This window comes from Ensifer sp. PDNC004, from assembly GCF_016919405.1.
Classification (GTDB): domain Bacteria; phylum Pseudomonadota; class Alphaproteobacteria; order Rhizobiales; family Rhizobiaceae; genus Ensifer.
The window spans coordinates 782227-839897 of the sequence record NZ_CP070353.1 but is presented as its reverse complement, the minus strand read 5'-3'; the positions used below and the strand labels follow the sequence as shown (position 1 = coordinate 839897).

General features: G+C 63.3%; 49 protein-coding genes and 1 riboswitch (2 of these 50 only partly in view). Of the genes, 21 read left to right on the top strand and 28 right to left on the bottom strand.

The annotated features are described in order from the left end of the window. A protein-coding gene (locus JVX98_RS12025; RefSeq protein WP_043614565.1) for an NADP-dependent isocitrate dehydrogenase crosses the window boundary here: on the top strand, nt 1–805 show its 3' portion. The gene continues 410 nt to the left of window position 1, outside the view; the window shows 805 of its 1215 coding nt (coding positions 411–1215); its start codon lies off the left edge, out of view; it ends in the stop codon at nt 803–805. Between the two features lie 23 nt (nt 806–828). Beyond that, nucleotides 829–1425, top strand: a complete 597-nt coding sequence (locus JVX98_RS12020) for a demethoxyubiquinone hydroxylase family protein (protein WP_205239436.1) — start codon at nt 829–831, stop codon at nt 1423–1425. 33 nt (nt 1426–1458) lie between these two features. Here JVX98_RS12020 and JVX98_RS12015 read toward each other — a convergent pair whose 3' ends face one another. From JVX98_RS12015 to recA, 4 genes are all read right to left on the bottom strand, one after another. Continuing rightward, complete coding sequence (locus JVX98_RS12015) at nt 1459–2454, bottom strand: carbon-nitrogen hydrolase family protein (protein WP_205238726.1); 996 nt, start codon at nt 2452–2454, stop codon at nt 1459–1461. A 208-nt stretch (nt 2455–2662) separates the two neighbouring features. Then, nucleotides 2663–3514 carry a GyrI-like domain-containing protein gene (locus JVX98_RS12010; protein ID WP_205238725.1) on the bottom strand — a complete coding sequence of 284 codons (852 nt, stop codon included), beginning with the start codon at nt 3512–3514 and terminating at the stop codon, nt 2663–2665. Nucleotides 3515–3696: 182 nt separating this feature from the next. Next, nucleotides 3697–6360 carry an alanine--tRNA ligase gene (gene alaS, locus JVX98_RS12005; RefSeq protein WP_205238724.1) on the bottom strand — a complete coding sequence of 888 codons (2664 nt, stop codon included), beginning with the start codon at nt 6358–6360 and terminating at the stop codon, nt 3697–3699. Between the two features lie 231 nt (nt 6361–6591). Then, nucleotides 6592–7680, bottom strand: coding sequence for a recombinase RecA (recA, locus tag JVX98_RS12000; protein WP_043614579.1), 1089 nt, complete (start codon nt 7678–7680; stop codon nt 6592–6594). A 319-nt stretch (nt 7681–7999) separates the two neighbouring features. Between recA and JVX98_RS11995 the strand changes: the two genes are divergently transcribed. Both JVX98_RS11995 and JVX98_RS11990 read left to right on the top strand, forming a co-directional pair. Continuing rightward, nucleotides 8000–8947, top strand: coding sequence for a carbohydrate kinase family protein (locus JVX98_RS11995; RefSeq protein ID WP_205238723.1), 948 nt, complete (start codon nt 8000–8002; stop codon nt 8945–8947). Nucleotides 8948–8978: 31 nt separating this feature from the next. After that, entirely contained in the window at nt 8979–9908 is a 930-nt protein-coding gene (locus tag JVX98_RS11990) for a pseudouridine-5'-phosphate glycosidase (protein WP_043614584.1), read from the top strand. A 107-nt stretch (nt 9909–10015) separates the two neighbouring features. On the opposite strand, the gene cckA is transcribed toward JVX98_RS11990, so the two are convergent. Continuing rightward, on the bottom strand, nt 10016–12634 hold the full coding sequence (cckA, locus tag JVX98_RS11985) for a cell cycle histidine kinase CckA (protein ID WP_205238722.1): 2619 nt from the start codon (nt 12632–12634) through the stop codon (nt 10016–10018). A gap of 268 nt (nt 12635–12902) precedes the next feature. Here cckA and JVX98_RS11980 point away from each other — a divergent pair, with 268 nt between their 5' ends. Continuing rightward, nucleotides 12903–13886 (top strand): flagellar biosynthetic protein FliO, encoded by a 984-nt coding sequence (locus JVX98_RS11980; RefSeq protein WP_205238721.1) that lies wholly within the window; start codon nt 12903–12905, stop codon nt 13884–13886. A gap of 171 nt (nt 13887–14057) precedes the next feature. Here JVX98_RS11980 and dksA read toward each other — a convergent pair whose 3' ends face one another. Continuing rightward, nucleotides 14058–14477 (bottom strand): RNA polymerase-binding protein DksA, encoded by a 420-nt coding sequence (gene dksA / locus JVX98_RS11975; protein ID WP_043614592.1) that lies wholly within the window; start codon nt 14475–14477, stop codon nt 14058–14060. Nucleotides 14478–14881: 404 nt separating this feature from the next. On the opposite strand from dksA, the gene JVX98_RS11970 reads away from it, so the two are divergent. The 4 genes from JVX98_RS11970 to JVX98_RS11955 all read left to right on the top strand — a co-directional run bounded on the left by JVX98_RS11970 (nt 14882) and on the right by JVX98_RS11955 (nt 18926). After that, on the top strand, nt 14882–15391 hold the full coding sequence (locus tag JVX98_RS11970) for a histidine phosphatase family protein (protein ID WP_205238720.1): 510 nt from the start codon (nt 14882–14884) through the stop codon (nt 15389–15391). 142 nt (nt 15392–15533) lie between these two features. Then, nucleotides 15534–17030 carry a YcjX family protein gene (locus JVX98_RS11965; RefSeq protein ID WP_205238719.1) on the top strand — a complete coding sequence of 499 codons (1497 nt, stop codon included), beginning with the start codon at nt 15534–15536 and terminating at the stop codon, nt 17028–17030. After that, on the top strand, nt 17027–18112 hold the full coding sequence (locus JVX98_RS11960; protein ID WP_192446235.1) for a YcjF family protein: 1086 nt from the start codon (nt 17027–17029) through the stop codon (nt 18110–18112). The genes JVX98_RS11965 and JVX98_RS11960 overlap by 4 nt, the downstream gene beginning before the upstream one ends. Before the next feature lie 262 nt (nt 18113–18374). Then, nucleotides 18375–18926, top strand: a complete 552-nt coding sequence (locus tag JVX98_RS11955) for a hypothetical protein (protein ID WP_043624541.1) — start codon at nt 18375–18377, stop codon at nt 18924–18926. Nucleotides 18927–19004: 78 nt separating this feature from the next. Here JVX98_RS11955 and folK read toward each other — a convergent pair whose 3' ends face one another. The 3 genes from folK to folP all read right to left on the bottom strand — a co-directional run bounded on the left by folK (nt 19005) and on the right by folP (nt 20853). Then, nucleotides 19005–19529 (bottom strand): 2-amino-4-hydroxy-6-hydroxymethyldihydropteridine diphosphokinase, encoded by a 525-nt coding sequence (gene folK / locus JVX98_RS11950; protein WP_205238718.1) that lies wholly within the window; start codon nt 19527–19529, stop codon nt 19005–19007. Then, a complete protein-coding gene (gene folB, locus JVX98_RS11945) occupies nt 19519–19887 on the bottom strand; it encodes a dihydroneopterin aldolase (RefSeq protein WP_034794609.1) in 369 nt (122 codons plus the stop codon). The genes folK and folB overlap by 11 nt, the downstream gene beginning before the upstream one ends. A gap of 114 nt (nt 19888–20001) precedes the next feature. Continuing rightward, nucleotides 20002–20853: a dihydropteroate synthase gene (gene folP / locus JVX98_RS11940; RefSeq protein WP_192446237.1), complete on the bottom strand. Its 852-nt coding sequence runs from the start codon at nt 20851–20853 to the stop codon at nt 20002–20004. Between the two features lie 107 nt (nt 20854–20960). On the opposite strand from folP, the gene JVX98_RS11935 reads away from it, so the two are divergent. Next, the gene (locus JVX98_RS11935) at nt 20961–21590 is read left to right on the top strand and encodes a DUF922 domain-containing Zn-dependent protease (protein ID WP_043624550.1); all 630 of its coding nucleotides are present in this window, start codon (nt 20961–20963) and stop codon (nt 21588–21590) included. A gap of 437 nt (nt 21591–22027) precedes the next feature. Here JVX98_RS11935 and JVX98_RS11930 read toward each other — a convergent pair whose 3' ends face one another. Both JVX98_RS11930 and JVX98_RS11925 read right to left on the bottom strand, forming a co-directional pair. Beyond that, nucleotides 22028–22348, bottom strand: a complete 321-nt coding sequence (locus JVX98_RS11930; RefSeq protein WP_043624554.1) for a 2Fe-2S iron-sulfur cluster-binding protein — start codon at nt 22346–22348, stop codon at nt 22028–22030. Between the two features lie 249 nt (nt 22349–22597). Continuing rightward, on the bottom strand, nt 22598–22966 hold the full coding sequence (locus JVX98_RS11925) for an Hpt domain-containing protein (RefSeq protein WP_205238717.1): 369 nt from the start codon (nt 22964–22966) through the stop codon (nt 22598–22600). A 538-nt stretch (nt 22967–23504) separates the two neighbouring features. On the opposite strand from JVX98_RS11925, the gene JVX98_RS11920 reads away from it, so the two are divergent. After that, nucleotides 23505–30176, top strand: a complete 6672-nt coding sequence (locus tag JVX98_RS11920; protein WP_205238716.1) for a kinesin — start codon at nt 23505–23507, stop codon at nt 30174–30176. Nucleotides 30177–30484: 308 nt separating this feature from the next. Here JVX98_RS11920 and JVX98_RS11915 read toward each other — a convergent pair whose 3' ends face one another. Beyond that, complete coding sequence (locus tag JVX98_RS11915) at nt 30485–30868, bottom strand: hypothetical protein (RefSeq protein WP_205238715.1); 384 nt, start codon at nt 30866–30868, stop codon at nt 30485–30487. 146 nt (nt 30869–31014) lie between these two features. On the opposite strand from JVX98_RS11915, the gene JVX98_RS11910 reads away from it, so the two are divergent. Then, nucleotides 31015–31617, top strand: coding sequence for a GrpB family protein (locus JVX98_RS11910; protein WP_246765006.1), 603 nt, complete (start codon nt 31015–31017; stop codon nt 31615–31617). A 314-nt stretch (nt 31618–31931) separates the two neighbouring features. On the opposite strand, the gene JVX98_RS11905 is transcribed toward JVX98_RS11910, so the two are convergent. The 5 genes from JVX98_RS11905 to JVX98_RS11885 form a co-directional block, all read right to left on the bottom strand. Further along, complete coding sequence (locus JVX98_RS11905) at nt 31932–32801, bottom strand: cytochrome c1 (protein WP_043626068.1); 870 nt, start codon at nt 32799–32801, stop codon at nt 31932–31934. A 32-nt stretch (nt 32802–32833) separates the two neighbouring features. Next, complete coding sequence (locus JVX98_RS11900; protein WP_192446243.1) at nt 32834–34114, bottom strand: cytochrome b N-terminal domain-containing protein; 1281 nt, start codon at nt 34112–34114, stop codon at nt 32834–32836. Nucleotides 34115–34128: 14 nt separating this feature from the next. After that, on the bottom strand, nt 34129–34707 hold the full coding sequence (gene petA, locus JVX98_RS11895) for a ubiquinol-cytochrome c reductase iron-sulfur subunit (RefSeq protein WP_192446244.1): 579 nt from the start codon (nt 34705–34707) through the stop codon (nt 34129–34131). A gap of 367 nt (nt 34708–35074) precedes the next feature. Then, nucleotides 35075–36940: an ABC transporter ATP-binding protein gene (locus JVX98_RS11890; RefSeq protein ID WP_205238714.1), complete on the bottom strand. Its 1866-nt coding sequence runs from the start codon at nt 36938–36940 to the stop codon at nt 35075–35077. A gap of 120 nt (nt 36941–37060) precedes the next feature. Next, nucleotides 37061–38914 (bottom strand): ABC transporter ATP-binding protein, encoded by a 1854-nt coding sequence (locus JVX98_RS11885; protein WP_192446246.1) that lies wholly within the window; start codon nt 38912–38914, stop codon nt 37061–37063. 482 nt (nt 38915–39396) lie between these two features. Between JVX98_RS11885 and JVX98_RS11880 the strand changes: the two genes are divergently transcribed. Next, nucleotides 39397–39858, top strand: a complete 462-nt coding sequence (locus JVX98_RS11880; RefSeq protein ID WP_205238713.1) for a tRNA (cytidine(34)-2'-O)-methyltransferase — start codon at nt 39397–39399, stop codon at nt 39856–39858. A gap of 72 nt (nt 39859–39930) precedes the next feature. Here the strand turns inward: JVX98_RS11880 and JVX98_RS11875 are convergent, their stop codons facing one another. Next, nucleotides 39931–40506, bottom strand: coding sequence for an NADPH-dependent FMN reductase (locus tag JVX98_RS11875; protein ID WP_205238712.1), 576 nt, complete (start codon nt 40504–40506; stop codon nt 39931–39933). Nucleotides 40507–40582: 76 nt separating this feature from the next. Here JVX98_RS11875 and soxR point away from each other — a divergent pair, with 76 nt between their 5' ends. Beyond that, the gene (soxR, locus tag JVX98_RS11870; RefSeq protein ID WP_192446249.1) at nt 40583–41053 is read left to right on the top strand and encodes a redox-sensitive transcriptional activator SoxR; all 471 of its coding nucleotides are present in this window, start codon (nt 40583–40585) and stop codon (nt 41051–41053) included. 74 nt (nt 41054–41127) lie between these two features. On the opposite strand, the gene JVX98_RS11865 is transcribed toward soxR, so the two are convergent. Then, a complete protein-coding gene (locus JVX98_RS11865; RefSeq protein WP_077961089.1) occupies nt 41128–41388 on the bottom strand; it encodes a hypothetical protein in 261 nt (86 codons plus the stop codon). Between the two features lie 209 nt (nt 41389–41597). Here JVX98_RS11865 and hemF point away from each other — a divergent pair, with 209 nt between their 5' ends. After that, nucleotides 41598–42509, top strand: coding sequence for an oxygen-dependent coproporphyrinogen oxidase (gene hemF / locus JVX98_RS11860; RefSeq protein ID WP_205238711.1), 912 nt, complete (start codon nt 41598–41600; stop codon nt 42507–42509). A 145-nt stretch (nt 42510–42654) separates the two neighbouring features. Here the strand turns inward: hemF and JVX98_RS11855 are convergent, their stop codons facing one another. Continuing rightward, on the bottom strand, nt 42655–42831 hold the full coding sequence (locus JVX98_RS11855; RefSeq protein WP_192446250.1) for a hypothetical protein: 177 nt from the start codon (nt 42829–42831) through the stop codon (nt 42655–42657). Between the two features lie 153 nt (nt 42832–42984). Between JVX98_RS11855 and JVX98_RS11850 the strand changes: the two genes are divergently transcribed. Then, entirely contained in the window at nt 42985–43257 is a 273-nt protein-coding gene (locus tag JVX98_RS11850) for a BON domain-containing protein (RefSeq protein ID WP_060585030.1), read from the top strand. Between the two features lie 16 nt (nt 43258–43273). On the opposite strand, the gene JVX98_RS11845 is transcribed toward JVX98_RS11850, so the two are convergent. From JVX98_RS11845 to JVX98_RS11830, 4 genes are all read right to left on the bottom strand, one after another. Then, complete coding sequence (locus JVX98_RS11845) at nt 43274–43888, bottom strand: ABC-type transport auxiliary lipoprotein family protein (RefSeq protein ID WP_205238710.1); 615 nt, start codon at nt 43886–43888, stop codon at nt 43274–43276. 86 nt (nt 43889–43974) lie between these two features. Continuing rightward, nucleotides 43975–45345 (bottom strand): MlaD family protein, encoded by a 1371-nt coding sequence (locus JVX98_RS11840; protein WP_043623847.1) that lies wholly within the window; start codon nt 45343–45345, stop codon nt 43975–43977. Between the two features lie 177 nt (nt 45346–45522). Further along, a complete protein-coding gene (locus JVX98_RS11835) occupies nt 45523–46341 on the bottom strand; it encodes an ABC transporter ATP-binding protein (RefSeq protein WP_192446252.1) in 819 nt (272 codons plus the stop codon). Between the two features lie 13 nt (nt 46342–46354). Beyond that, a complete protein-coding gene (locus JVX98_RS11830; RefSeq protein WP_371826561.1) occupies nt 46355–47482 on the bottom strand; it encodes an MlaE family lipid ABC transporter permease subunit in 1128 nt (375 codons plus the stop codon). Between the two features lie 260 nt (nt 47483–47742). Between JVX98_RS11830 and dgcA the strand changes: the two genes are divergently transcribed. Further along, nucleotides 47743–48726 carry an N-acetyl-D-Glu racemase DgcA gene (gene dgcA, locus JVX98_RS11825; protein WP_205238708.1) on the top strand — a complete coding sequence of 328 codons (984 nt, stop codon included), beginning with the start codon at nt 47743–47745 and terminating at the stop codon, nt 48724–48726. On the opposite strand, the gene JVX98_RS11820 is transcribed toward dgcA, so the two are convergent. Together JVX98_RS11820 and JVX98_RS11815 are read right to left on the bottom strand one after the other, a co-directional pair. Further along, entirely contained in the window at nt 48678–49898 is a 1221-nt protein-coding gene (locus JVX98_RS11820; RefSeq protein WP_192446255.1) for an MFS transporter, read from the bottom strand. The two genes, dgcA and JVX98_RS11820, sit on opposite strands and share 49 nt — an antisense overlap. Before the next feature lie 97 nt (nt 49899–49995). Then, nucleotides 49996–50835: a UDP-2,3-diacylglucosamine diphosphatase gene (locus JVX98_RS11815; RefSeq protein ID WP_043623860.1), complete on the bottom strand. Its 840-nt coding sequence runs from the start codon at nt 50833–50835 to the stop codon at nt 49996–49998. 171 nt (nt 50836–51006) lie between these two features. On the opposite strand from JVX98_RS11815, the gene JVX98_RS11810 reads away from it, so the two are divergent. The 4 genes from JVX98_RS11810 (at nt 51007) to JVX98_RS11795 (ending at nt 56345) form a co-directional block, all read left to right on the top strand. Beyond that, nucleotides 51007–53319: an NADP-dependent malic enzyme gene (locus JVX98_RS11810; RefSeq protein ID WP_192446256.1), complete on the top strand. Its 2313-nt coding sequence runs from the start codon at nt 51007–51009 to the stop codon at nt 53317–53319. A gap of 270 nt (nt 53320–53589) precedes the next feature. Then, entirely contained in the window at nt 53590–54327 is a 738-nt protein-coding gene (locus JVX98_RS11805; protein ID WP_192446257.1) for a LuxR family transcriptional regulator, read from the top strand. 140 nt (nt 54328–54467) lie between these two features. Further along, the gene (locus JVX98_RS11800; RefSeq protein WP_205238707.1) at nt 54468–55109 is read left to right on the top strand and encodes an acyl-homoserine-lactone synthase; all 642 of its coding nucleotides are present in this window, start codon (nt 54468–54470) and stop codon (nt 55107–55109) included. Between the two features lie 153 nt (nt 55110–55262). Then, entirely contained in the window at nt 55263–56345 is a 1083-nt protein-coding gene (locus JVX98_RS11795; RefSeq protein ID WP_246765005.1) for a DUF2865 domain-containing protein, read from the top strand. Nucleotides 56346–56357: 12 nt separating this feature from the next. Here JVX98_RS11795 and bluB read toward each other — a convergent pair whose 3' ends face one another. Together bluB and JVX98_RS11785 are read right to left on the bottom strand one after the other, a co-directional pair. Next, entirely contained in the window at nt 56358–57053 is a 696-nt protein-coding gene (gene bluB, locus JVX98_RS11790) for a 5,6-dimethylbenzimidazole synthase (protein WP_205238706.1), read from the bottom strand. A 45-nt stretch (nt 57054–57098) separates the two neighbouring features. Continuing rightward, a riboswitch (cobalamin riboswitch) is annotated at nt 57099–57312 on the bottom strand. A gap of 82 nt (nt 57313–57394) precedes the next feature. Next, nucleotides 57395–57671, bottom strand: partial view of an SDR family oxidoreductase gene (locus JVX98_RS11785; RefSeq protein WP_205238705.1) — the 3' end only. Its footprint extends 536 nt past the window's final position; 277 of the gene's 813 nt are visible here — the last part of the coding sequence; the start codon falls outside the window, past its right edge — the gene reads right to left on this strand; the stop codon is at nt 57395–57397.

Sequence of the window (57671 nt, the reverse complement as noted above, 5' to 3'; positions counted from 1 at the left end):
CCAGTACCGCGCCACCGACTTCAAGTTCCCGGGCAAGGGTAAGCTGACGATGAAGTTCGTCGGCGAAGACGGCAAGGAAATCGAATACGACGTGTTCGACGCACCGTCGGCCGGCGTTGCCATGGGCATGTACAACCTGGACGATTCGATCACCGAATTCGCGCGCGCTTCCTTCAACTACGGTATCCAGCGCAAGGTTCCGGTCTACCTGTCGACCAAGAACACGATCCTCAAGGTCTATGACGGCCGCTTCAAGGATATCTTCCAGCAGGTCTTCGACGCCGAATTCGCCGACAAGTTCAAGGAACTGAAGATCTGGTACGAACACCGCCTGATCGACGACATGGTTGCTTCGGCTCTGAAGTGGTCCGGCGGCTACGTCTGGGCGTGCAAGAACTACGACGGTGACGTTCAGTCCGACATCGTTGCCCAGGGCTTCGGCTCGCTCGGCCTGATGACCTCGGTTCTGATGACGCCGGACGGTAAGACGGTTGAAGCCGAAGCCGCCCACGGCACGGTGACCCGCCACTACCGCCAGCACCAGAAGGGCGAGGAAACCTCGACCAACTCGATCGCCTCGATCTTCGCCTGGACCCGTGGCCTTGCCCACCGCGCCAAGCTCGACGGCAATGCCGAACTCGCAAAGTTCTCCGAAACCCTCGAGAAGGTTTGCGTCGACACCGTCGAAGCCGGCTTCATGACCAAGGACCTGGCGCTCCTCATCGGTCCCGATCAGCCGTGGCTCTCGACCACCGGCTTCCTCGACAAGATCGACGAGAACCTGCAGAAGGCCATGGCTGCCTGATAGGCTCGACCGAGCTTGAAAAAGTGATCGCGCCGATTTCCCCGCGCAACGCCCTGACGATCGCTCGCATCGTCAGGGTCAATCACGCCGGGGAATTCGGCGCGATCCGCATTTATGGAGCCCAGATCGCGGTCGCCCGCAGGCTCTATCCGGATTACGTGCCGATGCTCTCGGAAATGCTTGGTCACGAGATCGAGCACTGCGCGCTGTTTCGCGCGGCGATGCCCGCACGAAAATCCAGACCCTGCCGTATCATGCAGTTTTGGAGCCTGGGCGGGTGGTTGATCGGGTTCGTGACCGCGCTCTTCGGGCGTCGCGGCATATGGGCCTGCACGGCCGCCGTGGAAGCCGCCGTGCATCACCATCTCGACGATCAACTGCATTTCCTCGCCGACAAGGATCCGGAGCTTCATGCCCTCATCCTGTCGATCCGCGAGGAGGAGCTGGCGCATCTCGATCACGCGGAGGCGCAGCTTTCGAGCGAAGACCGGCTCGCTGACGCCCTGCGCGCCGTCATATCCCTTGCCACCACCGTGCTGATCTGGCTTTCGACCTGGGGCGATTCCACGCGCATGGCGGCAGCCCTGCGGAAGGCCTCGCCGCAGGCTGCTTCACTTTAGGTGCGATCGCTTCGGCCGAGGTGCTGTCTACGCCTAGAACATATCGCGGCTGCTGCTGCGCGGGTCGTCGCTGACGATATGCGGGTCGTAGATCCCGCCTCGCGCCTGTCGGCGCCAGGGTCGGGCCGGATCGTCGGGATCGTTGCCGATATCGGCTATCGCCATTGACGCCCCATCTCCCACACATCGCGTTACCCATTGTCCGTCAGGTGCCACGATCCCTGAGGGGGCTGTGAGGCCCGGTTGTGCGAGAACGGCAAAACTTGCCCAGTAGCGGTTGCTCGACGCATGCCCCTGTACTTCGGCGGCAAAGGCAAGGTCGTTCGCCAGAGCGCCGCCGGAGGTCGAAAACAGGACGCAATCGACATTCAGCCGCTCGTATTCGAGGAAAATCTCGGGAAAATGGCACTCGATGCCGAGCGCGCAGCCGAAACGGATGCCATCGACCTCGAATGTCAGCGGGATCGTTCCGGGCGTATACATGAAAGAGATCTTGGTGTTGGACAGCATGCGCTCGTCATAGCGCGTCGCAATCGTTCCCTTGTCCGAGATCACATAGAGGCTGTTGTGCGGGCGGTGCGGTTCAGTGAGCTTGTGCACGGAGCCGAGTACTGTCCATAGGCCGAGCTCACGCGCCAGCATTCGTATTGCGTCATGCTCCTCGCGCAGAACCGCCCATTCGAACCGGTGCCAATCGGACGGGCCGATGTCGCGGGGACCGATTGAGGACATGATCCGTTTGTTCGGAAAACATGTCGCTCCCTCCGGGAAATGCACCAAGCGTGCCCCTGCCCGATGCGCCTGCCTCATGAGCTGGCGGATCCCTTCACCGGCATGGCGAAGGGCTGCCGTGTCGCGGGGATCATCCAAATAGGCAGATTGCACCACGGCCAGGCGCAGCGATTTGTCTTGCCGCAGCGCGCCGGTCGCCTCGGCGTCGCAAAGGTGCATGCGTGCGGTTGTGTAGGATTCGCCGGTCTTGGCGGCACGGGCGCGCACGCGGCGTTTGAAATTCCGGTTTTCAGTCATGACGGGCCTTTCGCGTCTCGGACAAGTTCCCCAGCAACCGGACCCGAAACGGTGGGACCAGGATTGCGACCCGAGACTGAAGTCCCTTTGCCTCCATGAAAGGATCGTGCTGGGGACGATCTTTGGAGGTTCGGCGCAGGCCACGCCGAACCAAAAGGTGCCGCCCGGCCGCTGATTCGTCAATTGCGGTGCAGTGCTCAGGTGTCCTTCACTTCAAAGGCAGGTAGATCTCGCTCAAAAGCTCGGTCGGTGCGACCTCCCGCGGATTGTTGAGATATTTCTCGAACATCAAGCTGTCGCGGATCTCGCGGCCGGACTGAGGCAGCCAGGTTCCGTAGAGCCATTGATAGGCTTTCGGCATGTCCGCATAGGGGCCCTTGTGGCGAAGCACCGCATAGCGGCCGCCGTCGAGATGCTGTGGCGTCAACGGCGCCTCCACCGGCATCGCCTCGCGCGCGCTGACGCCGGCGAAAGAGCGTAGCTTTTCGGTCGGCACCAGCTCCGGGTCGTCGAGATAAATGCCGATCATCTCCATGTCCGGCCGGAACAGTTGCCGCGAAAAGAGAGTGCCATAGAGCGTCTCGAATGCCTTGCCGATCTCCATATAGGAGCCGGTGTGAGCGACGCCGACGACGTCGAAGGCTTCGACCTCCTTGAGGGTGACTTCATACATGTCTGGAATTCCTTCCGTTGAAGCGGTTTCAAAGGCGACATGGCTTCCCTCTTTGCGGTATCGCGCCGGCGGCAGCCCGTAGGCGGCCTTGAACGTGCGGTTGAAGGATTGCAGATTGGGATAGCCAGAGCGCTGCGCGATCGTCTCAATGGGAAGTTCGGTCTGGGCGAGATCGGCCGCGGCCCGCTGCAACCTCAGCCGCTTGACCGTTCCGGCCAGCGTCTCGCCGTGAACGGCCCGGTAGATCCGATGCCAATGGTGCGGCGACAGGCAGGCAATCTCCGAGAGACGATCGAGGTCGAGATCGCCGTCGAGATGGCCGTAGATATAGTCGCTGACCCGGTGCAGGCGTCGTTCATAGGTCGCCCACGTTACCCGCTCTTCCATGTGCACCCTTTCGCGCTTTGCTCACGGATCGGTAGACCATAGATCAATTTGACAAATCCTGCGGAGTTGTCCGGCAGCTTTCGCAGAGGATTTGTGCGCCTCGGCGGGCTCGATAAGACCTGACGCAGCAAACAAAAAAGGGTGCCCCAACGGGCACCCTTTTCCTATTCTGTCGGTGGCAATCAGCCGGCGAGCGCGACGGCCACTGCCTCGATCGCTTCGGCTGCCTTGTCCCCGTCAGGGCCTCCGGCCTGGGCCATGTCGGGACGGCCGCCGCCGCCCTTGCCGCCGAGAGCGGCAGACGCGATGCGGACGAGGTCGACGGCGCTATGCTTCGACGTCAGGTCGTCGGTCACGGCAACGACGGCGCTGGCCTTGCCGTCACCGGAAACGCCGACGAAAGCGACGATGCCGGAGCCGAGGCTCTTCTTGCCGTCGTCGGCCAGGCTCTTCAGGTCCTTGGGCTCGACGCCCGAGACGACCTTGCCGAGGAAGCGGATGCCGGCAATGTCGCGGGCCGCGTCGGCAGAGCCTGCCTCGCCGCCGCCACCAAGCGCCAGCTTCTTCTTGGCTTCGGTCAGCTCGCGTTCCAGCTTGCGGCGTTCGTCGAGCAGCGCTTCGACGCGGCCGAGCACGTCGCCCGGCTGAACCTTCAGCGTGTTGGCGAGCGTCTTCACACGCTCGTCCTGCTCGTTCAGATAAGCGCGTGCCGCTTCACCGGTCAGCGCCTCGAGGCGACGAACGCCGGCGCCGACGGCGCTTTCCGAGACGACGCGGACGAGGCCGATGTCACCGGTGGCAGACACATGCGTGCCGCCGCAGAGTTCGACCGAATAGGCGCGGTTGGCCTTGGAGCCGTGAATGCCGCGGCCCATCGAGACAACGCGAACCTCATCGCCGTACTTCTCGCCGAAGAGCGCCATCGCGCCTTCGGCAATCGCATCATCGACGCTCATCAGGCGCGTGGTCACCGGCGAGTTCTGCACGATGATCTCGTTGGCCATCTCTTCGACGATCTTCAGCTCGTCGGCCGTCATCGGCTTCGGGTGGGAAACGTCGAAGCGCAGGCGCTCGGGCGCCACCAGCGAGCCCTTCTGGGCCACATGGGTGCCGAGCACTTCGCGCAGCGCCTCGTGCAGGAGGTGCGTTGCCGAATGGTTGGCGCGCAGGCGCGAGCGGCGCGCATGATCGACGTCGAGCTGGGCGGCGTCGCCGGTCTTGACCGTGCCTTCGGCGACGGTCGCGAAGTGGACGAAGAGCCCCTCGCCGCGCTTCTGCGTGTCAGTGACGGTGAGCTTGCCGCCCTCGACGGTGATCGTGCCGGTATCGCCCATCTGGCCACCCGATTCGCCGTAGAACGGCGTCTGGTTCAGGATAACCTGGACGGTGTCGCCCTTGGCAGCCGAGGCGACGACGGCGCCGTCACGCACGATCGCCTGGATCACGCCTTCGGCGGTCTCTGTGTCGTAGCCGAGGAAGTCGGTCGCGCCGTGCCTTTCCTTAAGCTCGAACCAGATGGTTTCAGTCGCAGCTTCGCCGGAACCGGCCCAGTTGGCGCGGGCTTCAGCCTTCTGGCGTTCCATAGCGGCCGAGAAAGCGTCGGTATCGACGGTGATGCCCTTGGCGCGCAGTGCGTCCTGGGTCAGGTCGAGCGGGAAGCCGTAGGTATCGTAGAGTTTGAAGGCGGTTTCGCCGTTGAACTGGTCGCCTTCCGACAGATCGGCAGAGGCATCGGACAAGAGGTTGAGGCCGCGCTCCAGCGTCTTGCGGAAGCGGGTCTCCTCGAGCTTCAGCGTCTCGGAGATCAGCGCTTCGGCGCGTACCAGCTCCGGATAGGCGCGGCCCATCTGGCCGACGAGCGCCGGCAGGAGCTTCCACATCAACGGATCCTGCGCGCCGAGCAGCTGCGCATGGCGCATGGCGCGGCGCATGATACGGCGAAGCACGTAGCCGCGGCCTTCGTTCGACGGCAGCACGCCGTCGGCGATCAGGAAGGCGGACGAACGCAGGTGGTCGGCAATGACGCGGTGGCTGGCGCGACGGTCGCCTTCGGCCTTGACGCCGGTTGCTTCTTCAGAAGCGGCGATCAGCGCGCGGAACAGGTCGATGTCGTAGTTGTCGTGCTCGCCCTGGAGAACGGCGGCGAGGCGCTCGAGGCCCATGCCGGTGTCGATCGACGGACGCGGCAGATTGACCCGCTCTTCCTTGGTGATCTGCTCGTACTGCATGAAGACGAGGTTCCAGATCTCGATGAAGCGGTCGCCGTCTTCATCGGCCGAACCCGGAGGTCCGCCCCAGATGTGGTCGCCGTGGTCGTAGAAGATTTCCGAGCACGGGCCGCAGGGGCCGGTATCGCCCATCGCCCAGAAATTGTCGCTGGTCGGAATGCGAATGATGCGGTCGTCGGAGAAGCCGGCGATCTTCTTCCAGAGATCGAAGGCCTCATCGTCGGTGTGGTAGACCGTGACCAGCAGGCGCTTGGCGTCGAGGCCGTATTCCTTGGTGATCAGGTTCCAGGCGAGCTCGATCGCGCGCTCCTTGAAGTAATCGCCGAAGGAGAAGTTGCCGAGCATCTCGAAGAAAGTGTGGTGGCGTGCGGTGTAGCCGACATTGTCGAGGTCGTTGTGCTTGCCGCCGGCGCGAACGCACTTCTGCGCCGTCACGGCCGTCGAATAGGGACGCTGCTCCAGGCCGGTGAAGACGTTCTTGAACTGCACCATGCCGGCGTTGGTGAACATCAATGTCGGATCATTGCGCGGCACCAACGGGCTCGACGACACGACCTCGTGACCGTTCCTGCGGAAATAGTCGAGAAAGGTCGACCGGATTTCATTCACGCCGCTCATCTTGCGTCCTATTCTTAAGCACCGATTCCGGCCCGGGTCCGGCCCACGCCGCGCCACTAAGCCATTGTCCCTAAACCCTGCAGCCGCCCTTGGTGACCACACCCTCCAACGCGCTGGGTCGCCGGAACCAAAGGCTTTTATCGCTCACATATCCGACTGTCCAGACGCCAGCAAAAAACCGGCCGCCCATGGGGCGACCGGTTCCTGGGTAAGCTCAGTGGACCGAGCGGCTTATGCTTCCGGCGGTTCGTCGCCGTCGTCCGCTTCCGGACCGCCATTCTCGAGGAACCGGTCGGCGATCAGGCCGGCGTTCTGGCGCAGCGCCGTCTCGATCTCGCGTGCGAGATCCGGATTGTCGCGCAGGAACGTCTTGGCGTTCTCGCGGCCCTGGCCGAGACGCTGGCTGTTGTAGGAGAACCAGGCGCCCGACTTCTCGACTATGCCGGCCTTGACGCCGAGGTCGACCAGTTCGCCGGTCTTCGATACGCCCTCTCCATACATGATGTCGAATTCGACCTGCTTGAAGGGAGGCGCCATCTTGTTCTTGACGACCTTGACGCGGGTCTGGTTGCCGACCACCTCTTCGCGCTCCTTGACCGAGCCGATGCGGCGGATGTCGAGGCGAACCGAGGCGTAGAACTTCAGCGCGTTGCCGCCGGTGGTGGTTTCGGGCGAACCGAACATCACGCCGATCTTCATGCGGATCTGGTTGATGAAGATGACCATGCAGTTCGACTTGGAGATCGAGGCGGTCAGCTTGCGCAGCGCCTGGCTCATCAGGCGGGCCTGCATGCCCGGCAGGCTGTCGCCCATTTCGCCCTCGATTTCAGCGCGCGGCACGAGCGCTGCAACGGAGTCGACGACGAGAACGTCGATCGCGCCGGAGCGCACCAGCGTGTCGGTGATTTCGAGCGCCTGCTCGCCGGTATCGGGCTGCGAGATCAGCAGGTTTTCAAGATCGACGCCGAGCTTGCGAGCGTAGACCGGGTCGAGCGCGTGTTCTGCGTCGACGAAGGCGCAGATGCCGCCCTTCTTCTGAGCTTCCGCAACCGTCTGCAGCGCCAGCGTCGTCTTACCCGAGCTTTCCGGGCCGTAAATTTCAACGATGCGGCCCTTCGGCAGGCCGCCAATGCCGAGCGCGATGTCGAGGCTGAGAGAGCCGGTCGAAACCGTCTCGATCTCAATGATGCTGTCCTTCCCACCGAGCTTCATGATCGATCCCTTGCCGAACGACCGTTCGATCTGGGAAAGTGCCGCTTCAAGTGCCTTGCTTTTATCCACCGATTTGTCCTCTACGAGCCGCAAAGAGTTTTGTGCCATTTGGTCCACCTTTAGGTTATTGAAGCTACCGAGGCAATGAAGCCGCCGCAGGAGTTTTTGTACATGTTTTGTTCCGTATTTGCAAGGGCGCGACAACACATTGAAAAACAATAGCTATCCACCATTCGTTCGATTCTTGTTCACGGAACGAAACCGGAGTTTTCGAATGTTGGCGCCAGCGCTTCGAACCTGCCCAGCAAGGCCCGGCCGATTCGTTGGCGCATGACCCTCCGGACGGGTCGGGCGCGTGGCGCTTCGCGATGCGGCATTGCAGGATGCCAACAGATATTCGGCCGATCGGCCAAGCAGAGGAACATTCATGACGCAAGCTGAGATCGTCGTTTTCGGTGGCGCGCATATCGACAGGCGCGGCCGTATATCGGGAACGACTGCGCCCGGATCGAGCAATCCGGGAAGCTGGTTCGAAGAAGCGGGCGGCGGTGGTTTCAATGCCGCGCGCAACATGGCGCGGCTTGGCCACAGCGTGCGCATGATCAGCACCCGCGGCGGCGATGCGGCCGGCGAGATGGTGACCGCAGCCGCGGCCGCCGCCGGCGTCATCGACAGCCCCCTCACCTTTCTCGACCGCCAGACGCCGAGCTATACGGCGATCCTCGAAAACGACGGCAATCTGGTGATTGCGCTTGCCGACATGGAGCTCTATCGGCTGTTCTCGCCGCGGCAGTTGCAGCGGCGCGCGCTGCGCGAGGTCATTGCCACGAGCCAGCTCGTTCTGACCGACGCCAACCTGCCCGAAGAAACCATTGCCGCACTTGCCCAGTCAGCTGCCGGCAACGGCCGCCTCGTCGCCGGCATCGCCGTTTCGCCGGCCAAGGTCATCCGCTACCGGCCGTGCCTCTCGCATCTCTCGTTCCTGTTCATGAACGAATCCGAGGCCCGGGCACTGACCGGCAAGGAGGCGGCCGAGGCGGATGAGTGGCCGTCGTTGCTGAGAAACGTCGGCCTTACGGGTGGCGTCGTCACACGCGGTGGCCGTGCCGTCGTCGCCTTCGACGGCGAAAACACCTGCGTTGCCGTTCCGCCAGCCCTTCCCGCCCTTGCCGACGTCACCGGCGCCGGCGACGCGCTCGCCTCCGGATTCCTCTCGGCGCGCCTTGGCGGCCACGCCATCAACGCGTGCCTGCGGCACGGCATCGCAGCCGCTCAAATCACCTTGCGCTCTCCCTTGGCCGCATCCGAAGAGATGTCCGCGGCCAATCTCGAACAGGCGCTGGCCCTTGTGCCCGTGCCCCAAATGCTGTCATGACATTTGCCAGCAGAACTCCCAAGGAAAGACCATGACCAAACCCGCTTCCCCCTTCCTGCCGATGGAATATTCCGACGAGGTCGCAGCCGCCAAGGCGCGTGGCGCGCCGATCGTGGCGCTGGAGTCGACCATCATCACCCATGGCATGCCCTACCCGGGCAACCTGAACATGGCCCGCAGCGTTGAAGCGATCATCCGCGAGCAGGGTGCCGTGCCGGCGACCATCGCGGTCATCCATGGCGTACTGCATATCGGCCTTGACGACGCCAAGCTCGAAGAACTGGCGAAGACCCAGGGCGCGATGAAGGTCTCGCGCGCCGACCTCGCCTTCGCGATCGCCGAGCGCCGCACCGGCGCGACGACCGTTGCCGCGACGATGATTGCCGCTGCCCGCGCCGGCATCCGGGTCTTTGCGACCGGCGGCATCGGCGGTGTGCACCGTGGCGCCGAGCTCTCCTTCGACATCTCGGCCGACCTCGACGAGCTCGCCCGCACCGGCGTCATCGTCGTCTGCGCCGGCGCCAAGGCGATCCTCGACATTCCGAAGACGCTCGAAGTGCTCGAAACCCGCGGCGTTCCTGTCGTCACCTATGACAGCGAAATCTTCCCGGCCTTCTGGTCGCGCGACAGCGGCCTCAAGAGCCCGCTGATGCTGAACAGCCCGGCGGCGATCGCCAACTTCCAGACCATGCGCGAGCAGCTCGGCGTCGAAGGCGGCATGCTGGTCGCCAATCCGGTTCCGGAAGCTGCCGAGATCCCGCGCGAAGAGATGGAAATCTACATCGCCCGCGCGCTCGACAACGCCGAGAACGACGAGATCACCGGCAAGGCGGTCACGCCCTATCTGCTGAGCAACCTCTTCGAAATGACCGAGGGCCGCAGCCTCGAGACCAACATTGCGCTGGTCGAGAATAATGCCCGGCTTGCCGGCGAGATCGCGGTGGCGTTGAACGCGAAGTAATCTCGGACAGTCTTCGACAAACAGAAAAGCCCGGCGATCATTTCGCCGGGCTTTTTCGTGTCCGGAGTTCACCGGGATTACTCAAAAGAGGTTTAGACCGACCAGGCTTAGGAATCGAGCATCTCGCGCACGGCGACGGCCAGTTGCTTCAGCGAGAACGGCTTCGGCAGGAAGCCGAACTTGGCGTCCGCCGGCAGGTTGCGGGCAAAGGCGTCTTCGGCATAGCCCGAGACGAAGATGAACTTCAGGTCCGGATACTTCTTCCTGAGTTCGGTCAGAAGCGTCGGTCCGTCCATTTCCGGCATCACCACGTCGGATACCACGATATCGACGGCGCCGTTGAGCTCGTCCATGATGTCGAGCGCCTCGACGCCGGAGCCGGCCTCATAGACGGTGTATCCGCGCGTTTCCAGCATGCGCTTGCCGCCGCGGCGAACGGCCTCCTCGTCCTCGACGAGCAGCACGACTGCCGAATCGCCGGTGAGATCGGTCGGCTCCTCGTTCTTGACCACGGGAGCCGCTATCGTCTGCACCACCGGCGCAGCAACGGTTCCGGTGCCTGCCTGCACGGGCTCCTCGGGCGCAACCGGCACCTCGATATGGCGCGGCAAGAGGATGCGGAAGGTCGTGCCCTTGCCCACTTCCGATTCCGGATAGATGTAGCCGCCCGACTGCTTGACGATGCCATAAACCATCGACAGGCCGAGACCGGTGCCCTTGCCGACCTCCTTGGTCGTAAAGAACGGCTCGAAGATCTTGTCGAGGATCTCAGGCGCAATACCGGTTCCCTGGTCGGAAACTTCGACCATCACGAAGTCTTCGTCCGGCAGTTCGCGCCGTCCGAAGGCCGAGACCTCCTCCGCCGGCAGATTGCGGGTGCGAAGTGTGATGATGCCGCCTTGGGGCATCGCGTCACGCGCGTTGACGGCGAGGTTTAGCAGCACCTGTTCGAACTGGCCGAGATCGGTCCGGACCGGCCAGAGATCGCGGCCATAATCCACCTCGACCTTGACGTTGGTGCCGGTCATGCGGTCGACCAGCATGCGCAGGTCGCCGATGACGTCGGTCATGTTGAGCACCGTCGGCCGCATCGTCTGCTTGCGCGAGAAGGCGAGCAGCTGCCGCACGAGAACCGCGGCGCGGTTGGCGTTGCGCTTGATCTCCATCAGGTCGGCAAAGCTCGGGTCGGCCGGCCGGGCAGACAGGAGCAGGTGGTCGGACGACAGCAGGATCGCTGTCAGCACGTTGTTGAAGTCGTGCGCGATGCCGCCGGCAAGCGTGCCCACCGCGTTCATCTTCTGGGTCTGCGCCATCTGGTTTTCGAGCGCTTTCTGCTCGGTAATCTCCAGCGCGTAGATGATCGCCGCTTCCTCAGGCGCCTGATCGGTCTGGTCGATCACGGCATTGACGTAGAAGCGGAAATGGCGCTCGCCATCGGTGGGGTGCAACGCGTCGATCGGTGCGATGTCGCCCTGCCGGTCCTTGGCGGCCGCAAGCGCATCGTGCAGGCGAAGCTTCTCGGTTTCGTGCACCACGGCATCAATCAGCGCGCCGCGCTCGACATCGTCTTGCGAGACGAGGCCGGAGAACAGCTTCAGGAAAGGCGCATTTGTGCGCAGGATCCGGCCATTGCCGTCGACCGAGGCGATCGCCATCGGCGTGTTGTTGAAGAAGCGGGTAAAGCGCATCGCCGCGCTCGACGCCGACTGGTCGCTGTCCTCGCCGCCCTCGCGCGACATGACGATGGTGCGGCTTTCGCCGGGCGCGCCGTCGCGGGTCGAAGAAACGCGGTGGATCATGCGCACCGGAAGGCTCTGGCCGTTCATCTTGCGCAGGTCGAGGTCCAGCATCTTGGTCTTCTTCAGACCCGGCTCCGCCTGAACCGCCTGGACGAGCGTCAGCCCCTCGCCGGCCACCAGATCGCCGATGCTGATCGAGCCCGGCTGGAACTTGGTGAGATCGATCCCGAGCCAGTCGGCGAGCGTGGCGTTGATGTAGAAGATCTCGCCCTTGCGCCCCGCGGAAAAGAAGCCGGCGGGCGCGTGGTCGAGATAGTCGATCGCGTTCTGCAATTCCTTGAAGAAGCGTTCCTGGTCGTCGCGCTCCGCGGTGATGTCGGCGATCTGCCAGAGATAGAGCGGGTTGCGCTCGCTGTCTTCGAGCGGCAGCACCCGCGCCTTCAGCCGGAACCAATGGGCGCCGGAGCCGGTGGCCGCACCGGTCGCGAGCGGCTTCAGCAGGCGGAATTCCTCATGCCCCTGCTTGCCCTCGTGCAGGCCGTTGGTCAGCCGGTAGATCGCTTCCGTCGCCTCGCGATTGCGCGACAGGATGGTTTCGAGCGATTGGATGCCGGCAGCGTTTCTGGCACCCGTCAACGCGCCATAGGCGGCGTTGGCATAGATGATCCGGCCCTTGCGGTCGGTCACGATCGTGCCGTCCTCATGCGCATCGAGGAAGGCGCGCGCCAGTTCGTCCGGGCGCGACTGCGGCATCACCTCGATGAAGCCAATGACCGAGGATACCAGAAAGAAGATGCCGACCATGGCGAGAACGCCTAGGATGCCGAGCACGATCTCGTTTTCCATCTGGTTCCGGAAGATCACGAAGGCGATGGCGGACACGGTGAGGACGATCGCGAGCAGCACGATCCGCAGCACGGTTCCGGGCCTGACGCCACGGTCAACAACCGGCATCTGGTAGTCGCCTGACTGCCGCAATTTCGTCATCGGGTCCTCTTACGCGGCCGGCACCGCGCGCGGGCGCGGCCCAGCCCTTCCGGCCGGCATCCGCTCAAACCGCCGGGCAAAATCGGCCATTGCCGACACGCCCTCGATCATTCGGACAAGAATCATCTTTAACAATCAGAGATAACAGCAAAAAGCACCTGTGCGGAAGCATTCGAGCCAATTCACAGGGAATGTCGGCGAAGTGCTTGTCCGAGCCCGAAAAAAGCCGTCAAATACTGCCACTCGAAAGGCAGAAGGAGTTCAGCCTATGATGGAAACGATCATCGCCGACAACGGCAGCCGGTTCGTTGTCGCCGCTGCAGCGGTCGCGATCGGACTTTTGTGCCTCGTGGCCGTACTCTGGATCATGCGCAACCGCCCTTCCTCGCCCTTCATCCGCGGCGGCAAGAACCGCCAGCCGCGTCTGGCCGTGCTCGACGCCGCCGCCGTGGATACCCGGCGCCGCCTCGTGCTGGTACGCCGTGATGATGTCGAGCACCTGATCATGATCGGCGGGCCGACGGATATCGTCATCGAAAGCCGGATCGTCACCGGCGGCGACGAGCGTCCGGCCGAACGCCCCGCTGTCATCGAACGCAAGGTCGCCGAACCGATGGCTGAAAGCCGTCCGGTCGTCAGGGAACCCCTTCAACAGCCCGCGCCGTCGATGCAGGCCGAACCCGTCGTCGCAACCCCGGTTCGCCCCATCACCCGGACCGAGGAACAGCCGGTCGCCCGCGTCGAGCCTGTGGCGCCGATGCGCGTTGCGGCCGAGCAGCGCCGGGTGGCCGCACCTGCCCTTGCGGCAGAGCAGCGCCCTCTTGCCCGCTCCGTCGCCCAAGCGGCACCCGAGATCCCGTCCGTTGCCGCCGGCGCACCCCCTTCGGTGAACGTCGATGCGCCGATGAGCCGTCCGGTCGCCATGGCCCAGACCGTGCAGCCGCAGCCCATTCAGGCGCAGCCAGCCCAGCAGCTTCAGCGCCCCGCACCGATCATCCAGTCTCAGCCGCAGCCGGCTCCAACAGCCGCCCTTTCCGACTTCGAGCGCCTCCTCGACGCCGAGATCACCGGCGACCTGCAGCGCCTCGGCCCGGCGACATCCGTCACTCCGGAAAACCGTGCATCGCTTCAATCCGGCCGTCAGGAGCCAACCCTCGGCGCGCCGGGCGCCGATGGCGGTCACAAGGAGCCGACGATCGAAGAAGAGATGAACCGCATGCTGGCCGACATCTCCGCCGGGCGTAAGCCCTGATTGCGCATTGGCCCGACGGCGACGTCGGGCATCGCGACAACGCGGGATACTGTCTGAGGCCAGATACTGAAGCGAAAATCCGCTTCGTTTCTTCGCAAGAAATTCGGCATAACGGAAAAAGGCGCGGTTTGACCCGCGCCTTTTTTCAGACTGCTACGAAAGCCCGAAAGCTTATTCGTCCCGGTAGACCTTTTCCCGCCGCTCGTGGCGCTCCTGCGCCTCGATCGAGAGGGTTGCGATCGGACGGGCGTCCAGTCGCTTCAGGCCGATCGGCTCGCCTGTTTCTTCACAGTAGCCGTAGGTGCCTTCGTCGAGCCGCTGCAACGCCGCATCGATCTTGGAGATCAGCTTGCGCTGGCGGTCCCTGGCTCTGAGCTCGATTGCCCGGTCAGTTTCGGAAGAAGCCCTGTCTGCGAGATCCGGATGATTGGCGCTCTCCTCTGCCAAGTGATCCAGTGTCTCGCGTGCCTCGCGAAGGATGTCATTTTTCCAAGCGTTCAACTTGGCCCGGAAATACGCCCGGTGGTTGGCATTCATGAATTCTTCGTCCTCGGAAAGGACGAAGGTACTAAGATCGATCTTCTCACTCAACGCGATTCTCCTGAAGAACATCTCATTGCGGCGGTGTATAGACCTATGGAAGCCGTGATTCAAGCCTCGGAACAGACACTCAACCGTATTTTAATATTGCTCGCGTTGCAGGCTAACTGACGAATATTTCATCAAAATTACACATCGGATCTTGATTTCCGACTTGCGCCCACCGACGACACCGCCTCTGCTCGCTGAAAAGTGACAATGATGTGTTTGCGTCATTTGATCGTCCATTCGCGACCGCGGCAAAGCGCAGCACCCGACAGTCCTCGAAAAAATCACGGCGGCCAGCTTGATCTTTACGGTCCGGCCGGGGAAAGGTGACGGTCTGCCGGCCGACACGAAAGCCGACAAAATTCTACCCTGTCGCTGCAACCGGCAGGCAACGCCGGAACCATTCGATGCAAGACAGCGCCCCCAAGGCTCTCCGCCTCTACCTTCTGCGGCACGCCCGTTCCGGCTGGGCGCTTCCGGGCCAGCGCGATTTCGATCGATCGCTGGACGAGGTCGGCTACATCGATGCGGAGCGGCTTGCCCAGACGGCCGCCGACCAGGGCATTCGCCCCGACCGCATCCTCTGTTCGACGGCCGTGCGTTGCCGCGAAACGGCCGAGCCATTCTTCCGCACGGTCAGCGAAGATCTGGATATCCGCTACATCGATGCGCTCTATTCCGGTCCGACGAGCGTCTATCTCGACCTCATCGACGCCCACCGGCATGTAAACGCGCTGATGCTCGTCGGCCACAACCCGATGATCGAACAGTTGCTGTGCAGTCTGGTCGGAGACGATGCCGCCCGGGAGGCGCTTCCCGACGGCTATCCGCCGGCGGGGCTGGCCATCCTGGATCTGGCTGCTGTCGGCGATGCCGCCTCCGCCCGCCTGGTGTCGCTGCTGCTGCCGACACCATAACGGCGTAAGAAGAAATGCCGCGTGCGCGTTGCGGCGCCGCAATTAGTGCCTATATCGCGGAGGCAGCCTGCAGCCGATCGCCATTTCGCAGGCTCGCCGATCCGAACGATCCCGGGAAACACGCCGCAAGAAAGACCAAGACTTGGCGCCTAACCTGACCAGCTTCAAAGACGACGCGCTGATCGCGCTCGACAATCTCACCGACCGCGCCTCCGGCCTCGTCAACCCTTCGATCCGGCTCGGCGTAACGGGCCTTTCCCGTGCGGGAAAGACCGTCTTCATCTCGTCGCTGGTGCACAACCTGCTGAACGGTGGGCGCCTGCCGGTGTTCGAGCCGGTGCGTTCGGGCCGCGTCTCCAAGGTCAGGCTCGAGCCGCAGCCCGACGATGCCGTGCCGCGCTTCCAGTATGAAGACCATATCGCCGCCCTCGTGCGCGATCGCATCTGGCCGGACTCCACGCGTGCCATCTCGCAGCTGCGCATTACCCTTGAATATGAGAGCGCCAGCGGCTGGAACCGGCTGTTTTCGCCGGGCCGGCTGTCGCTCGACATCGTCGACTATCCCGGCGAATGGCTGCTCGACCTGCCCCTGCTCGCGCAGGACTTCCGCGCGTTCAGCAACAATTCCGTGGCGCGCGCCCGTGCACCTGGCCGCGCGAAGCTGTCGGCCGAGTGGTTGACGCTCGCCGCGTCGGCCGGATCCACGGCGACCGCCGACGAGGCCAGCGCCCGTCGGCTCGCCGAGAGCTTCACCGGCTATCTCCGAGCCTGCAAGGCGGACGAACGCTCGCCCTCGACCCTGCCGCCCGGACGGTTTCTGATGCCGGGCGACCTCGAAGGTTCGCCGGCGCTCACTTTTTCGCCGCTTCCGGATCTGCCCGAGGGCCGCGCGCCGAAAGGTTCGCTCTGGGCGATGATGGAGCGGCGCTACGAAGCCTATAAGAAACATGTCGTCAGCCCGTTCTTTCGTGAGCATTTCGCGCGCCTCGACCGGCAGATCGTGCTGATCGATGCGCTGCAGGCGATCAACAACGGGCCGGAGGCGCTGCTCGATCTCGAGCAGGCCCTGGCGGACGTGCTTGCCTGCTTCCGTCCGGGGACCAACAGCTGGCTCTCCTCCCTGCTGACGCGTCGGATCGACAAGGTGCTGATCGCCGCAACCAAGGCGGATCACCTGCATCACGAAAGCCACGACCGGCTGGAGCGCATCGCTGCGCGCCTCGTCGACCGCGCTGCCGAAAGCATCGGGTTGAGCGGTGCCGGCCTCGAGGTCATGGCGCTCGCATCGGTCAGGGCCACCCGCGAAGCGACCGTCAACCACGATGGCCATGCCCTGCCGGTCATCGTCGGCACGCCAATCGCAGGCGAGAAGATCAACGGCGAAATCTTCGATGGAGAAAAGAAAACTGCTATATTTCCCGGTGACTTGCCGGCAGATCCTGAAGTTCTTTTCAAGACGATGGAGACCCGGTCCGGCGCGACCACCTATATCGAGAGCGCTCATCCGCTGCCGGACTTGAGCTTCGTTCGCTTCCGTCCGCCACATCTTGAGGAAACCGGCGGCGGCTTGAAACTGTCGGTGCCGCATATCCGCCTCGACCGGGCCATGCAATTCCTGTTCGGAGACCGGCTCGCATGAGTGACGACAGCAACGGCCGCAGCCGCCGTCCCGGTGCCTTTTCTGTTGGCGAAGACAAGCCCGCCGAGGCAGCGCCGCAGATGCGCACGCGGCGCGCGCCTGCGAGCTTCGACGACAACGTGGTGCTGACACCCGATGCGGAAGACCCGTTCCGCGAAACCACGCTTGCGGTCGAAGCCCTCGCCTTGCCCGAAGCAAGTCCTCGCAAACGCCGGCTGTCGGTCGGTAAGATCGCAACCGGCGCGCTCGGTATCATCCTCTCGCTTGCGGCAGGCCTCTGGGTCGATCGCCTGCTGCGCGACCTCTTCGCGCGCGCCGATTGGCTCGGCTACTCCGCGCTTGCCGTCGTCGCGATCGGGCTGCTGGCGTTGCTGATCGTTGTTGGCCGCGAGCTTTCAGGGCTGATGCAGCTCACGGCGATCCAGAAGCTGAAAGCGGAAACGGAGGCGGCCGCGACTTCGGCGATTGCGAAACCGGCGCGCGCAGCGCAGGCGAAGCTCGTGCACCTGCTGGCCGGCAATCCGCGAACGGCGCGCGGGCGCACACGGTTGAAGGAGAGCGAAGGCGAGATCATCGACGGTCCGCACGTGATCGAGCTCACCGAGCGCGAATTGCTGAGCCCACTCGACCGCGAGGCGCGGCGCCTTATTCTCGCGGCATCCAAGCGCGTGTCGATCGTCACGGCGGTCAGTCCGCGGGCGCTCGTCGACCTCGGTTATGTCCTTTACGAGTCCGCCCGCCTGATCCGCGCCATGGCCGAACTCTACGGCGGCCGTCCCGGCACGCTCGGCCTGTTGCGGCTGATGCGCGACGTCATCGCCCATCTGGCCGTCACCGGCTCGATCGCGGCTGGCGACAGTCTCATCCAGCAGGTGCTCGGCCACGGGCTGGCCTCGAAGCTCTCGGCGCGCCTTGGCGAAGGCGTCATCAACGGCCTGATGACGGCACGCATCGGCATCGCCGCCATGGACCTCTGCCGTCCCATGCCGTTTCGAGCGTTGAAACGTCCGGGTATCGGTGACTTTCTCTCCGACCTCAGCCCCGGCGCCGGGCGCGTTCTTGGCGACAACGGCGAGAAGTAAGCTTGCTCTGACAATAGCCTGAACGTTTGCAAGCGAATCGCAACCGGGCTCTCCCGCTCGCGAGCATGCTTCGTGCAGTGCCGACAGCTGTTCGATTGCAAGCGCATGCTAAGGCAGGCAATCACCAGGCCACGAAAGCGTGTGAACAACTGGTTTTCGGGCCGCGATCAGCCCCGATATCCGCCAGACAGAAACCTCCCATTAACCATTTGCGCGCAAATGTGGCATCCAGTTTCGGACGTTGACTCATCAAGGATCGTTTATGTTCTCGCGCCCTTCTTTGATCGCTCGCGGCGCTGCCGCCTTTGCGCTGGCAGCCACCGTCGGCCTTGCGACACCGGCTTTTTCCGGCGCCAAGGACAAGGTCTTCTTCGAGAAGGTCGCCGGCCAGTGGAAAGGCCCGGGCGAGATCGTCGCCGGCAAATACAAGGGCACCAAGTTCACTTGCGACCTCTCGGGCGAACCGGTCGCGGGCGATGAGACCGGCATCAAGCTCGACGGCTTCTGCCGCGTCGGCGTGTTCAAGCAGCCGATGTCGGCGCTGATCACTCAGAAGGGAAACACTTACACCGGCAAGTTCCTCGATGGCGCCGAGGGCAAGGGTCTGGATATCATTTCCGGCAATGTCGCCAAGGACAAGGTCGTCGTCGGCATCAACCGCAAGAAGCTGAACGGTGCCATGATCGCCCGCCTGCAGGACGACCAGACGATGAACATCACCATTTCGGTCAAGGTCGAAGAGACGATGGTGCCGGTCATCGGCGTCAGCCTCAATCGCCAGATCGACGCGATCGCCGTCGGCTCGATCAAGTAACGTCAAACACCCGATCAAACGACAAAGCCCCGGCGTAGACCGGGGCTTTGTCGTTTGTGGATTGCGTTGCGGTCCTGTTCAGGCGCCTGCGCGCCACCAGCCCATGTGATCGTCGGCAACCTCGATGCCAGCGACGTCAGCCTGTTGCAGCCAGTCGCCGACCGACCGGCCGCCAAGGGTCATGTCGGCCGCAAAGTCGGCAAGCGGCATCAGCACGAAGCCGCGCTCGGTCATCCTTGGATGCGGCAGCTCCAGCCGCCCGCCCGATTGCGCCACACCTTGGAAGGTCAGTACATCGATGTCGAGCGTGCGCGGCCCCCAGCGCTCGTCGCGCACCCGCTTCATCGACCGTTCGATTTCAAGGCAGGCGTCGAGCAGGGCTTCGGGCGTGAGCGTCGTCTCGACCTTGGCGCAGGCATTGTAGAACCAGGCCTGGTCCGTCTTGCCCCAGGGTGGCGTGCGGTAAAGTCGTGAGACCGCCTCGACCACGCAATCGTCGCGGGCATCGAGCAACCGAAGCGCTTCGGCCATCGCCTTGCGCGGGTCGCCGAGATTGCCTCCAAGCCCGAGCGTTGCCACTCGCCAAGTCACCTCAGACGACATGCTCGACCGTCACTTCGACATAATCGAGCACGCCTGGAACCGGCGCATTCGGCTTACGGATCGAAACCTTGGCGCGCTTGATCTGCGGAAAACGCACGCAGAGCGTCTTGGCCACTTCCAGCGCCAGCGCCTCGATCAGGTAGCGGCGGCGGCCGGTGACGATGCGCTCGATTTCCTGGAAGGCGATGCCGTAATGCACTGTGTCTTCAATCGAGTCGTCGACCAGGGCCGTTCCCTGCTCGACTTCAAGCTCGGCGTCGACGAAAAAGCGCTGACCGAGAAGCTCCTCCTCGTCGAAGACGCCGTGGCGCGCGAAGAAGGCGCAGTTTTTGAGGGTGATGATATAGGTCGCGCTCATGCTTCTCAGTCCCATCGGCTTTCTTGGATCGCGATGATTGCGCGGTCGAGCCGTTCCGCAGTCATGCGCGTGATTGGTAGTCACAGGTTCAGGCGGAATGCGGGCGAGTAAGTCTCACCTCGCTCTGGCGTGTAGCATAGCATCGGCCATTGCCAGTGCATCCTTGCTGTTTGCGACATCGTGTACGCGGAAAATCGCGGCGCCGGCAACGCGCAAAAGCGCCGTCGTTGCAGCAGTCGCCATGTCGCGATCGGCCGCCTCGCGGCCGCTGACCGCACCGACGAAGCGCTTGCGCGAGGTTCCGACCAGGAACGGCAGTTCAAAACGGTGCAACTCTGCAAAGCGCGCCATCAGTTCCAGGTTCTCGTCCGTGTCCTTGGCAAAGCCGAAGCCCGGATCGAGGATAATGCGATCCCGCTCCACGCCGGCCGCAGCCGCGATCTCGAGCGACCGGTCGAGAAACTCAAACTGGTCGGCGATCACGTTAGCGAGTTTTTCACGGCCCCGGCCGGTATGCATGATGCAGATGCCGGCGCCGGTCTTGGCGGCGACCGTGGCAATGTCGGGTTCGCGCTGAAGGCCGTGCACGTCGTTGACGATATGCGCGCCTGCATCAACCGCAAGCTGGGCAGTCGAGGCTCTGTAAGTGTCGACGGAAATCAGCGCATCGGTATCGCGGGCAAGCGCTGCGATCACCGGCAGGATCCGCGCCTGTTCCTCCTCGGCGCTGACGGGCGCGGCATCGGGCCGCGTGGATTCACCGCCGATATCGAGGATCAAGGCGCCCTCCTCCAGGCAGCGCACTCCTTGTGCCACCGCCGCAACGGCATCGATGAAACGGCCACCATCGGAAAAAGAATCCGGGGTAACATTGACGATCGCCATCAAAACGCCACGCGGCCCCAGTTCGAGGCTGCGTCCGTGCGCCAGCTTCCAGCTAAATTTCTGAAATGGATTGTAAGTCATTTTCCCTCACCATCCGCATACGGCCGGGAGCCATCGTTTTGCTGTTGCGCCGGCGCTGGCTATGCCCCAAGCTTGATTGAAGTTCAACCGAAGAGAACCACGCATTGATGTCCCGAGTACGCGTCCCGTTCAAAGTCGCCCTTCTTGCTCTCCTGGTTGCCGCCCCGTTTGGCACGGCCTCGGGCGAAACCGTGGTGAACAAGAGCTTCTCCTATTTTTCGATCGGCGGCCGGACTGCGGAAGAACTGGACAAGGCACTCTCGGCGAGCGGCCCGATGATGAAGTCGACCGGCGCCCGGCATCCCGGCGCCACCCGCATCAAGTTCGGCGGCTCGATCACCTATGTCAGCCGCAACGGACGCTGCGCCGTCGGCTCGGCCCGCGTCACGCTGAACACGCGCATCATTCTGCCCAAATGGAAATACCGCCGCCAGGCCGGACGTGACCTCGCCCTCGTGTGGGACACGCTGTCGAGCGACATCAAGCGCCACGAGGAGCGCCACGCCGAAATCGCCCGCAATCACGCCCGGCGGATGGAAAAGATGTTCCTGGCGCTGAAGCCGCAGGACACGTGCGAAGAAATGCAGGAAAGTGTCGCCCGCGCCAGCGCGACCGCGATCGAGGCACATGACAAGGATCAGGCCCGCTTCGACCGCACCGAAGCCGCCAACTTCGACAAGCGCATGATCCGTCTTCTGCAATACAGGCTGGAAACGCTGAAGAAAGCGCAACAGTAGATAGCAGGGCCGGAACCCCGAAGAAGAGCCTGACTATAGTCGCGGCTCGAGCCATTTCAGCGGCAATACCCACAGTATTTTATTGGTGAAATATAACGATGGCTGCCGGCCGGCGACTCATCTATATTCAAACCATGGAGAGAGGGGCCGGGACAAAGACTAGCCCCACAAATTGAATAGGTTATGCGCGACGCGATTGCGGCGCGAAAAGCTTAGATGTTGCCTTTACTTTGACTTGCGCAACGTTGTTCACTTGAAAAGAAAAAGAAGAAATCGAACAGCGGAGCCGGAACGGGTTCTCCTGGCGTGTCTTGGTGCAGCAGATGTTCCCTCCCTCATCTGTATGCGATGCGCCCTCCTCGCCTCGCTTGTCCAACGACCGGCGAGGCGCTTTTTTTTGTGCGGAGGTCTGAAAGACGGGGCGTGAAACGCAGGCCTTAGGCCTGGCGCTCCGGCACGTGCACGACGAGACCGTCAAGCGCATCGCTCATCTTGATCTGACAGGAAAGCCGCGACGTCGGGCGGACGTCGTAGGCGAAGTCCAGCATGTCTTCTTCCATCGCTTCCGGAGCGCCGACGACCTGGGCCCAGGCATCGTCGACATAGACATGACAGGTCGCACAGGCGCAGGCTCCGCCGCATTCGGCTTCGATGCCGGGAACCGAATTGCGAACGGCGTTTTCCATGACCGTCGAGCCGTTTTCGACATCAAGTTCATGGCGCGCGCCATCAAAGGCAACGATGTTAAGTTTTGTCATGTCTCTTTCCGGAATGAACTGGTGGATTGGCCGGGCGCAGGCCTGTTGAGAAGGAACGCCGCGGGCGCAAATTCAGGGAAAGTTCTTCCAACAAATCGGCCGGCCAGTCAACAACGGCCGTCATTGCGTGCATCGCCGCGGATAGCGCCAGTAGCAATTAACGCCGGCACGAGGCCTCTTATGCGAGGCGCGGGCATCGTTCGGCAGACAGGGGCCGGGAACGCGCCCCCTGTCTGCTCGGGGGAGCCGCTAGCGGCAGAGCTTCAGAATGAAGAGCTCCGCTTCGAGCACCGCCGTTGCGAGCTGGTCGCAGTGCGAGGCTTCGGCCGGATTGTGCTCGATCGCACCGGCAACGCTTGCAACATCGACGGCACCCACCGCCAGGGCTGCGCCCTTCAGCCGGTGGGCTGCCTGGGCGCGGGGCGTGCCCTCGCCCTCTACAATTTCCTTCAAGACCTGGCGCGCCTGGCGCGCAAAGAGTTGCAGCACTTCGATTTCGAGCGCCTTGTCACCCATCGTCTGCACGGCGAGGTGCGCAAGGTCGATCGGCTTTTTGCCTGACGCAGAAGAGTTTCCCGGACTGTCCGGGGCTTCAAAGGCAATCCTGAGGGCCGCCATGAGCCAATTTCCCTATTGTTTGTTTGATGTTGGCCTGTTTTCGGCATCGCTTCACACGCGAGCGGTGCCGCCGCCCGCACGATTGAGACTTCCATCTTCGGCGGGCTCCGGCACCTATTGGCTCAAATCCGGGCGCAATATAGGCAGTATTTTGGGAAAATGGTTAACGTCCGTTAAACTCTCTGATTTCCTTATCTTTTTCGGCTTTCAGGTCCGTATTGCATTAAGATTTCATTAGGATTTTAATCAACCCCAAGCGCTCTTAATTGTAAGAACCCAGCTAATGTGTCACTACGATACGCTTAGGAACGGACCCGCGTACGAAAATGGCAACCGTTCCGGTGGATAAGCTCGACGCGTGGTCCCATTCGGCCACAAATGCGACTATCCGTCGAGGCAATGCAGTGGGTGATCAGTAGGGTATTGCGTAGATCTGATGCGCGTATCTTGCCGTCACCGCCCATGAGGAAGAGACCCTGCCCGATAACGGGCCAGAGGCGCTTTCCGTTCTGGGCAAAAGGTAATGAGGCGTATCCCTATGGCGACGAAAAAGAGCAATGAGTCGATCGACGAAAAGGCGTTCCAGGCTCTGGAAGCTGCCCTGAAGATTGATTTCGACGAGCTTGCATCGAGCCCGAATGACAAGACTTCCTTGGATGATCCGGAGGAAAATGTGTCTCAGCCCACCAATCAGGCGGCAACGCCCGATCAGAATAAGAAAGCACGGCCTCAGCCGGAACAGTCCCGCGGGGCACGTGCTGCAGAAGCGGCCAAGACGCTCGCTCCGGAACCTGCGCCCAAGTCCCCGTCCCTTTCCGCCGCCAACGACGATGGTCGCCGTTCGCCGGCTGCGATGCTGCGCGCGCTCGACGTTCGCTCCAATCGCGCCGCGATCCGCGTTGCCGCGCTGGTGTCCGTCATCTGGGCGGTTGCCGGCCTTGGCGTCGCCAACCTTCTTTACGGGCCGCAGATCTGGCAGATCCGTTCGCTGAGCGACCTCTCGGCCACGCCTGGCGCCGTTGGCGTCGCGATCGGTATCGTTCTGCCGATCATGCTCTTCTTCTCCTTTGCCATCATGATCGCCCGCGCGCAGGAACTGCGCAACGCCGCGCGCTCGATGGCCGAAGTCGCCCTGCGCCTTGCCGAACCGGAAACCGCTGCCGCCGACCGCGTCATGACCGTCGGCCAGGCCGTCCGCCGTGAAGTCTCGGCGATGAACGAGGGCATCGAACGCACGATCGCCCGTGCAACCGAGCTCGAAACGCTTGTTCATTCCGAGGTCAACGCCCTCGAACGCAGCTATAGCGAAAACGAACTGCGCGTGCGCACCCTGGTGCAGGAACTCGGCCTTGAGCGCGAAGCCATCATCGGCCATTCCGAGCGTATCCGTTCGGCGATCTCCGGTGCCCATGGCAAGCTGAAGGACGACCTGGAACAGGCGAGCGAAGACATTGCTTCGCGCATCGCGATCTCCGGCGAAGCCTTTGCCTCGCTGATCGATACCCGTGCCGCCGCCCTTAGCGAAAAGTCCGACGGTGCCCTGCAGTCGATCGGCAGCATGCTGACGACCCGCACCGATGCGCTGCTTTCAGGCCTGACCGCTGCCGGCCTCGGCCTCAGCACCGAATTCGACACCCGGCTTGACCAGCTCAGCGACACGCTGACGAAGCGTGGCGAAGATCTGCTCAGCCAGTTCGAAACGCGCGCCTCCTCGCTTGACGCCAGCACCGAGAAGCTGAATGCGGCGCTCAACGAACGCGCCCGCCAGCTCAACGAAACGCTGATCGCCCGCACCCGCGACCTCAACGAAAGCTTGAGCGTCGGCCAGCACGCCATCACCGGCGGCCTCGACCACGTACTCGCCTCGCTCAACGCCACGCTCGACGAAAAGGGCGCGAGCTTCCGTCAGAGCCTGCGCTCCAGCGCCGACGATGCGATCATGGACCTCGACCTGCGCGGCGGTTTCTTCGAAGAAAAGCTGCAGACGACCGTCGGCCAGCTCGCCACCGCCTTCGACGAGCGCTTCCACGAGTTTGCCTCCGCCTTCGACAAGCGCGCGAGCCTGCTCGACACCAAGCTCATGGAAAGCCTGCACCGCATCAACGAGACCGTTTCCGGCGGTTCGGAAGCGATCGGCGGCGCGCTCGACAGCAGCATCGAGAAGATCGGCTCGGCCCTTTCCGACCAGTCGCTGACGCTTGCGACCACGCTCGGCGCCACCCAGGACTTCATCGAAGAGACGATTGCCAGCCGCACCACGGAACTCGGCAACATGATCGGGGATGCACACACCCGCATCGACAGCGTGCTCTCCGAAAAGACCAGCGGTCTGATGGGTGCCCTCACCCAGGCCCAGGACCGCATCGAAAACGGCTTCGGCCAGCGTGCCGACGCGCTTTCGAGCGCACTGACGACGAGCGAACAGCGCCTGACCGAAGGTCTGGACAGCCGCACGGCCGCCTTCGTCGACGGCCTGCACGCAGCGCACGCCCGGATCGAGCAGACCCTGCACGGCTCGACCGACGAAATCACCAGCGCGATCGCTGCCAGCCAGCACCGCCTCGACAACACCCTGTCGGAACGCACCCTCGCCCTTTCGACGATCCTCTCCATGGGCGCGGATTCGATCGATACCGCCGTCAGCGGCACGGCCGACCGGCTGGAGCGCGTTCTTTCCGAACGCGGCGAAGCGATCTCCGACGCTCTCACCAACCAGACGACGGCGCTTGACGGCGTCCTCGCCGAGCGCGCCGCCGCGATCACTTCGACGATGTCGTCGCGCGCCAACGAGATGGCCAACACGCTGAGCCGTCACGCCGAAGACGTGGCCGACAGCCTGACCTTCCGGGCAACGGCTGTCGCCGAAACCATGACGGACCGCGTCGGCGACATCGAGCAGAAGCTCTCCGAGAGCGTCAACACGATCGCCGAAAACCTCGGCGGCCGCGTCAGCCTGATCTCCGATACGCTCACCCAGACGAGCGCCCGCATTGCCGAGGATCTGAGCGGACGTGTCAGCAAGATCTCCGACACGCTGACCGAGACCAGCGCGCACATCGCCGACGCCCTCACGGCACGCACCACCGAAGCGACCGCATCGCTCGCCGGCAAGGCAGCGGAAATCGAGGAGACGCTGAGCGGCCGCGCCGAGCACCTGCGCGATACGCTCTCGTCCACGCACGAGCAGATCCGCGCCACGCTCGACGACCGCATCAACGCCATCAACCTCGCCGTCGGCCAGGGCCGCGACCAGCTCGAAGGCATGCTTGCCGATCAGTCGACCTCGATCGCCACGACGCTTGCCACCAGCGCCAGCATGCTGGAAATGTCGCTCGAAGAACGCCAGGCGGCACTCGCCGGAGCGATCGACCGCAGCGGCGAAGCACTCGACAGCCGCATGCGTTCGACTACGGGCCATATTGCCGAGCGCCTGGCCGAAACCGCCAACCAGATCAGCCTGGCGGCCGACAGCCTCACCAACCGCGTCGACCTGTCGATCAACGGCCTCAACGACCGCCTCGACGACACCGGCATGCGCGTCGAAACCAGCCTCGGCGCCCTCGAAGAGCGCATGCGCGAGAGCGCCGGCAACATCAGCTCGATCGTCGACGAAACCGGCATGCATCTCGAGACCCGCGTCGGCGTGCTCGAAGACCGCATCCGTGGCACCGTCGGCAATGTCGGCGCCGTGGTCGACGACACCGGCGCGCGGATCGAGAGCAATCTCGGCGCGCTGGAAAACCGCATTCGCGGCAGCGTCACCAATGTCGGCTCCGTCGTCGATGATGCGGCGGCCCGCGTTGAAGGTGGCCTCAGCGCGCTTGAAGACCGTATCCGCGGCAGCGTCAGCGGTGTCAACGCCGTCGTCGGCGAGACCGGTGTCCTGATCGAAAGCAGCCTCGGCGCCCTTCAGGACCGCATTCGCGGCAGCGTCAACGACGTCAACACCCTGGTCGACGATACCGGCCTGCGCCTGGAAGTCAGCCTCAGCTCGCTCGAAGACCGGGTTCGCGACAGCGTCGGCAGCGTCAACCAGATCGTCGACGGCGCCGGACAGCGTATCGCCGACAGCCTCGGCGACCGCGCCGGCGACATCGACCGCATGAGCGAAATGGCAGCAACCCGGATCACCGGCGCCATCGAGTCCGGTGCGGAGCGCATCGCCGAACGCCTCGGCACCATGGATCGCGCCCTCAACATCGGCCTTGAGAACGTCAACCGCACGATCGAAGGCAAGGCGGCTGTTCTGGTCACCAGCCTGCGCGGCGCTGTTCACGAGGCGACGCAGGATATCGACGCCGAAGCCAACCGTCTGGAAGGCAAGACCTCCGACATCGTCGCCAATCTGCGCAGCGCCGTCGGCGGCGTGGCCGAAGACTTCGATGCCGAAGCCGTACGCCTGGAAGACAAGGCAGCCGGTCTTGCAAACACGCTCCGCAGCGCCGTTGGCGATGTCGCGCAGGAACTCGACGCAGAAACGCTGCGCATGGAAGACAAGGCTGCCGGCCTCGTCAACACGCTGCGCAGTGCCGTTGGCGACGTCGCCCAGGAGCTCGATGCGGAAACGCTGCGTATGGAAGACAAGGCTGCTGGCCTTGTGAATAGCCTGCGCGGCGCCATCAGCGATGCGGCCCAGGAAATCGACGCGGAAGCCGTCCGCTCGGCCGGGCTCCTGTCGAAGGCCGGCGAAGATTTCGCCTCAGCACTTGCCGCGCGCCAGGCGGATTTCGCCAATACGATCGACCAGACGGCAGCCTCCACGGCCGCACGCCATGCCGAGCTTGCCAGCTCGATCGAGCAGAAGGCGGCAGCCACCGCTGCACGTCATGCCGAACTCGCACGCTCGATCGCCGATGCGGCCGACAGCGCAACCGCACGGCTGGCCGCAACGCACAGTCAGATCGCCAACCACGCCGACAACATCCACCAGGGCCTCACCAACACGGAGAAGGCGCTGGAAGCCCGTGGCGAGGCGATCCGCAACACGCTCGACGAGCGCACCCGCGAACTCAACTCGATGCTCGCCGGCCGCTCGATGGAGCTGTCGCGCCTGATCGACGAGCAGGCACGCCCGGTCATCGACCAGTATGCCGCCACCGGCCGCGAGGCCGCCGAGCGCATCGCCGCCGTGACCCAGGAAAGCGCCGACCGTCTGCGTGCGGAAAACGCCGCCCTCGTCAACGCCATCGCCGAGCGCACTGGCGAGACGCTGAACGCGATCTCCTACCGCGCCGAAGAGACGGCAAAGGCGATGAAGATGGTCGAAAACCGTCTGCAGTCGACCGCCCTTGGCCTGATCGACCAGCTCGCCAACAACAATGCGGCCATCGCCACGGTCATCGACCAGGCGAGCAGCAACCTCGGCGAAATGGACCAGCGCCTGGAATCGACGATCACCCGCGTGTCGGAATCGACCCGCCAGGCCTCCGACATGCTGTCGACCTCCACCCGCCTCATCGAAGGCAAGGTCGACAAGCTCTCCGATATCTCTGCCTCGACCCTGTCGCAGATCGGCGGCATTGTCGGCCGGTTCGAAGACCACTCGCGCGTTCTCGGTCAGGCCTCCGATCTGCTCGGCGCCGCCCAGTCGAACCTCGTCAGCACGCTCGAGGAACGACAGGATGCGCTTCGCACCCTGTCAGTCGGCCTCGTCCAGCGCTCGGAAGAGATCGAACGCACGATGCGTTCGCTCGAGGGCTTCGTCGACGGCGCCTTCCAGCGCGCCGAAGAGCGCTCGGGCCTCGTTGCCGGCAACCTGCGCAGCGGCATCCAGCAGTCCTTCTCCGATGTCGGTCGTCTGCTGACCAGCGCCGAACAGCGCGCAGCCGAAGCTGCTGAAGCAATGCGCAACACGCTGGCCCAGGCCGGCGATGAGGCCGGTGCCTCGGTCGAGCAGGTCTTCAGCCGCGCCGAGGAGCGTTCGCGCCAGATCGCAAACACGCTTCGCTCCGGCGTCGAGACCTCGTTTGCCGACGTCAACAAGACGCTCACCTCGGTCGAGGGCCGTGCGCTCGGCGCATCGGAAGCCCTTCGCCAGGCGATCGCCAAGGTCGGCGAAGATGCCGGTGCCTCGATCGAAGGCGCCTTTGCCAATGCCGAGGAACGCTCCAAGGAAGTCGCCTCGCGTCTGCGCGGCAGCGTTGCGGCCTCGGTGTCCGACATCGAGCGCATGCTTGCCGAGAGCGGCAAGAAGTCCGATGGCGTCGCAGGCCAGCTGCGTGACGCCGTTCGCGTCGCGATCGACGAGGCGATCGGCCGCTTCAGTGGTGCCACCGACGAAATCCGTCGCTCTGCCGGGGAGATCCGCAAGGAACTCGACATGACCCGCGAAGAGCTGAAGCGCGGTGCCTTCGACCTGCCGGAAGAAGCCAAGGAAAACGCGGCCGTCATGCGCCGCGCCGTCAGCGAACAGATCAAGGCGCTGCAGGAACTGTCTGATATCATCGGCAAGTCCTCGACGCAGCTCGAAGTGGCCCAGCCGCTGCGCCAGCAGCCGGCCGCCGCTCCGGTCGCCCGTCCGGTGCAGCAGCAGGCAGCCCCGCAGCCGCAACCGGTCGCACAGCCGCAGCCCCAGCCAGTGGCCCAGCAGCCGGTGGTTCAGCAGACCGTAGCGCAGCAGCCCGTCGTCGAGCAGCCGCGCCGTCAGGAACCGGCACCTGCGCTTCGCGGCAGCCTCGGCATCGAACAGCCCGCCGTTCGCCAGCCGGCGCCGTCGCAGGCGGTGAGCAACGAGGTCGCCGAAGGTGGTGGCTGGATGCGCGACCTGCTCCGTGCGGCGTCCCGCGAAGAGGCACCCTCGCCCGCGCCGCAGCGCCCGGCCGAGGCCCAGCCGACGGCACGGGCCAGCGACAGCCGCAACCCGCGCCACGTGGTTGAATCGTTGAACTCGCTTTCGGTCGATATCGCCCGCGCCATCGATCACGATGCGTCGGTCGATCTGTGGCGCCGCTACCAGCGCGGCGAGCGCGACGTCTTCACCCGTCGCCTCTACACGCTGAAGGGCCAGCAGACCTTCGACGAGATCAAGCGCAAGTACGACCGCGAGCCGGAGTTCCGCACCGCCGTCGACCGCTACATCGCCGATTTCGAAAAGCTGCTCGCGGACGTCGCCCGCAACGACCCGGACAAGCGCATCACGCAGACCTACCTGACGTCGGATACCGGCAAGGTCTACACGATGCTCGCCCACGCCGCCGGCCGCTTCAGCTAAGCGAGCCCGGATAGAGAACAAGGAAACGGCCCCGTCTCGCGACGGGGCCGTTTTCGTATGCAGGGATATCAGAGAAGAAAAGCGACTGATCGCTTCCGCTCCGGTGTCGCAAGCCCTTTATTACGCGGTGTGCATTTCAGGCGCTCCCCGCGGCCGTGCGCCGCGCTATCGAGCTTCTCGCTGCTTCAGGACGACTGCCTGCGAGCGGAGCCGGACAAGCGGGACTTGGGTTCGTCGGCGGCGTCGTGAACAACGTGCTGTCGACGCCCTCCACAGCCACGCTGGGCGAAGCGACGGGATCCGACCAGTCAGCGCAGCGGCGAGCAGCCGCCGACATCGGCGGGCTTGACCCGGCCCGCCTGCAGATCCTTCAGGTAAGGCTTGTTCGGGTCCGGTCCGCCGAGCGCGCCGTCATAGGTCGCACGGTCGATCTTGAGCATGCGGCCGCTTGCGGTGAAGCTCACCATCTCCTTCTTGTTCACATAGGCCGAGGCGACGTTGAGCCGGCAAAAGAACTTCCTCTCGCCATTGCCGACAACCCAGCCCCAGGCGCCGGATTTGCCTCTGGCGAGCTTTCCGGTGGTGTAGCCCTGCTTGGTGAGCGCCGAATAGCTTTCCGCCTGCGCGATGCCGGGAACGAAGGCCAGGCCGATCACGGCGGCGGCCGCCAGGCGTTTCAACGAAATATGCATTGGGTTTCACCCCCTTGAAGAAACAATAACGCAGCCTTCTAGGCGGGCGCCAACGGTCGGCGCAACCATAACATGCAGTCGTCCTTAACAGCATCCCGACGGGCAGACACTCTGCCAGCCAGACAGGTGGAACGCAGGAATGAATGTTGACATCATCACGCTCTGCATCTGAAGTTCGTCCAATGGATAGGGAGCTGCCTTGCACGACACAGCCGATTGAAATCTGCGATTGGTCCTCCGATTGGGCGGAGCGGTTTGCCACCAAGGCGAAGACGATACGCCAGGTTTTGGGCGATCATGCCTTGCGTATCGACCATATCGGCTCCACCGCAATCCGTGGTCTGGCTGCCAAGCCGATCATCGATGTTCAGATTTCCGTTACCGATCTGGTGCCCATCCACGTGCTGGCGGAAAAAATGGCGGCGATCGGCTACCTGTGGCGGCCGCAGAATACCGATCTGACGAAACGCTACTTTCGTGAGCGCCCTGGCGACGAACGCACGCACATCCACGTGCGCCGAGGGGGAAGCTGGCAGGAACAATGGTCGCTGCTGTTTCGCGACTACATGCGCGCCCATGCCGAGGAACACGGCCCATACGTCGAGCTGAAGCGGGCATTGGCAAGCCGACATCGCCACGACCGGGCAGCCTATACCGAGGGCAAGTCGGAACACTTGTGGCAGGTCATTCGACGCGCGGATCGGTGGGCTGCGGCAAGCGGCTGGAGACCAGGTCCTTCCGATGCGTAGGAGCTGCGGATCGACAGACCGGTCTTCCGCTGCCCCGGCACAGCCTTAATCCGAGATCGGTGCGGTGGCCAATGATCGGCCGAATACGGTAGCGGCTGTCTGCATCGCAAGCCTGTCCTGCGAGCGACTGGTCTTTAGCCGCCTGCCCTTCGCCAAAGGAATGCGTGAAGCATCGCGAACTTGCTGCAGGCCCGGCCAAATTCCTCGCCCAGGGTCAACGGTGTCGGGATGCACGGTGGCAAACGCAAAAAGCCCCGGACGAACCGGGGCTTTTTCGTTGGGTCTTGATCGAACCGGCTCAAGCCGGAAACCGATCAATGTTCCTTGTTGGCGTAGACCGACTTCTTGGTGAGGTACACCAGGCCGGTGAAGATCAGCAGGAACACCATTACCATGAAGCCAGTGCGCTTGCGCTCTTCGAGGTGCGGCTCGGCGGCCCACATCAGGAATGCCGAAACGTCCTTGGCGTACTGGTCGACCGTCTGCGGCGTGCCATCGTCATAGGTGACCTGGTCGGCGGAGATCGGCTGCGCCATCGCCAGCGCGGCGGCGTTGGCGAAGTACGGGTTGTAGTGCGTGCCTTCAGCCACTTCGACGCCCTGCGGCGGATCCTGGTAGCCGGTCAGCAGCGCGTGGATGTAGTCCGGGCCGCCTTCCTGGTAGGGCCAGAACATGTCGAAGATGAACTGCGGGAAGCCGCGCTCGATGCCGCGTGCCTTGGCGATCAGCGAGAAGTCCGGCGGAGCTGCACCGTTGTTCGATGCGGCAGCCGCTTCCTTGTTCGCGTAAGGCGACGGGAAGTGGTCGGAGGCGACAGCCTTGCGGGTGTACATCTCGCCGTCGGCGTTCGGGCCGTCCTGGACTTCGTAGTTCGCCGCGAAAGCCTTTACCTGTGCATCCGAGTAGCCCAGGCCTTCCAGCGTGCGGAAGGCAACCAGGTTCATCGAGTGGCAGGCAGAACAGACTTCGGTGTAGACCTTCAGGCCGCGCTGCAGCTGGCCCTTGTCGTAGTGACCGAAGGGACCGGCAAAGCTCCAGTCCTGCTGTTCCGGCTTGTGGATCGGATAGTGGGGCGTACCGCCGCCATGCTCCTCGCCGCCCTTCGCCTCTTCGGCAACAGCCGCACCGAGACCGAGACCAGCGACGACAGCGAGTGACAGAATGCCTGTAACAAGCTTTTTCATTGTTGTGGGTTCCTTATCAATCGCTGTTCTGATCAGGCGCGCGCGGCGGCCGGCTGCGCCTTGGCATTCTGCTTTTCCAGTACCGCTTCGGTGATGGAATTCGGAATGCGCTTCGGCGTTTCGATCAGGCCGAGAACCGGCATGATGACGAGGAAGAAGCCGAAGTAGTACAGCGTGCCGATCTGCGACATCACGACGTACAGGCCTTCTGCCGGACGCGAACCGAGCCAGCCGAGCAGGATGGCGTTGACCACGAAGACCCAGAAGAACAGCTTGTACCACGGACGGTAGACGGCCGAGCGGACCTTCGACGTGTCGAGCCACGGCAGGAAGAACAGGATGATGATCGAGCCGAACATCACCAGAACGCCGCCGAGCTTGGAGTCGATCGGGCCAATGTTGAAGGTGATGGCGCGCAGCATCGCGTAGAACGGCAGGTAGTACCACTCCGGAACGATGTGAGCAGGCGTCTTCAGCGCGTCAGCCGGAATGTAGTTGTCCGGGTGGCCGAGGAAGTTCGGCTGGTAGAAGACGAACCAGGCATAGATGATCAGGAAGACGGAAACGCCGAGTGCATCCTTCAGCGTCGCGTAGGGCGTGAAGGGAACGGTGTCGGTCTTGGACTTGACTTCAACGCCGGTCGGGTTGGTCTGACCCGTTACGTGCAGGGCCCAGATGTGCAGGACGACGACGCCGGCGATCATGAAGGGCAGCAGGTAGTGCAGCGAGAAGAAGCGGTTCAGCGTCGGCTGGTCAACGGCGAAGCCGCCGAGCAGGAACTGCTGGATCCACTCACCCACCAGCGGGAAGGCGGTGAAGAAGCCGGTGATAACGGTCGCGCCCCAGAAGGACATCTGACCCCAGGGCAGAACGTAGCCCATGAAGCCGGTCGCCATCATCAGGAGGTAGATGACCACGCCGAGGATCCAGAGGATTTCGCGCGGAGCCTTGTACGAGCCGTAGTAGAGACCACGGGCGATGTGCAGGTAGACGGCGATGAAGAAGAAGGATGCGCCGTTGGCGTGCATGTAGCGCAGCAGCCAGCCGTGGTTGACGTCGCGCATGATCTTTTCGACCGAATTGAAGGCGACGGTCGTTTCAGCGGCGTAGTGCATCGCAAGAACGATACCGGTCAGGATCTGGACGATCAGCATGACCGAGAGCATGGCACCGAAGGTGTAGGCGTAGTTCAGGTTCCGGGGAACCGGATAGCTGATGAAGCTATCGTGGATCAGACGCGGCAACGGCAGACGGGAATCAACCCATTTCTCAATGCCAGTCGTCGGCGTGTAGGTTGAATGTTCAGCACTCATTATCAGTAGTCCCCTCAACCGATCTTGATAACTGTGTCGGATACGAACGAGAAGGTCGGCACGTGAAGGTTCTCCGGCGCCGGACCCTTACGGATGCGGCCGGCCGTATCGTAGTGCGAACCGTGGCAGGGACAGAACCAGCCACCGAAATCACCGGCCTGGCCAAGCGGCACGCAGCCCAGATGGGTGCAGGAACCGATCATGACGATCCAGTTTTCCTTGCCTTCGCCGGCGGAACGATCGAGGTCGCTCGCGGTTGCATCGGCCGGAAGGTTGGCGTTGCGCGCAACCTGGTCCTTAAGCTCGTCGAGCTGGACGGCCTTTGCCTCCTCGACTTCCTTCTCCGTACGGTTGCGGATGAAGATCGGCTTGCCGCGCCATTTCGCGGTCAGCGACATACCGGGCTGCAGGCTCGATACGTCAACCTCGATCGACGCGAGCGCGAGCGTTGATGCATCCGGACGCATCTGGTCGATGAACGGCCAGGCGACGGCGCCAGCGCCAACGACGCCTGCCATACCGGTAGCCAGATAAAGGAAGTCGCGGCGAGTGGGCTCGCCCAAGGCCTCGCTTGAAGTGTCGTGTTCGCTCACGGCTAAACCATCCTCTCACGCAATATTGCGGAAACCGCATCCGCCCCCGGCGAAATTCCTGCCCCTTGCGGTTTGATCCAGGTCAAGGAACCACGCCCTATTCATAGTGCTGTCGCCCCGTCGCCCTGCAGTTGCAAATGCGACATCGGCACAGAATCCGAAAAGAATCGGCGCGCGCACGGCACGCAGAATCCCCGTCAATCCGGCGCGTTCTATGCTTGATCGCAAATTATGTCCAGCCTTGACAAGGGGATGTGGGCAGATTGTCGCGGGGAAAAGCGCGGCCAATTGGCACAAGGACTTGACGGCCATCAGTTAGGCGGAATTTGCACCCGCCGGATGGGCCTGGAGGCGCCCGAAGAGCGCCCTACTCCGCCGCCTCGTCCCGGGCGAGAAATCCGCCGGACTGGCGCGACCAGAGGCCGGCGTAAAGCCCGCCGCGGGCAACAAGTTCGGCGTGCGTTCCCTGTTCGACGATCCGTCCCTTGTCCATCACTACCAGCCGGTCGAGTGCCGCGATCGTCGACAGCCGATGGGCGATCGCGAGCACCGTCTTGCCCTGCATCAGGCGGTCGAGATTGGACTGGATCGCCGCTTCGACTTCAGAATCGAGCGCCGAGGTCGCCTCGTCGAGCACGAGGATCGGCGCATCCTTCAGCATCACCCGGGCGATCGCGATGCGCTGGCGCTGGCCGCCCGAAAGCTTGACGCCGCGCTCGCCGACATGGGCGTCGAGCCCCTTGTGGCCGCGCTGGTCCTGAAGGTCGGCGATGAAGTCATAGGCTTCGGCTTTCCGTGCCGCGGCGATCAGTTGCTCCTCGTTCGCATCGGGGCGGCCGAAGAGGACATTGTCGCGGATCGAGCGGTGCAGCAGCGAGGTATCTTGGCTGACCATGCCGACCTGGGCGCGCAGCGATTCCTGCCTTACGGTCGCGATATCCTGTCCGTCGATCAGGATGCGCCCGCTTTCAAGGTCGTAGAAGCGCAACAGCAGATTGACGAGGGTCGATTTGCCCGCGCCGGAGCGGCCGACGATACCCACCTTCTCCCCCGGACGGACGACGAGGGAAAAGTCGTCGATGACGCGCTCGCCCTTGCCGTAGTGGAAGCGCACGTGTTCGAAGCGGATTTCCGGCTTGCTCACGGCAAGTTCCGTCGCGTCCGGCCGATCGACGAGACCGATCGACTGCGAGACCAGTTCGGCCGAGTTCTGGATCGTGCCGATGTTGCGCATGATCGAGTTGAACTGCGTCATCATGCGGCCGAGCAGCATGTTGAGCCGCAGCACCAGCGCCAGGGTGAAGGCGACCGCGCCGGAGCTGATCGAGCCCGCGAGCCAGAGATGGATGGCATAGACCGCGATCGCGGTGATCATCAGGCCGGAAAGCAGTGCCAGCGAAGCGCGCACCGCCGTCAAGAGCCGCGTGAACGGGATCACCGCGCGCTGGAACCGGTCGAAGCCGCCGCGGATGTAGCGGTCGTTCTCTTCGTCGCGGCCGAAGAGCTTCAAGGTCTGGATGTTGGAATAGGCATCGACCATGCGGCCGTTCAGCATCGACGCCATTTCGGCGGTATCGCGCGCGTGCTTGCGGATGCGCGGAACGAAGAAGCGCGCCAGTACCAGGAAGACGACGATCCAGAAACCGACCATCGCCGCCAGGCGCCAGTCGAGCTGCGCCACCAGCGCCATGGTCGACGCGGTGTAGATGACGATGAACCAGACGACCTGCAGCAGGGAGACGAGCAGGTCGCTCGTTGCCTGCGCCCCGGCCCAGACCTTGGTGACGATGCGGCCGGAAAAGTCGTTCTGGAAGAAGGTCAGCGACTGCCGGGCGACATGCACATAGGATTGCCAGCGCACCAGGTTCAAGAAGCCTGTCGTGATCGCCTGTTCTTCGACGAGCGCCGCCAGCGACACCGCGACGAAACGGAAGACCATCACCGTCAGGAGCATGAACAGGAGTTCCGGCCCATTGGCGGCGATCAGACCGCTCCAGCCGGCTTCCGGCTTCACGGTGTCGAGCAGATCGACGAGCCGGCCGACGAAATAGAAGAGCCCCGCCTCCAGCATGGCAACGAGGCCGCCGAGCACCGCCATTGCGATGAACGGTCCCTTGGCCTGGCTGGCATAGAACCAGGCAAAACCCCAGAGCGATTTCGGCGGCTGCAAGCGCTCGCGCGCTTCGAAGGGCTTGATCCAGTTCTCGAAGAGGCTGACGATGGCGCTGAGCATGGTTCCGATATAGGCGGTTCGGCGACAACAGCAATCGGTTTCGACACAATTGCAGATTACAAATGCGTAACGTCTAACAAAGAGGCCCGCCGCTCATTCGAACGGCGGGCCTCTGGTTGCTTACTCCGCTGCCTCTTCCTTCTCGACATCGTCGGCGATGAAGCCGCCCGACTGGCGAGACCAGAGATCGGCGTAGAGACCGCCATGGGCCACGAGCTCGGCATGCGAACCGGTCTCGACGATGCGGCCCGCCTCGAGGATCACCAGCCGGTCCATCTCCGTCAGCGTCGACAGCCGGTGGGCGATCGCGATCACCGTCTTGCCTGCCATCAGAGCGAACAGGTTCTCCTGGATCGCCTGTTCGACTTCGGAATCGAGCGCCGAGGTCGCCTCGTCGAGGATCAGGATCGGCGCGTCCTTCAGGAACACGCGCGCGATCGCGATGCGCTGACGCTGGCCGCCGGAGAGCTTGACGCCGCGTTCGCCGACCTGGGCATCCAGGCCCTTGCGGCCCTGGTTGTCCTCGAGCCCCTGAACGAAGTCCCAGGCATTCGCCTTCTTGGCCGCCGCGATGATCGCCTCGTCGTCCGCTTCCGGATGGCCATAGGCGATGTTGTCGCGAATGGACCGGTGCAGGAGCGAGGTGTCTTGCGTCACGACACCGATCTGCGAGCGCAGGCTGTCCTGCGTGACGGTTGCGATATCCTTGCCATCGATCCGGATCGCGCCGTCCTCCAGGTCGTAGAAGCGCAGCAGCAGGTTCATCAGCGTCGTCTTGCCGGCGCCCGAGCGACCGACGAGGCCGATCTTCTCGCCCGGCTTGATGTCGAGCGAGAGGTGATCGATAACGCCCTTGGCCTTGCCGTAGTGGAAGCGGATGTTGTCGAAGGCGATTGCCCCCTTGTCCGCTGTCAGCGCCTTGGCGTCCGGCTCGTCGACGATGTCGTGAGCCTTGGTCATCATGCCGATGCCGTCATAGACCGTGCCGATATTCTCGAACAGCGCCGAGACTTCCCACATGATCCACTGCGACATCCCGTTGATGCGCATCGCAAGGCCGACGGCAATCGCGATCGCGCCGACGGAGATCGCACTCGTCAGCCAGAGATGAATGCCAAGCGCTGCGATCGCAAAGAGGGCGATGCTGTTGTTGGCATAGACCAACACATGGAACAGCGTCACCTTGCGCATCTGGCGATGCACGGTGTCGAGGAAACCGTCCATGCCGTCGCGGGCATAACCTTCCTCGCGGCCGGCATGCGAGAACAGCTTGACCGTGCCGATATTGGTGTAGCTGTCGACGATCCGCCCGGTCATCATCGAGCGTGCATCCGCCTGCTCCTTGGAGATCTTCTGCAACCGCGGCACGAAATAGCTGACGATGCAGATATAGATCGCCAGCCAGATGCCGAGCGGGATCACCAGCCGCCAGTCGGCGGTGGCGACGACCGCGAGCATGGTGACGAAGTAGCTGACGACATAGACGAAGACGTCGAGGATCTTCATCACGGTTTCGCGCACGGCCAGCGACGTCTGCATCACTTTCGTTGCAACGCGTCCGGCGAACTCGTTGGCAAAGAAGGTCATGCTTTGGCGCAGCAGGTAGCGGTGCATCTGCCAGCGGGCGATCATCGGATAGTTGCCGAGCAGCACCTGGTGCATGATCAGCGAATCGATCGCCACCAGGCCCGGCAGGCCGATGAGGACGAGCGCAGCCATCCAGAACAGCCGTCCGCCTTCGGCGGCAAGGAAGCTCTCGCGGTCAGCGCTCGACAGCCAGTCCACCATGTTGCCGAGGAACTGGAACAGCGCCACCTCGCCAATGGCGATCAGCGCCGTGCAGACGGACATGATGACGAGCCAGGGTGCCGCCGGCTTGGAATAGTGCCAGCAGAAGCCGAACAGGGTCTTCGGCGGAACCGTCGGTTCCTCCGCAGGGTAAGGATTGAGGCGGGATTCAAACCAGCCAAACATAACATTGCTCCTTCAGAGTATTTTGAAGGAAAGCGGGATTTCGCCCCGCATTCTTATGATGAAAAAGTCAGTCCGGAAATGCAGCCCACAAAGGGCTTCGTCTTCCGGAGTCCCGGAAGCGCGTCGATCTCGGTTAGAAGATAGGTCGCGGAACCGGTCAGGCCAAACGGTGGCCCACTACTCCAGGAAGGCGTGTCAACATCGATACATTCATGTTTGCCTCCGTCGGTTCGCGTTGAAGAGGTCCGATCTCTACCCTTATTCGCGCTCGCATGCCAGATTGTCGCAGGCACTTTTTTGCCCAATTTTTCATCGCTCCGACCGCTGTTGCTGTTTCGGCACAGATTAGCGCGGGCAAAATGAGCGACCTGAAATTGACGGCCACATCGTTCGATCGAGGCTGGATCGCTTATGCATTCGGTGCGATAGGAGCCGCCATCGATATTCGTTCCGCCGCTATCTCCCGGAGCAGTCACGACCCCATGAGCAATCTGCGCATCGCCCTCTACCAGCCCGACATTCCCGGCAACACCGGCACGATCCTGCGTATGGCGGCCTGCCTCGGGCTTGGCGTCGACGTGATCGAGCCCGCCGGCTTCGACCTTTCCGACCGCAACCTGAAGCGCGCCGGCATGGACTATATCGCGTCGGTGGCGCTGACCCGTCACGTCAACTGGGAGCGCTTCGAGGAGTGGCGCGCCGCGGGTGGACGCCGCCTGGTGCTCGCCTCCACCAAGGCTGCCCTGCCCTATACCCGCTACGATTTCCGCCAGGACGACATCCTGCTCTTCGGGCGGGAAAGCGCCGGCGTGCCCGACCACGTGCACGAGCGCGCCGACGGCCGCATTCTCATTCCGATGGCCGACGGCCAACGCTCGCTGAACATCGCCATCTCCGCCGCGATGATCGCCGGCGAAGCGATCCGGCAGGTTTCGCCGCTCTGATACCGCCTCCATAGCCGTCTCCTTGGCGCCAGGCCGAGCCTTTGAGATCCCACCGCCGTTCACACAGGCGCATCAAGCCGCGACTTCGTTGTAAGGCTTGGTCTTGCGCGCCTGCTTCAACACCCGCGCCCACCAGGTCAGGCGATCCATCATCAAAAACAGCGGCGCGCGCAGCTCCTCCGGCTTGTAGAGATTGCCGGCAGCGTCGAACTTCGACCACGCCTTCGGGAAGGTCACCCCGTCGCGCAGCGTCACCGCATGCAACTCTCCAAACACCTGGCGCAATTGCTCGACAGCGCGGATGCCGCCCGAGGCGCCACCATAGGAGACGAAGGCGACCGGCTTTGCATGCCAGGGCTCGTAGACCGAGTCGATCAGCTCCTTCAGCGCCGCCGGGTAGCCGTGATTGTATTCGGGGGTGACGACGATGAAGGCATCGGCCTCGGCGATCTTGCGCTCCAGCCACTCGCCGGGATTGACCGCCGCGCCAAGGCCGCGCGACGTTCTGAGTCTGGCCGGATCGATGATCGTCAGCGTGAACGTAGCGGAAGCCGAAAGTTCCCGGATCAGCCAGTTGGCGACCGTGTCGCAGAAGCGACCCTGGCGCGCGCTGCCATAGATCACGGCAAGGGTCATTTTCTCAGTCATGGGATCAAGCTCCTGTTGTCTCAGTCATGGAGCCAATGCTATAAAACCTCAATATTAGTTGAGGTCAATAGCCGTCATGACGATTGTGAAGCAAAGCGAATTACGCCGCGAACTGACCGTGGGCGAAGTGGCGGAGCGCAGCGGCGTCGCCGTCTCCACCCTGCATTTCTACGAGGCCAAGGGCCTCATCCGCAGCAACCGCACCCGCGGCAACCAGCGCCGCTATCCGCGCGGCGTGCTCAGGCGCGTCGCCGTCATCAAGGTGGCGCAGCGCACCGGCATTCCCCTGTCGGAAATCCAGGACGCATTGTCGGTGCTGCCGGACGATCGTCCGCTGACGGTCGAGGATTGGGGCAGATTGTCCGAAACCTGGCGCGAACAGCTGAACGAACGCATCGCCAACCTCATGGCCTTGCGTGACCACCTGACGGGCTGTATCGGCTGCGGCTGCCTGTCCTTGCGTGAGTGTCCGCTGCGCAATCCGCACGACGTGCTGTCTATGGAGGGTGCCGGGCCGCGGCTCATGGATGAAGACGGCCGCCCTTGAGCGCCGGGACGGTGGAAATCTGCCGCGTTTGTCGACGAGACTGGTGATCACTGAAAAAGCGGCAGGGCGACGGATCAATCCGCGCTCGGCAGGCGGCGCATCGTAAACTCGATCTCGTCGCCGTCGAGCTGTCGCCAGCTTTCCACTTCGGTCCAGTAGGCGGCCTTCGGCCAGGTGTCGAACCATTCCCGGGCCTTCGCGCGGGCAGCACTGCGATCGAGCCGAAAGGTTTCCCGCACGAAAAGGCCATCGCCTCGTGTCGGATTGTCCCGGCGATGCCGGGCGATCTGCCGCCGCAATCCATCGAGCGGCGGGCCTGCAGGTATTCTTGCCATGGGCTATACCTCTGGATTGTAAGATAGTGAGGCAAGCCAGCCTTTGCCAGAGCTTTGTGCGGCGGTTTCGCTAGGCCAAGGACGCGCCGCGACAGAGTGGCCGAGGCGGCTGGACCGCCGTTGCCATCAGCGCCAAAGTGTGAACTGTGACGACTTCACTCGAATCGGCGGTATTTCATCGGGATATCCCGCCAACAGGACGTAATTTCATGGAACGACCGCAGCTACCCCAGGGGCTCCCCGCAGACATCGAAGACAGGAAGGCGGAGGCGCGTGCATGGTTCGAGGGGCTGCGCGACACCATCTGCGCCGCCTTCGAGGCGGTTGAAGACGAGCTGACCGGGCCGCTGTCCGATCGCGCCCCCGGCCGCTTCGTCGCCAAGGACTGGAGCCGTGAAGACGGCAAGGGCGGCGGTGGCCGCATGTCGATGATGGAAGGCCGCGTCTTCGAAAAGGTCGGCGTGCACACCTCGACCGTCTACGGCGAATTCTCGCCCGAATTCCGCAGCCAGATCCCGGGTGCTGCCGAAGATCCCCGCTTCTGGGCTTCGGGCATTTCGCTGATCGCCCATCCGGTCAATCCCAACGTGCCGGCGGTTCACATGAACACCCGCATGGTCGTGACGACCAGCAACTGGTTCGGTGGCGGCGCCGACCTCACCCCGGTGCTCGATCGCCGTCGCGTCATGACGGATCCCGATACCCAGCTCTTCCACCGCGCGATGGAGATCACCTGCGGGCGCCATGCCGTCGCCGATCATGCCAAGTTCAAGAAGTGGTGCGACGACTACTTCTTCCTGCCGCATCGCAACGAGGCGCGCGGGACCGGCGGCATCTTCTACGACTGGCTGCACTCCCCGGAAGAGCAAGGCGGCTGGAACGCCGACTTCGCCTTCACCCGTGATGTCGGCAAGGCGTTCGCCATCGTCTATCCGAAGATCGTCCGCACCAACTTCAACACACCCTGGACCGAGGACGACCGCGACGAACAGCTGGTACGCCGCGGCCGCTATGTCGAGTTCAACCTGCTCTACGACCGCGGCACCATCTTCGGCTTGAAGACCGGCGGCAATGTCGAGTCCATCCTGTCGTCCCTGCCCCCGGTCGTGCGCTGGCCGTAAGGCTCAACGGCATCACACAGAATGAGAGAAGCGCTCGCACCGCGCAGACGCGCTTCTCTCCGGACCATTCGCAGCGTGTCCGAACCTATGAGTGGCTTACTGACCACGGTCGTTCCGAACGAAGATCTTTGGACCTTCCCTGACGTCACTTGCAGATCCGCACCTTCTTCCAGAAAAGCTTGCCGTCGGCGCCATAGGCCCGTTCGGTCTTGATGACGCAGCTCGGCTTGCAGCCGTAGCTGTAGTTCGCCGCCTTTGCCGGTATGGCCAAGGCAAATGCCATCGTCGTCGCCAGAGCCATGGCGAAGCAAGAACCGCGCATTTTGTATATCCCCGTGTGACTTAACCGCGACGGAGCCGCCCGTCGCCTGAAACGAGCCATCGCACGGATCAGTCCCACCCCGCTGTTTCGAATGAAACAGGCGAACAAAGCCCGCTATCAGGCGTTTCACCTTCGTCGAGCGAGGTGAAAACAATGATCTTCAAGAAACGGACATTTTACGGCGATGAACCGGAGCGGCAGGTGGCCGATCACCCGGCCGAACTGGAGCGCCGCGTCGCCCATCTCCTGGCGGTCACGCCCGGCCTCGATGCAGCCGATGTCACTGTTACCGCCAAAGGCAACACCATTGTGCTTGCCGGTTTCGTGGCGACCGAAGGCGAAGTTTTCCGCGCCGAAGAGGCGGCAAAACAGGTGCAAGGCGTCGCGGAAGTGATCAACCGGATCGAGACGGTCACCGCAAGATAGAAGCGTCCTCGGTTCCTCAGATGGAGCCGAGCGTCCAGCTGACGATTTCTGCCGAAACATTGGCGAAGGCCTGATCCATGGCCTTGATGAAGGCCGTGTTGCCCGTGCCCTTGACTGCGGCCGTGGCGCGAAACGCCTTCGCCGCCCGCACTGTGCCGTTGCGGTCGTTCAGGATCTTGGCGAAGATTTCGACATTGGCCACGTCGGTGCCTTCGGTCGAAATCTCGAAGGCGCGGATTTCGGTGATGACCTGGTAATCGATTGCCAGGCCCTGGCCGGGCTTGCCGACACCGCCGACCTTGCCCGTGTCCTCGAAGGCCTGGACGAGCTTCGACTGCACCAGCTTCGGCAGGCGATCGCTCCACTGCGCCTTGGCGAGATATTGCAGCTCGGCCCCGGATAGGCGGATGACCACCTGATCGCTGTCGAGCGCCTTCAGAGCCGTCGGCTCCGGCACGAGGATCTGCTTGCCCGTGGCTGCACGACCTTCGACGGCCGGCCTTGCCGAAAGACTGTAGGTGTCATTGACCGCTTTGGTACCGCAGCCGGCAAGGCCCGCTGCCAGCATGAAAATCAGGGCGGAGCGCCACGCTCCCGTCACTCGCACGCCCACCAGCCCTGGAAAACTCATACTGCCGTTACCTTTGTCCCACACAACTTCGGCGCATTCCGGATCGAAACACACCACCCGGCCCCACGCCGGCTGTGCCCACCGACTCAGCGTCGGGTGCGGCCATCATATTGCTTTACCGTCTCGCCGCCAAAGAGAAGACGCTGCGGATCCTTGTCGAACGTGGAGATCGTGTTCTCCAGGCTCTGCACCGTGCGGCGCGTGTCGGTGACGAGCGCCTCGACGTCGCGCAGGCCCGAGCCCGAGAAGCGACGAAGGTTGTCGGCGATCGGCCCGATCTGCGCGTTCAGATTGTCTGCCATCTTGCGGAAGGACTCGAGCGTCGCGCGAGCATCGGCCGAAAGCGAAGGCGCGTCGGCGTCGCCGAGGAAGCCGTCGACCTTGACGAGAATGCTGTCGACGCGGTTGGCCGAAGCGTTCAGCTTGCTCGCAAGCTGCGTAACGTCGGTGATCGTGCGGTCGATGTCCTGCTGGCGCGCCGTGATCTTCGCGGCGAACTGCGAGATGTTGGCGACCGTCTTGCGGGCGTCGGCGGTCGCCGCGGTGATGTCGTTGACGACGAGTTCCACCTTCTGCTTGTCGACCGAAGCGACCAGCGTATCGACCCGCTCCAGCGTCTTCTGAGCGTTCTTTCCGAACTGCTCGTAGGTTTCGACGGTCTGCCGGAAAGCCGCGATGGTCTCGGAAACGCCGCCCGAAGCCTGCTTCAGGTCGTTGCTGATCTGCTCGACGTTCGAGACGATGCGGTCGATCTTCTTGGGATCCACCGACTTCACGAGCGTCTCGGCCGTTTCGAGGGTCGAGTCGAGCTTCTTGGATGCCGCGCTGACAGAGCCGGAGAGTTCCGTCACGCTTTTGAGGAAATCGTCGATAGCGCCGGAATTGTTCGCAAGCGCGTCGGAAAACTTCTCGGCATTGCCGATCGTCTTGGTGAGCGGACCGCGCACGTCGGTCACGAAGCCCTGGATGTCGGTGATGGCGCTGTTGGCGCGATCCATGATCTGGTCGGCCGTAGCGAGCAGGCTGGTGACGCTCGACTGGTCCGCAAGGATCCGGGCCTGGGTGCCCTTTTCGATCGCGGTCTTCAGGATGTTCTCGTCGCCCTTGTGACCGCCGCTAAGCTCGATATAGGCAGCGCCCGTCAGGCCCTGCACTTCGAGCGTCGCCTTGGTCGACTTCAGCACCGGCGCATCGACCGAAACCTCGGTCAGCGCGATCGAATAGCGCGGGTCGTTGGCATCGATCGCGAGGTTGCGAACCGTGCCGACGGGAATGCCGTTGAAGCGCACCGGAGAGCCGACCGAAAGGCCGTTGGCCGACCCCGGAATATTGACCACCAGCTCGATCATCTCGCCGCTTCGGCCATACTGCGACATCCAGTAGACGAAGCCGAATGCGGCCGCGACCACGAACACCGTGAAGAAACCGACAATGGCGTAGTTCGCTTTCGTTTCCATTCGTACCGACTACCTTCGTGGCCGCTTCACCGGCTCTTCCTTCGATCTCGACACCTGGGCGTCAAAACCGCACCTAGCGGAGCGCCATGCGTCCAACGAACGCATCGCGCAAGGCTCCAACATTTGTTTCCGGATCATACCCGCTTCAGGCCGTTCGCCTGACGCCGGATGCTCCGGTCATTGATCGTGGCGAACGATCGATCGTGCCCGCTTGCCACGGAAATAGGACTGCACCCACGGATCGTCGCAGGCGAGCATGTCTTCAACCGTGCCTTCGACCAGAACCTTCTTGTTGCCGAGAACCGCGATCCGGTCGCAGACCGAAAAGAGGCTGTCGAGGTCGTGAGTCACCATATACACGGTCAATCCCAGCGTGTCGCGCAGCTTGGCGATCAACTCGTCGAACTCGGCCGCCCCGATCGGATCGAGCCCCGAAGTCGGCTCGTCGAGGAAGACCAGGTCCGGATCGAGCGCCAGTGCGCGCGCAAGTGCCGCGCGCTTGATCATGCCGCCGGAAAGCTCGGACGGGTACTTTTCCGCCGCCTCCGGTGCAAGACCGACCAACTCGATCTTCACCCGCGCCAGCTCGTCCATCAGGCTCTGCGGCAGGTCGAGATATTCGCGCATCGGCACCTGGATGTTCTCGCGCACCGTCAGCGCCGAAAACAGCGCCCCGTGCTGGAACAGAACGCCAAGCCGCATGTCGAGCGCGATGCGCTCGCCCTCGGTGATATTGTCGTAGTCCGCGCCGAGGATTTCGATCTTGCCGGACCGCTTCGCAAGCAGCCTCAGAACGGTGCGCATCAGCACCGATTTGCCCGTGCCCGACGCTCCGACGAAGCCGAGGATTTCGCCGCGGTAGATCTCGAGGTTCAGCTTGTCGAGCACGATGTTGGACCCGAAACCGACCGTCAGGTCGCGAACGGAAAGCACCGATTCCCGCTCGTTCGCCTCGGTCGGCTGGTATTCCTCGTGCCTCTTTTCGACTGGGTTCACGCTGTTCTCCGCATCAGAAATCAATGGCCGCGTAGAACATGGCGAACAGCCCGTCGATCAGGATCACGACGAAGATCGACTTGACCACGGAAGACGTCACGTGGCGGCCGAGCGACTCCGCGCTGCCGCCCACCTTCAAGCCCTCGACGGCGGCCACGACGCCGATGATCAGCGCCATGAACGGCGCCTTGATCATGCCGGCGGCGACCGACGAAAAATCGACGGCTTCCTGCAAGCGGGCAAGGAAGGTCGGGATCGTGATGCCGGAATAGCCCCAGGCGACGAGCGCCGCGCCGACCAAAGCTGCGAAGTTTGCGATGATCGTCAGGAGCGGCAGCGCGACGGTCAGCGCCACGAGGCGCGGAAAGACCAGAACGCCGACCGGGCTCAGCCCCATCACCTTCAGCGCATCCACCTCTTCGCGCATCTTCATCGAGCCGATTTCGGCGGTAATCGCGCTGCCGGAGCGGCCGGCGATCATGATCGCCGTCAGGAGCACGCCGATTTCACGCAACTGCAGGATGCCGACGAGATCGACGACGAAGACTTCGGCGCCGAAATAGCGCAGCTGGAACGCGCCTTGCTGGGCGATGATGGCGCCGATCAGGAACGACATCAGCGTGATGATCGGAACCGCCATCACGCCCATGCGGTCGATCTGGTGAACGATTGCCGCCGGCGAGACGCCGCTATGCCGTCCAAGCTTCAGCTGCGCGCCGCGCACCGCGGAGCCCAGAATATACATCGCCGCGACGATATCTTCCCACGTCGCCGCCATGACCTCGCCGATCGGGGCGAAGATGCGCTGGAACAGCGGCAGCCGTTCGCCGCCCTTGTCCGGAGAACGCAGCTCCGCCGGCAGGGCGTCGATCAACTCGACATAGCGCTGCCCGCCCTCGGCGAAATGGACGTTGTCGCGCGACGGGCCGACGATCCGGGTCATGAAGCGGCGGATGATCCAGGCGCCAGCGGTATCCATCGCCGTCACGCCGGACAGATCGAACTGGGCTGCCCCGTCGTCGTTGCGCGCAAGGCCATCGAGCTTTGCCGCCATCGCCTCGGCGGTCTCGTGCCGCCAGGCGCCGGTGAAGACATAGCTTCGCCCGCTGCCACTCTCGGACAGCGCGACATCGGCGGTCATCTTGCGGGCGGCTTGCGACACGTGTCTTCTGTTATCCCGATTTGCCCCTGCAAAACCTGCCCAATCTCGATAGATTTGAGGACAAGATCATGCAGCAGACCTAAAGTGTTACCGCGAGCGTTGCGCGTCCGACCGGAGGCAACGACTGTGTAAAGATTCGTAAATCCTTCCACCGTCATAACGGCTCGCACCTTTGCTGTCACCCGAACGTTGCGGCGCTATGACGCCGGGCCAACAGTTTACCTGCCGGAGACGCTTTCATGTCACTTTCCCTCGATGCCACCGTGGAACATTTCCCGATTGCAGGCACGTTTACGATCTCGCGCGGCTCCAAGACGACGGCAAGCGTCGTCACCTGCCGCATAGGCGACGGCGTCCATACCGGCTCCGGCGAATGCGTTCCCTACGGCCGCTACGGCGAAACGCTCGACACGGTGCTGGCCGAAATCGCGGCCATCCGTACCCGCATCGAGGCCGGGCTCAACCGTGCGGACCTGCAGCGCGAGATGAAGCCGGGCGCTGCCCGCAACGCCGTCGATTGCGCCCTGTGGGACCTGGAAGCAAAGCAGAAAAGCCAACCGGCCCATGTTCTTGCCGGCGTTTCTTCACCGGAAGCATTGACCACGGCTTATACGCTTTCGCTTGCCGAGCCCGACGCGATGCGCCAACAGGCGGCTAAGTACGCCCACCGCGCGCTCCTCAAGGTCAAGGTCGGAACGGCGGATGATGCTGCCCGGATCCGTGCGGTGCGCGCCGGTGCACCGGAAAGCCGCATCATCCTCGACGCCAACGAAGGCTGGGCGCCCGAGACCCTCGCCTATCACTTCGCGCTCTGCGCCGAGGAACGGATCGACCTGATCGAGCAGCCGCTGCCGGCCGGCCGAGACGAGGCGCTGGCGACGATCGCCCGCCCCGTTCCGATCTGCGCCGATGAAAGCGTGCATAAGACCGAGGACCTCGCAGCCCTCGTCGGCCGCTACGATGCGGTCAACATCAAGCTCGACAAGACCGGAGGGTTGACCGAGGCGCTGCGCATGCGCGCGCAGGCAGATGCGCTCGGGCTCAAGGTCATGGTCGGATGCATGGTCGGCAGTTCGCTTGCGATGGCTCCGGCGATCCTGGTGGCCCAGGGCGCGGATTTCGTCGATCTCGACGGACCGCTGCTGCTTGCCGAAGATCGTAAACCTGGCCTGCGCTACGAGGCCTCGCTCGTCTTCCCGCCGGAGCCTCGCCTCTGGGGCTGAAGATACCAGGCGGTGACGGCAAAGCAGCAGCCGGCAAAGGCCACGACCGACATGGAATAGAAGCCGTTGACCCCGTACCAGTTGTAGAAATAGCCGGACAGGAACGTGAAGATCGCCGTGAAGATGCCGGTATAGAAGAAGTAGAGCCCCTGGGCCGACGCTTCCTGCGATTCCACCACGCGCTCGACCAGCTTGTGCTGCATGCCGGTGTGCATGATCGCATAGGTGAAGGCGTGGAAGCACTGCAGGATGAAATAGCCGCTGAAGCCGAGATCCATCGGGAAGATGATCCAGCGCACCACGGCGAGAAAACAGCCGGACAGGATCATCACCCAGACACTGAAACGGCGGCTGATCGCCTTGGCGAAGATGAACATCGTCACCTCGGCCGCCACGCCCGCGCTCCACAGCAGGCCTATCTCGGTACCGCTGTAGCCGATGTGCTGCCAATAGATCGCCGAGAAGGCAAAGAGCATCGCGTGGCTGGCGTTGACCAGCGTCACCCCGATGAGCAACAGCTGCAGGTCGAGCTGCCGGAGCGACTTCGGCGGCGGCTCGGTCAAGGCCGTGATCGGCGACGGCCGCCGCGGCTTGCCGACCCGTGGCGCGGCATAAGCCATGACGATCGTCAGGCCAAAGCCGATCGCCATCGCCGGAAGCACCATGTCGCTGCCGAAAATGCCGACCATCCAGCCGCCGAGCATCGTCGCGCCGATGAAGGCGACCGAACCCCAGAGCCGCATATGGGCATAATCGAAGCCCCAGCGCCGCACGCCAGACAGAGCGATCGCCTCGACGATCGGCACATAGGGCGAATAGACGGCCGACTGCAGCGTGTAGATGACCAGCACCGGCCAGAACTCACGGAAGTAAAACAGCACCAGCGCGGTCGCAAGCGACAGGCACCCGGACCAGATCAGCACGATCGCCCGCTCGCCGAGCCGATCGGCGATGACGCCGGCGATCGGCGCCGTGATGACGCGCACGAACATCGGCAGCGCCAGAACAACGCCGATCTCGAAGTCGCTCATCGACAGCGTGCTCAGCCACATCGGGAAATACGGCATCGCGAAGCCGTTGACGATCAGCGGCGCACAGAAGAGCAAGGCAATGCGAAGCGCAAAATGGCGCGGCGGAGGGCCCACATAGGCGGGCGCTTGGGAGGGAATCATCGTCTGACCTGATGGCTGTGCCCACTCTCTAGCACGAGCCGGACGCGCCTCGCCATAACCTAGTTTTCGCGACAGGACTTTCGGCGCGGCGCGAAGATCAGGCCGCGCGCTGGGTCAGCAGTTGCGCAAGCAGCTTGTCCGCTTCGCCGGATGCTTCGCCTTCGCTGGCGCCGCCGCGCATCTGGTGCCAGGTGATCAGTTCCATCGTGCCGTCGTGGTGCTCGGCGATCGCCGTGCAGCTTTCCACCCAGTCGCCGGTGTTGATGTAGCGGATGTCGCCGATCTCCTCGATCACGGCATGGTGGATGTGACCACAGATCACGCCCTGCGCATCGTGGCGGCGCGCCTCCTCGGCGACCACCTTCTGGAACTCGCCGATGAAGTTGACGGCGTGCTTGACCTGGAGCTTCGCCCAGGAAGAGAACGACCAGTAGGGCATGCCGAGACGCCTGCGGACCGCCGCAAGGCCGATATTGATGGCGATCGCCGTGTCATAGGCCCAGTCGCCGAGATAGGCGAGCACGCGGGCATTGCGCACGACGACATCGAATTCGTCGCCGTGCAGCACGAGGTACTTACGGCCGTCGGCCCCCTCGTGCATGTAGCGCTGCGCCACCTCGATGCCGCCGAAATGCACGCCTGGAAAGTCGCGCAGGAACTCGTCGTGATTGCCGGGGATATAGACGATGCGGGTGCCCTTGCGCGCCTTTCGCAGGAGCTTCTGCACCACGTCGTTGCAATTCTGCGGCCAGTACCAGCTGCGCTTCAGCCGCCAGCCGTCGACGATGTCGCCGACCAGAACGATCGTCTCCGCTTCATGATGCCGCAGGAAGTCGAGCAGATAGTCGGTCTTGGCCGCCTTGGAGCCGAGATGGACGTCCGAGATGAACAACGTCCTGAGCTTTCGTACGGAGTTGTCTTGCTGCGCCGCCATCATGCCAGCCTCGTCTCTGGTTACGCTTCGTGCCTTCGTGAAACCAGACTCGTGTTTCAAGAAGATGACATCAACATTGCGTTGCCGGTCTGCCGCCGAAATCAGCACTGCAAAACTGTACCTCGCTTCGAATTCATGCCAAAAGGCACGACCACGAATGAGGAATGTGAGAGCATGAATACGGGCGACAAGACGAAATCCCATACCGGTCCGGCCAGCGGCGACATCGACCAGCAGGCCCTCTTCTTCCACCGTTATCCCCGCCCGGGAAAGCTCGAAATCCAGCCCACCAAGCCGCTCGGCAACCAGCGCGACCTGGCGCTGGCCTATTCGCCTGGCGTTGCCGCCCCTTGCATCGCCATCCGCGACAACCCGGAGCAGGCAGCCGATTTTACCGCCCGCGCCAACCTGGTTGCGGTCATTTCCAACGGCACGGCCGTGCTCGGCCTTGGCAATATCGGCCCGCTGGCGTCGAAGCCGGTCATGGAAGGCAAGGCGGTCCTCTTCAAGAAATTCGCCGGCATCGACGTCTTCGACATCGAAATCGATGCGTCGAGCATCGAGCGCATGGTCGACGTGATTTCGGCACTGGAGCCGACATTCGGCGGCATCAACCTCGAAGACATCAAGGCGCCGGAATGTTTCGAAGTCGAACGTCAGCTGCGCGAAAAGATGCAGATCCCGGTCTTCCACGACGACCAGCACGGAACCGCGATCATCGTCGCCGCTGCCATCCTCAACGGCCTCGAGCTTGCGGGCAAGGACATCGCCAAGGCGAAGATCGTTACCTCGGGCGCAGGTGCTGCCGCACTTGCCTGCCTCAACCTTCTCGTGACGCTCGGCGCCAAGCGCGAAAACATCTGGGTGCATGACCTCGAAGGCCTCGTCTACAAGGGCCGCGAGGTGCTGATGGACGAATGGAAGTCCGTCTACGAGCAGGACAGCAGCAACCGTGTGCTCGCCGACAGCATCGGCGGCGCCGACGTCTTCCTCGGCCTCTCGGCCGCCGGCGTCCTGAAGCCGGAACTTCTGGCGCAGATGGCCGAAAAGCCGCTGATCATGGCGCTCGCCAACCCGACGCCGGAAATCATGCCGGAGGCCGCCCGCCAGGCCCGTCCGGACGCGATGATCTGCACCGGCCGCTCGGACTTCCCGAACCAGGTCAACAACGTTCTCTGCTTCCCGCATATCTTCCGCGGCGCGCTCGACTGCGGCGCAAGCACGATCAACGAAGAAATGAAGATGGCGGCCGTGCGCGCCATCGCCGGCCTTGCGCGCGAAGAGCCCTCTGACGTTGCCGCCCGCGCCTATTCCGGCGAGACCCCGGTCTTCGGTCCCGACTACCTGATCCCCTCGCCGTTCGACCAGCGCCTGATCCTGCGCATCGCGCCGGCGGTTGCCAAGGCCGCCGAGGAAAGCGGCGTCGCCACCCGTCCGATCCAGGACTATGACGCCTATCTCGACAAGCTGAACCGCTTCGTCTTCCGCTCGGGCTTCATCATGAAGCCGGTCTTTGCCGCCGCCAAGAACGCCCAGAAGAACCGCGTGATCTTTGCCGAAGGCGAAGACGAGCGCGTGCTGCGCGCCGCCCAGGTGCTGCTCGAAGAAGGCACGGCCCGCCCGATCCTGATCGGCCGTCCGCAGATCATCGAGACGCGCCTGCGCCGCTATGGCCTGCGCATTCGCCCGGATGTCGATTTCGAAGTGGTCAACCCCGAAGGCGATCCGCGCTACCGTGACTATGTCGAGGACTACTTCGCTCTCGTCGGACGCCTCGGTGTCATCCCCGAAGCCGCCCGTACCATCGTGCGTACCAACACGACCGTTATCGGTGCGCTCGCCGTCAAGCGCGGCGAAGCGGATGCGCTGATCTGCGGCGTCGAAGGCCGCTACAGCAAGCACCTGCGCGACGTCTCGCAGATCATCGGCAAGCGCGACGGCGTGCTCGATTTCTCGGCCTTGAGCCTGTTGATCTCGCAGCGCGGCGCGACCTTCTTCACCGACACCTATGTGAGCTACTGCCCGAGCGCCGAAGAGATCGCCCAGACGACGGTCATGGCGGCACAGGAAATCCGCCGCTTCGGCATCACCCCGCGCGCAGCCCTCGTCTCGCATTCGAACTTCGGTTCGCGCGATTCGGAGAGCGCCACGAAGATGCGTACGGCGCTGCAGCTCGTGCGGGAACTCGCGCCCGACCTTGAGGTCGACGGCGAAATGCACGGCGATGCCGCGATCTCGGAAGCGCTGCGCCAGCGCGTCATGCCGGACAGCAGCCTGACGAGCGAAGCCAACCTCCTGGTCTTCCCCAATCTCGATGCCGCAAACATCACGCTCGGTGTCGTCAAGACCATGACCGACAGCCTGCATGTCGGCCCGATCCTGCTCGGCTCTGCGCTTCCAGCCCATATCCTGTCGCCGTCCGTCACCTCGCGCGGCGTCGTCAACATGGCAGCTCTGGCGGTCGTCGAAGCCAGCCATCCGGGTTGAGATGGCAACGCGGAGATCGCCACCGGTCTTCGCTTTAATTGGGCGCCATACCGGCGCCGGCAAAACCGTATCCGGATGTCGCGCCTGCCTCAGGCGCGACATCGCCGGTTTTACGCATCGCCTGCGAATCAGCCAGCCTCACGCGGCCGATCGGCAGCCGCAATCAAGGCGTGCACAATTGGTATTACACACCAATCGGGAAAGTTTGCGCTGGACAAAAGGTGAACCTCTAACCATGCTGGAGCCTCGGACGAGATTCGGTGTTGTGGCATGACTGAGCAGCAAGCTGTCCTCGACATGCTGGAAATTCTGGAATGCGGCGGCTGCGTAGAGCCCGCTCATTTCTTCACATTGATGCGTCGAACCTTCCGCATTGCCCATCTGCTCTATCTCGAAGCCGAGCCCTATGCGGACGAGCTCAAGGTCTGCCGGCTGCATCACACCTTTGGCGCCTATGCCGCCGAGATCTACCGCGCCCGCAGCCTTCACCGGATCGATCCGATCCTGAAGCTGGCGCTTGGTGGCGTGCGGCCGGTGGAATGGACGATGGCGCGGCATCGCTTCCCGGAATGCGAACCGCTGTTCCAGGCGGCCCAGGAAATCGGCATTTCCACCGAGGGCGTCGCCCTGCCGTTGCTCTCGCCTGCCGGGCGCATGGCGTTGCTTGCGATCAACGTCAACATGTCGGCCGGCGAATGGACGACCTATCGCCGCCATCACCTGCGTGATTTCCAGCTTGCCGCCAATCTCTTCCATGCCGCCATGCTGGAGCATGGCGCCATGGCCGGCAGCATTTCGACACGCGAGATGCGTTTGACCGGTCGCGAGACCGAGGTCCTGACATGGGCTGCCGCCGGCAAGAGCTATTGGGAGATCGCCACGATCCTCGGCATTTCCGAGCGCACCGTGCGCTTCTTCATGACCAATGCGCGGCGCAAGCTGAATGTCGTTTCCAACACCCAGGCCGTGGCACAGGCCGTACGACACGCGCTGATCCCCACCGTTTGACACCCGACAACACACCTCCACGGAAACCCCTCGAAATCTAGTGGCAAATATCGCGCATTTGAACTGTCGCTACTGACAGTTACGCAACCGCCGCGAGCCTGACAGCATCGCCCCATCCCCAAACTCGGATGGAGAAAACGATGATCAGGATCCTGAACGGAAAGACCCGCGCACAACAGCCAGAGGCGGCCGACGACATGTTCCGGCTGCGCAAGCGCGTCTTCCACGACTTCCTGAAATGGGACGTCCAGACGGAAGGCGAGTGGGAAATCGACAACTACGACCAGGCAAACCCGCTCTACGTGCTGTCCTACGCCCCGGATGGCCGCCTGCGTGGATCGCTGAGGCTGCTCCCGACGCTCGGTCCGAACATGCTGGACGACACCTTCCCGATCCTGCTCGGCGACAATCCGGAAATCCGTAGCGCCTCGGTCTGGGAATCCAGCCGCTTCTGCATCGAGCCGGAGATTTCGCAGGACCGCGCTTCGAACCAGGTGACGGTCGCGGCTGCCGAACTCATGTGCGGCGTCGGTGAGCTTGGCCTTGCCTCCGGCATCAGCCATATCGTCACCGTGACGGACGTGTTCCTCGAGCGCATGTTCCGCCGCATGGGATGCCCGGGCGAGCGCATCGCCGAACCGCATCGCATCGGCTCGGTCTTCGCGGTTGCCGTTGCCTGGGAAGTGACCCCGGATCTGCTTTCACGGATGAAAGCGGTCGCTGCGATCGAAGGCACCGTTCTCGACCGCCCGATGTCGCTGGAAACCGCCCGCGCCGCGTAAGCGCGTCCGTCGATCGGCACTGTTAACGCAAACCGTCGCTTGTCGTTGCACGATCACCGACAAGCTCTATGATGGAAGGCGAAACAGGAATGCCGCTGGCAGCCACCCGCAGAAGTTGGCGCCGACCTGGCAACAGGAAGAGACTTACGCCCCGTGTTCACGCGCCTGAAACACGTCGCTGCGGCCCTTGTGCCTTTGGTTCTGATCGGTGCCGGTCCGTCACTGGCATCGACGGCCTGCGACCGACTGAACGCCCGGCTCGCGCAACTGCCTGACTACGTCGCCAGCAATGCCGATGCGCGCGACTATGCAAGCGCAATCTCACGGCAGAACATCGAACTGCGGCGGGCGAAGAACGACCGCCGCCGCGCCGGGTGCGGCGGTGGCAACGCCATCGGCTACGACGGCGGCGACCCCGACACCTGCAGCGGGCTCAACGGTCTTATTGCCGAGATGGAAGACAATCTGCGCATGCTGAAATCCGAGCGCGAGCAGATCGTCGCCGGCGGCAGCGACGACAGCCGGCGCCGCATCCTCGCAGCACTTGAGATCAACGGTTGCTATGGCGACCGCGAGGAGTTCGCAAGCGTCGAACCGGACGTGCCGGAAAGCCACCGCAACATCGTTGCCGACCTGCCGCCGGACGACGCCTACGGCCCGATGCTCGGACACGACGAAGACGGCTACGCGCCGCAGGAGCGCTACTATAGCGGCACGCTCAGGACCATGTGCGTGCGCACCTGCGACGGCGCCTTCTTCCCGATCTCTTCGGATGCGACGCCGGCCGATTTCCCACGCGATGAACAGGCCTGCCGGGCCCGCTGCCCTGGGGCTGAGACGGAGCTCTATTTCCACGACCTCAACACGGAAGAGAGCGACAAGATGGTCTCGGCCGTGACCGGCCGTCCCTATACCGAAATGCCCAACGCCTTTGCCTATCGCACCCGCGCCGTCGGCAAGCCCGGCCAGTGCGGCTGCCAGATACCGCAGACCGCCGCAACCACGCCGAAGACGACAGGAACGAAGATCGGCGACGACCAATCGTCGATCATTGTCATCGAGACGAAGAAGCCGGAAGCGGCGGGCGAGACCGCCAAGGTGCCGGCCGAAGAGCGGCCCTATGATCCGTCGAAGAACAAGGTGCGCGTCGTCGGCCCCACCTACCTGCCGCAGGAAGAAACTGCGATCGACCTCAAGCACCCGAAGGGACCGGCCTATCAGCCGGTCCAGAATTGATCGGGCGAGGCCTTACGCCTTCTCCTTGCTGCATCCCCATCCTTCTTCGAAAACCAGGTCCTCGAGCGGAAGGCGCTGGCGCCAGCCCTTCACGGCAAGTTCCGGCTGCTGATAGAGGCGGTCGACATAGCCGAGGCAGAGCCAGGCGACGATCTCGATATGGTCGGGGATGCCGAGGATCGCCTTGATCTCGGCCTCGTGGAAGATGCTGACCCAGCCGACACCCACCCCTTCGGCGCGCGCCGCAAGCCAGAGGTTCTGCACGGCGCAGACGGTGGAATAGACGTCCATCTGCGGATTGTGGGTACGCCCGAGCACGACAGTGCCGCCGCGCGTGCGGTCGCAGGTGACGCAGATGCTAAGCGGCGCCTTGCGAATGCCTTCGAGCTTCAACGCGCGATACTTTCCCTGCTGTTCCGCCTCGAACATCAGCGCGGCCTCGTCATTGGCGCGGCGAAACGCCTGCCAGACCCGCTCGCGCGTTTCTTCCGCCCGCACCAGCACGAAGTTCCAGGGTTGCATGAAGCCCACGGACGGGGCGCTGTGTGCCGCGGCCAGCAGGCGCCTGATCAGATCATCTGGCAATGGCTCGGGCAGGAATTCATCGCGCACGTCGCGACGTGTCTCGATGGCACGGTAGACGGCCTCCCGCTCTTGCAGCGAAAAGGCAGCGGCAGCCGCAAGGCCGCCCTTCGGTTCAGTCAGCATCGTTCGATCCCCAACAATGCGAAAACCTCCCGCCGTCCACGCGGGGTTCGGTCTATCTCGCCAGGCCGGTCTTCTGACTTCGGTTCAACCGATCGCCCCACCTTCCCAGATCGATTGAAGATCCAGTGGTAAAACCTTGAATCAATTCAAGGCTCTTTTAGACGCGATCGTCCCCGTCACAGCGTTGGGCACGTTCCGGAATATCGACCGGATTCCCGATTCTCCCGCTTTCGCGAGCACCTGACGACGGCACTAAGTGCACAGGGAATTGAGAAAGACAAGCGGCGCCAACCCGGCGAAACCGGACGCGCCGCTTTCCACCTGCTTCTTTCTGCCTAGCCTCAGAGCGGAGCGACCGGATGCGGCGAGCCGTCGTAGGCGCCCCAGATCGACTGGTCGAAGCAGATCACCGATCCGGTCATCAGCCCGGATTCGGCCGACGACAGGTATGCGCAGGCACGCGCCACCTCGGCCGGATCGACGAGCCGGCCGAAAGGCTGGCTGGCCGCCGCCTTTTCGAGCCAATCGGCAGCCGCACCGTGAAACTCGCGCTGTATGCGGTCTTCGCCTTCGGACGCCATCCAGCCGATATTCAGCCCGTTGACGCGGATGCGGTTG

What these genes read in the sequence shown, in the direction of transcription:
- JVX98_RS12015 (WP_205238726.1), bottom strand. Translation starts at nt 2,454, where the DNA reads ATGACTGAAAACCGGAATTTCAAACGCCGCGTGCGCGCCCGTGCCGCC.
- JVX98_RS12010 (WP_205238725.1), bottom strand. Translation starts at nt 3,514, where the DNA reads ATGGAAGAGCGGGTAACGTGGGCGACCTATGAACGACGCCTGCACCGG.
- alaS (WP_205238724.1), bottom strand. Translation starts at nt 6,360, where the DNA reads ATGAGCGGCGTGAATGAAATCCGGTCGACCTTTCTCGACTATTTCCGC.
- recA (WP_043614579.1), bottom strand. Translation starts at nt 7,680, where the DNA reads ATGGCACAAAACTCTTTGCGGCTCGTAGAGGACAAATCGGTGGATAAA.
- JVX98_RS11995 (WP_205238723.1), top strand. Translation starts at nt 8,000, where the DNA reads ATGACGCAAGCTGAGATCGTCGTTTTCGGTGGCGCGCATATCGACAGG.
- JVX98_RS11990 (WP_043614584.1), top strand. Translation starts at nt 8,979, where the DNA reads ATGACCAAACCCGCTTCCCCCTTCCTGCCGATGGAATATTCCGACGAG.
- cckA (WP_205238722.1), bottom strand. Translation starts at nt 12,634, where the DNA reads ATGACGAAATTGCGGCAGTCAGGCGACTACCAGATGCCGGTTGTTGAC.
- JVX98_RS11980 (WP_205238721.1), top strand. Translation starts at nt 12,903, where the DNA reads ATGATGGAAACGATCATCGCCGACAACGGCAGCCGGTTCGTTGTCGCC.
- JVX98_RS11970 (WP_205238720.1), top strand. Translation starts at nt 14,882, where the DNA reads ATGCAAGACAGCGCCCCCAAGGCTCTCCGCCTCTACCTTCTGCGGCAC.
- JVX98_RS11960 (WP_192446235.1), top strand. Translation starts at nt 17,027, where the DNA reads ATGAGTGACGACAGCAACGGCCGCAGCCGCCGTCCCGGTGCCTTTTCT.
- JVX98_RS11955 (WP_043624541.1), top strand. Translation starts at nt 18,375, where the DNA reads ATGTTCTCGCGCCCTTCTTTGATCGCTCGCGGCGCTGCCGCCTTTGCG.
- folK (WP_205238718.1), bottom strand. Translation starts at nt 19,529, where the DNA reads ATGTCGTCTGAGGTGACTTGGCGAGTGGCAACGCTCGGGCTTGGAGGC.
- folB (WP_034794609.1), bottom strand. Translation starts at nt 19,887, where the DNA reads ATGAGCGCGACCTATATCATCACCCTCAAAAACTGCGCCTTCTTCGCG.
- folP (WP_192446237.1), bottom strand. Translation starts at nt 20,853, where the DNA reads ATGACTTACAATCCATTTCAGAAATTTAGCTGGAAGCTGGCGCACGGA.
- JVX98_RS11935 (WP_043624550.1), top strand. Translation starts at nt 20,961, where the DNA reads ATGTCCCGAGTACGCGTCCCGTTCAAAGTCGCCCTTCTTGCTCTCCTG.
- JVX98_RS11930 (WP_043624554.1), bottom strand. Translation starts at nt 22,348, where the DNA reads ATGACAAAACTTAACATCGTTGCCTTTGATGGCGCGCGCCATGAACTT.
- JVX98_RS11925 (WP_205238717.1), bottom strand. Translation starts at nt 22,966, where the DNA reads ATGGCGGCCCTCAGGATTGCCTTTGAAGCCCCGGACAGTCCGGGAAAC.
- JVX98_RS11920 (WP_205238716.1), top strand. Translation starts at nt 23,505, where the DNA reads ATGGCGACGAAAAAGAGCAATGAGTCGATCGACGAAAAGGCGTTCCAG.
- JVX98_RS11915 (WP_205238715.1), bottom strand. Translation starts at nt 30,868, where the DNA reads ATGCATATTTCGTTGAAACGCCTGGCGGCCGCCGCCGTGATCGGCCTG.
- JVX98_RS11905 (WP_043626068.1), bottom strand. Translation starts at nt 32,801, where the DNA reads ATGAAAAAGCTTGTTACAGGCATTCTGTCACTCGCTGTCGTCGCTGGT.
- JVX98_RS11900 (WP_192446243.1), bottom strand. Translation starts at nt 34,114, where the DNA reads ATGAGTGCTGAACATTCAACCTACACGCCGACGACTGGCATTGAGAAA.
- JVX98_RS11890 (WP_205238714.1), bottom strand. Translation starts at nt 36,940, where the DNA reads ATGCTCAGCGCCATCGTCAGCCTCTTCGAGAACTGGATCAAGCCCTTC.
- JVX98_RS11885 (WP_192446246.1), bottom strand. Translation starts at nt 38,914, where the DNA reads ATGTTTGGCTGGTTTGAATCCCGCCTCAATCCTTACCCTGCGGAGGAA.
- JVX98_RS11880 (WP_205238713.1), top strand. Translation starts at nt 39,397, where the DNA reads ATGAGCAATCTGCGCATCGCCCTCTACCAGCCCGACATTCCCGGCAAC.
- JVX98_RS11875 (WP_205238712.1), bottom strand. Translation starts at nt 40,506, where the DNA reads ATGACTGAGAAAATGACCCTTGCCGTGATCTATGGCAGCGCGCGCCAG.
- soxR (WP_192446249.1), top strand. Translation starts at nt 40,583, where the DNA reads ATGACGATTGTGAAGCAAAGCGAATTACGCCGCGAACTGACCGTGGGC.
- JVX98_RS11865 (WP_077961089.1), bottom strand. Translation starts at nt 41,388, where the DNA reads ATGGCAAGAATACCTGCAGGCCCGCCGCTCGATGGATTGCGGCGGCAG.
- hemF (WP_205238711.1), top strand. Translation starts at nt 41,598, where the DNA reads ATGGAACGACCGCAGCTACCCCAGGGGCTCCCCGCAGACATCGAAGAC.
- JVX98_RS11855 (WP_192446250.1), bottom strand. Translation starts at nt 42,831, where the DNA reads ATGCGCGGTTCTTGCTTCGCCATGGCTCTGGCGACGACGATGGCATTT.
- JVX98_RS11850 (WP_060585030.1), top strand. Translation starts at nt 42,985, where the DNA reads ATGATCTTCAAGAAACGGACATTTTACGGCGATGAACCGGAGCGGCAG.
- JVX98_RS11845 (WP_205238710.1), bottom strand. Translation starts at nt 43,888, where the DNA reads ATGAGTTTTCCAGGGCTGGTGGGCGTGCGAGTGACGGGAGCGTGGCGC.
- JVX98_RS11840 (WP_043623847.1), bottom strand. Translation starts at nt 45,345, where the DNA reads ATGGAAACGAAAGCGAACTACGCCATTGTCGGTTTCTTCACGGTGTTC.
- JVX98_RS11830 (WP_371826561.1), bottom strand. Translation starts at nt 47,482, where the DNA reads ATGACCGCCGATGTCGCGCTGTCCGAGAGTGGCAGCGGGCGAAGCTAT.
- dgcA (WP_205238708.1), top strand. Translation starts at nt 47,743, where the DNA reads ATGTCACTTTCCCTCGATGCCACCGTGGAACATTTCCCGATTGCAGGC.
- JVX98_RS11820 (WP_192446255.1), bottom strand. Translation starts at nt 49,898, where the DNA reads ATGATTCCCTCCCAAGCGCCCGCCTATGTGGGCCCTCCGCCGCGCCAT.
- JVX98_RS11815 (WP_043623860.1), bottom strand. Translation starts at nt 50,835, where the DNA reads ATGATGGCGGCGCAGCAAGACAACTCCGTACGAAAGCTCAGGACGTTG.
- JVX98_RS11810 (WP_192446256.1), top strand. Translation starts at nt 51,007, where the DNA reads ATGAATACGGGCGACAAGACGAAATCCCATACCGGTCCGGCCAGCGGC.
- JVX98_RS11805 (WP_192446257.1), top strand. Translation starts at nt 53,590, where the DNA reads ATGACTGAGCAGCAAGCTGTCCTCGACATGCTGGAAATTCTGGAATGC.
- JVX98_RS11800 (WP_205238707.1), top strand. Translation starts at nt 54,468, where the DNA reads ATGATCAGGATCCTGAACGGAAAGACCCGCGCACAACAGCCAGAGGCG.
- bluB (WP_205238706.1), bottom strand. Translation starts at nt 57,053, where the DNA reads ATGCTGACTGAACCGAAGGGCGGCCTTGCGGCTGCCGCTGCCTTTTCG.